At 65.4% G+C, this 54,278-nt stretch carries 52 protein-coding genes, 1 tRNA gene and 1 other annotated feature; of the genes, 17 read left to right on the top strand and 36 right to left on the bottom strand.

Features of this window, described 5'->3' with window-relative positions; all coding sequences use genetic code 11:
• Nucleotides 1-135: 135 nt before the first annotated feature.
• The 7 genes from NA2_RS19515 to NA2_RS19485 all read right to left on the bottom strand — a co-directional run bounded on the left by NA2_RS19515 (nt 136) and on the right by NA2_RS19485 (nt 8,441).
• On the bottom strand, nt 136-1,236 hold the full coding sequence (locus NA2_RS19515) for a branched-chain amino acid ABC transporter substrate-binding protein (RefSeq protein WP_040678685.1): 1,101 nt from the start codon (nt 1,234-1,236) through the stop codon (nt 136-138).
• Nucleotides 1,237-1,384: 148 nt separating this feature from the next.
• Complete coding sequence (locus tag NA2_RS19510; protein WP_008598945.1) at nt 1,385-1,750, bottom strand: DUF6867 family protein; 366 nt, start codon at nt 1,748-1,750, stop codon at nt 1,385-1,387.
• Nucleotides 1,750-2,484: an ABC transporter ATP-binding protein gene (locus tag NA2_RS19505; protein WP_008598944.1), complete on the bottom strand. Its 735-nt coding sequence runs from the start codon at nt 2,482-2,484 to the stop codon at nt 1,750-1,752. The genes NA2_RS19510 and NA2_RS19505 overlap by 1 nt, the downstream gene beginning before the upstream one ends.
• Nucleotides 2,481-4,217: an ATP-binding cassette domain-containing protein gene (locus NA2_RS19500; protein WP_008598942.1), complete on the bottom strand. Its 1,737-nt coding sequence runs from the start codon at nt 4,215-4,217 to the stop codon at nt 2,481-2,483. Before NA2_RS19500 ends, NA2_RS19505 begins: the two co-directional genes overlap by 4 nt.
• Complete coding sequence (gene livM / locus NA2_RS19495) at nt 4,217-5,611, bottom strand: high-affinity branched-chain amino acid ABC transporter permease LivM (RefSeq protein WP_008598941.1); 1,395 nt, start codon at nt 5,609-5,611, stop codon at nt 4,217-4,219. Before livM ends, NA2_RS19500 begins: the two co-directional genes overlap by 1 nt.
• On the bottom strand, nt 5,611-6,540 hold the full coding sequence (locus tag NA2_RS19490) for an ABC transporter permease subunit (RefSeq protein WP_008598940.1): 930 nt from the start codon (nt 6,538-6,540) through the stop codon (nt 5,611-5,613). The genes livM and NA2_RS19490 overlap by 1 nt, the downstream gene beginning before the upstream one ends.
• Before the next feature lie 404 nt (nt 6,541-6,944).
• On the bottom strand, nt 6,945-8,441 hold the full coding sequence (locus tag NA2_RS19485; protein ID WP_008598939.1) for a CoA-acylating methylmalonate-semialdehyde dehydrogenase: 1,497 nt from the start codon (nt 8,439-8,441) through the stop codon (nt 6,945-6,947).
• A 144-nt stretch (nt 8,442-8,585) separates the two neighbouring features.
• Between NA2_RS19485 and NA2_RS19480 the strand changes: the two genes are divergently transcribed.
• The 5 genes from NA2_RS19480 (at nt 8,586) to NA2_RS19460 (ending at nt 13,078) form a co-directional block, all read left to right on the top strand.
• Entirely contained in the window at nt 8,586-9,467 is an 882-nt protein-coding gene (locus NA2_RS19480) for a LysR family transcriptional regulator (protein ID WP_008598938.1), read from the top strand.
• A 133-nt stretch (nt 9,468-9,600) separates the two neighbouring features.
• Entirely contained in the window at nt 9,601-10,050 is a 450-nt protein-coding gene (locus NA2_RS19475; protein ID WP_008598937.1) for a DUF305 domain-containing protein, read from the top strand.
• A 232-nt stretch (nt 10,051-10,282) separates the two neighbouring features.
• Complete coding sequence (locus tag NA2_RS19470) at nt 10,283-10,858, top strand: dihydrofolate reductase family protein (RefSeq protein ID WP_040678698.1); 576 nt, start codon at nt 10,283-10,285, stop codon at nt 10,856-10,858.
• A gap of 16 nt (nt 10,859-10,874) precedes the next feature.
• Nucleotides 10,875-11,390, top strand: a complete 516-nt coding sequence (locus NA2_RS21335) for an SRPBCC family protein (RefSeq protein WP_157188327.1) — start codon at nt 10,875-10,877, stop codon at nt 11,388-11,390.
• Nucleotides 11,391-11,512: 122 nt separating this feature from the next.
• Nucleotides 11,513-13,078: a serine hydrolase gene (locus NA2_RS19460; RefSeq protein ID WP_008598934.1), complete on the top strand. Its 1,566-nt coding sequence runs from the start codon at nt 11,513-11,515 to the stop codon at nt 13,076-13,078.
• A 13-nt stretch (nt 13,079-13,091) separates the two neighbouring features.
• On the opposite strand, the gene NA2_RS19455 is transcribed toward NA2_RS19460, so the two are convergent.
• The 11 genes from NA2_RS19455 to NA2_RS19405 form a co-directional block, all read right to left on the bottom strand.
• Complete coding sequence (locus NA2_RS19455; RefSeq protein ID WP_008598933.1) at nt 13,092-14,258, bottom strand: diphosphate--fructose-6-phosphate 1-phosphotransferase; 1,167 nt, start codon at nt 14,256-14,258, stop codon at nt 13,092-13,094.
• Between the two features lie 85 nt (nt 14,259-14,343).
• The gene (locus NA2_RS19450; protein WP_008598932.1) at nt 14,344-15,198 is read right to left on the bottom strand and encodes a universal stress protein; all 855 of its coding nucleotides are present in this window, start codon (nt 15,196-15,198) and stop codon (nt 14,344-14,346) included.
• Between the two features lie 9 nt (nt 15,199-15,207).
• The gene (locus tag NA2_RS19445) at nt 15,208-16,692 is read right to left on the bottom strand and encodes a SulP family inorganic anion transporter (RefSeq protein ID WP_008598931.1); all 1,485 of its coding nucleotides are present in this window, start codon (nt 16,690-16,692) and stop codon (nt 15,208-15,210) included.
• A 70-nt stretch (nt 16,693-16,762) separates the two neighbouring features.
• Nucleotides 16,763-16,818: a sequence feature (sul1 is cis-regulatory element that is thought to sense ions involved in sulfur or methionine metabolism; They are found in Alphaproteobacteria), on the bottom strand.
• A 74-nt stretch (nt 16,819-16,892) separates the two neighbouring features.
• Nucleotides 16,893-17,654, bottom strand: a complete 762-nt coding sequence (locus NA2_RS19440) for an SDR family oxidoreductase (protein WP_008598930.1) — start codon at nt 17,652-17,654, stop codon at nt 16,893-16,895.
• A 227-nt stretch (nt 17,655-17,881) separates the two neighbouring features.
• Nucleotides 17,882-19,771, bottom strand: coding sequence for a DEAD/DEAH box helicase (locus NA2_RS19435; RefSeq protein ID WP_008598929.1), 1,890 nt, complete (start codon nt 19,769-19,771; stop codon nt 17,882-17,884).
• A gap of 163 nt (nt 19,772-19,934) precedes the next feature.
• The gene (locus tag NA2_RS19430; protein WP_008598927.1) at nt 19,935-21,329 is read right to left on the bottom strand and encodes a DHA2 family efflux MFS transporter permease subunit; all 1,395 of its coding nucleotides are present in this window, start codon (nt 21,327-21,329) and stop codon (nt 19,935-19,937) included.
• A gap of 68 nt (nt 21,330-21,397) precedes the next feature.
• The gene (gene arsC / locus NA2_RS19425) at nt 21,398-21,796 is read right to left on the bottom strand and encodes an arsenate reductase (glutaredoxin) (RefSeq protein ID WP_008598925.1); all 399 of its coding nucleotides are present in this window, start codon (nt 21,794-21,796) and stop codon (nt 21,398-21,400) included.
• An 11-nt stretch (nt 21,797-21,807) separates the two neighbouring features.
• Nucleotides 21,808-22,887 (bottom strand): ACR3 family arsenite efflux transporter, encoded by a 1,080-nt coding sequence (gene arsB / locus NA2_RS19420; protein WP_008598924.1) that lies wholly within the window; start codon nt 22,885-22,887, stop codon nt 21,808-21,810.
• Between the two features lie 15 nt (nt 22,888-22,902).
• Nucleotides 22,903-23,412 (bottom strand): arsenate reductase ArsC, encoded by a 510-nt coding sequence (locus NA2_RS19415; RefSeq protein ID WP_008598923.1) that lies wholly within the window; start codon nt 23,410-23,412, stop codon nt 22,903-22,905.
• A 12-nt stretch (nt 23,413-23,424) separates the two neighbouring features.
• On the bottom strand, nt 23,425-23,757 hold the full coding sequence (locus NA2_RS19410) for an ArsR/SmtB family transcription factor (RefSeq protein WP_008598922.1): 333 nt from the start codon (nt 23,755-23,757) through the stop codon (nt 23,425-23,427).
• Nucleotides 23,758-24,335: 578 nt separating this feature from the next.
• Nucleotides 24,336-25,163: a ferredoxin--NADP reductase gene (locus tag NA2_RS19405; protein ID WP_008598921.1), complete on the bottom strand. Its 828-nt coding sequence runs from the start codon at nt 25,161-25,163 to the stop codon at nt 24,336-24,338.
• A gap of 230 nt (nt 25,164-25,393) precedes the next feature.
• On the opposite strand from NA2_RS19405, the gene NA2_RS19400 reads away from it, so the two are divergent.
• Entirely contained in the window at nt 25,394-27,475 is a 2,082-nt protein-coding gene (locus tag NA2_RS19400) for a hydantoinase/oxoprolinase family protein (protein ID WP_008598920.1), read from the top strand.
• 241 nt (nt 27,476-27,716) lie between these two features.
• Complete coding sequence (locus NA2_RS19395) at nt 27,717-29,453, top strand: hydantoinase B/oxoprolinase family protein (RefSeq protein WP_008598919.1); 1,737 nt, start codon at nt 27,717-27,719, stop codon at nt 29,451-29,453.
• A 189-nt stretch (nt 29,454-29,642) separates the two neighbouring features.
• Here the strand turns inward: NA2_RS19395 and NA2_RS19390 are convergent, their stop codons facing one another.
• The 5 genes from NA2_RS19390 to NA2_RS19370 all read right to left on the bottom strand — a co-directional run bounded on the left by NA2_RS19390 (nt 29,643) and on the right by NA2_RS19370 (nt 34,668).
• On the bottom strand, nt 29,643-30,560 hold the full coding sequence (locus NA2_RS19390) for an esterase-like activity of phytase family protein (protein ID WP_008598918.1): 918 nt from the start codon (nt 30,558-30,560) through the stop codon (nt 29,643-29,645).
• Nucleotides 30,561-30,696: 136 nt separating this feature from the next.
• A complete protein-coding gene (gene cobT / locus NA2_RS19385; RefSeq protein WP_040678682.1) occupies nt 30,697-32,589 on the bottom strand; it encodes a cobaltochelatase subunit CobT in 1,893 nt (630 codons plus the stop codon).
• A 15-nt stretch (nt 32,590-32,604) separates the two neighbouring features.
• Nucleotides 32,605-32,952 (bottom strand): GFA family protein, encoded by a 348-nt coding sequence (locus NA2_RS19380; RefSeq protein WP_008598916.1) that lies wholly within the window; start codon nt 32,950-32,952, stop codon nt 32,605-32,607.
• 12 nt (nt 32,953-32,964) lie between these two features.
• A complete protein-coding gene (gene cobS / locus NA2_RS19375) occupies nt 32,965-33,951 on the bottom strand; it encodes a cobaltochelatase subunit CobS (protein WP_008598915.1) in 987 nt (328 codons plus the stop codon).
• Nucleotides 33,952-34,050: 99 nt separating this feature from the next.
• Nucleotides 34,051-34,668, bottom strand: coding sequence for a J domain-containing protein (locus tag NA2_RS19370; RefSeq protein WP_008598914.1), 618 nt, complete (start codon nt 34,666-34,668; stop codon nt 34,051-34,053).
• 140 nt (nt 34,669-34,808) lie between these two features.
• On the opposite strand from NA2_RS19370, the gene NA2_RS19365 reads away from it, so the two are divergent.
• Nucleotides 34,809-35,090 (top strand): BolA family protein, encoded by a 282-nt coding sequence (locus NA2_RS19365; protein ID WP_008598913.1) that lies wholly within the window; start codon nt 34,809-34,811, stop codon nt 35,088-35,090.
• Between the two features lie 24 nt (nt 35,091-35,114).
• On the opposite strand, the gene NA2_RS19360 is transcribed toward NA2_RS19365, so the two are convergent.
• Genes NA2_RS19360 through NA2_RS19350 form a run of 3 tightly spaced genes read right to left on the bottom strand, consistent with a single transcriptional unit; the run spans nt 35,115 to nt 38,139 of the window.
• A complete protein-coding gene (locus NA2_RS19360; RefSeq protein ID WP_008598912.1) occupies nt 35,115-36,380 on the bottom strand; it encodes an HlyC/CorC family transporter in 1,266 nt (421 codons plus the stop codon).
• Entirely contained in the window at nt 36,377-37,519 is a 1,143-nt protein-coding gene (gene aroB / locus NA2_RS19355; protein WP_008598911.1) for a 3-dehydroquinate synthase, read from the bottom strand. Before aroB ends, NA2_RS19360 begins: the two co-directional genes overlap by 4 nt.
• Nucleotides 37,516-38,139 (bottom strand): shikimate kinase, encoded by a 624-nt coding sequence (locus tag NA2_RS19350; protein WP_008598909.1) that lies wholly within the window; start codon nt 38,137-38,139, stop codon nt 37,516-37,518. Before NA2_RS19350 ends, aroB begins: the two co-directional genes overlap by 4 nt.
• Nucleotides 38,140-38,348: 209 nt before the next feature.
• On the opposite strand from NA2_RS19350, the gene NA2_RS19345 reads away from it, so the two are divergent.
• The 3 genes from NA2_RS19345 to NA2_RS19335 all read left to right on the top strand — a co-directional run bounded on the left by NA2_RS19345 (nt 38,349) and on the right by NA2_RS19335 (nt 40,482).
• Entirely contained in the window at nt 38,349-38,498 is a 150-nt protein-coding gene (locus tag NA2_RS19345) for a hypothetical protein (protein WP_008598908.1), read from the top strand.
• The gene (xerD, locus tag NA2_RS19340) at nt 38,495-39,433 is read left to right on the top strand and encodes a site-specific tyrosine recombinase XerD (protein WP_008598907.1); all 939 of its coding nucleotides are present in this window, start codon (nt 38,495-38,497) and stop codon (nt 39,431-39,433) included. The genes NA2_RS19345 and xerD overlap by 4 nt, the downstream gene beginning before the upstream one ends.
• 98 nt (nt 39,434-39,531) lie before the next feature.
• The gene (locus tag NA2_RS19335; RefSeq protein WP_008598905.1) at nt 39,532-40,482 is read left to right on the top strand and encodes an acetyl-CoA carboxylase carboxyltransferase subunit alpha; all 951 of its coding nucleotides are present in this window, start codon (nt 39,532-39,534) and stop codon (nt 40,480-40,482) included.
• Between the two features lie 164 nt (nt 40,483-40,646).
• Here the strand turns inward: NA2_RS19335 and NA2_RS19330 are convergent, their stop codons facing one another.
• The 3 genes from NA2_RS19330 to NA2_RS19320 all read right to left on the bottom strand — a co-directional run bounded on the left by NA2_RS19330 (nt 40,647) and on the right by NA2_RS19320 (nt 42,911).
• Nucleotides 40,647-41,378 carry an amino acid ABC transporter ATP-binding protein gene (locus tag NA2_RS19330; RefSeq protein ID WP_008598904.1) on the bottom strand — a complete coding sequence of 244 codons (732 nt, stop codon included), beginning with the start codon at nt 41,376-41,378 and terminating at the stop codon, nt 40,647-40,649.
• Complete coding sequence (locus NA2_RS19325; RefSeq protein ID WP_008598903.1) at nt 41,375-42,049, bottom strand: amino acid ABC transporter permease; 675 nt, start codon at nt 42,047-42,049, stop codon at nt 41,375-41,377. The genes NA2_RS19330 and NA2_RS19325 overlap by 4 nt, the downstream gene beginning before the upstream one ends.
• Before the next feature lie 118 nt (nt 42,050-42,167).
• The gene (locus NA2_RS19320; RefSeq protein WP_008598902.1) at nt 42,168-42,911 is read right to left on the bottom strand and encodes an amino acid ABC transporter substrate-binding protein; all 744 of its coding nucleotides are present in this window, start codon (nt 42,909-42,911) and stop codon (nt 42,168-42,170) included.
• Nucleotides 42,912-43,336: 425 nt separating this feature from the next.
• Between NA2_RS19320 and NA2_RS19315 the strand changes: the two genes are divergently transcribed.
• Together NA2_RS19315 and NA2_RS19310 are read left to right on the top strand one after the other, a co-directional pair.
• Nucleotides 43,337-44,578, top strand: a complete 1,242-nt coding sequence (locus NA2_RS19315) for a L,D-transpeptidase family protein (RefSeq protein WP_008598901.1) — start codon at nt 43,337-43,339, stop codon at nt 44,576-44,578.
• A 2-nt stretch (nt 44,579-44,580) separates the two neighbouring features.
• Nucleotides 44,581-44,811: a sulfurtransferase TusA family protein gene (locus tag NA2_RS19310; protein ID WP_008598900.1), complete on the top strand. Its 231-nt coding sequence runs from the start codon at nt 44,581-44,583 to the stop codon at nt 44,809-44,811.
• 99 nt (nt 44,812-44,910) lie between these two features.
• Here NA2_RS19310 and NA2_RS19305 read toward each other — a convergent pair whose 3' ends face one another.
• Nucleotides 44,911-46,011 (bottom strand): CobW family GTP-binding protein, encoded by a 1,101-nt coding sequence (locus tag NA2_RS19305; protein ID WP_008598899.1) that lies wholly within the window; start codon nt 46,009-46,011, stop codon nt 44,911-44,913.
• A gap of 4 nt (nt 46,012-46,015) precedes the next feature.
• Entirely contained in the window at nt 46,016-47,113 is a 1,098-nt protein-coding gene (locus tag NA2_RS19300; RefSeq protein ID WP_008598898.1) for a D-alanyl-D-alanine carboxypeptidase family protein, read from the bottom strand.
• 457 nt (nt 47,114-47,570) lie between these two features.
• Here NA2_RS19300 and NA2_RS19295 point away from each other — a divergent pair, with 457 nt between their 5' ends.
• Both NA2_RS19295 and NA2_RS19290 read left to right on the top strand, forming a co-directional pair.
• Entirely contained in the window at nt 47,571-48,734 is a 1,164-nt protein-coding gene (locus NA2_RS19295; RefSeq protein WP_008598897.1) for a M20 aminoacylase family protein, read from the top strand.
• 100 nt (nt 48,735-48,834) lie between these two features.
• Nucleotides 48,835-48,911, top strand: a tRNA-Arg gene (locus NA2_RS19290).
• A 93-nt stretch (nt 48,912-49,004) separates the two neighbouring features.
• Here the strand turns inward: NA2_RS19290 and NA2_RS19285 are convergent.
• Genes NA2_RS19285 through NA2_RS19270 form a run of 4 tightly spaced genes read right to left on the bottom strand, consistent with a single transcriptional unit; the run spans nt 49,005 to nt 50,805 of the window.
• Nucleotides 49,005-50,051 (bottom strand): tyrosine-type recombinase/integrase, encoded by a 1,047-nt coding sequence (locus NA2_RS19285; protein ID WP_157188326.1) that lies wholly within the window; start codon nt 50,049-50,051, stop codon nt 49,005-49,007.
• Nucleotides 50,038-50,319: a hypothetical protein gene (locus NA2_RS22065; protein WP_008598895.1), complete on the bottom strand. Its 282-nt coding sequence runs from the start codon at nt 50,317-50,319 to the stop codon at nt 50,038-50,040. Before NA2_RS22065 ends, NA2_RS19285 begins: the two co-directional genes overlap by 14 nt.
• Nucleotides 50,319-50,567, bottom strand: coding sequence for a hypothetical protein (locus NA2_RS19275; protein ID WP_008598893.1), 249 nt, complete (start codon nt 50,565-50,567; stop codon nt 50,319-50,321). Before NA2_RS19275 ends, NA2_RS22065 begins: the two co-directional genes overlap by 1 nt.
• Before the next feature lie 28 nt (nt 50,568-50,595).
• Entirely contained in the window at nt 50,596-50,805 is a 210-nt protein-coding gene (locus tag NA2_RS19270) for an Arc family DNA-binding protein (protein WP_008598890.1), read from the bottom strand.
• A gap of 90 nt (nt 50,806-50,895) precedes the next feature.
• On the opposite strand from NA2_RS19270, the gene NA2_RS21645 reads away from it, so the two are divergent.
• Both NA2_RS21645 and NA2_RS21640 read left to right on the top strand, forming a co-directional pair.
• On the top strand, nt 50,896-51,165 hold the full coding sequence (locus NA2_RS21645; protein ID WP_202803257.1) for an Arc family DNA-binding protein: 270 nt from the start codon (nt 50,896-50,898) through the stop codon (nt 51,163-51,165).
• A 63-nt stretch (nt 51,166-51,228) separates the two neighbouring features.
• On the top strand, nt 51,229-52,050 hold the full coding sequence (locus NA2_RS21640) for a S1 family peptidase (RefSeq protein ID WP_008598888.1): 822 nt from the start codon (nt 51,229-51,231) through the stop codon (nt 52,048-52,050).
• A 3-nt stretch (nt 52,051-52,053) separates the two neighbouring features.
• On the opposite strand, the gene NA2_RS21810 is transcribed toward NA2_RS21640, so the two are convergent.
• Nucleotides 52,054-54,180, bottom strand: coding sequence for a phage tail tip lysozyme (locus tag NA2_RS21810; RefSeq protein ID WP_008598887.1), 2,127 nt, complete (start codon nt 54,178-54,180; stop codon nt 52,054-52,056).
• Between the last annotated feature and the right edge of the window lie 98 nt (nt 54,181-54,278).

Raw genomic sequence — 54,278 nt, 5'->3', positions numbered from 1 at the left:
GGCAGAAAAATGCACCGAAGCCCGCCAGGCAAGGCGTCGCGGGCGGGCGGGTGACGCGGCTTTCCCCGACGGATGCGAAACAGAAACGGCCCGGCATTGCTGCCGGGCCGCTGTTGGAAAATCCCGAAGGCAGGATTACTGCACGAGATAGTCGTACTTGCCGTCTTTCCACTCGTAGAAGACATAGCCGGGCAGCGTGACGTCGCCCTTGTCGTCGAAGGAGAGCTCGCCGAGAACGGTCGCGAACGTGCCTTCGTTGAGCGCGGCGACCACCGGGTCGTACTCGGTGGACTTGGCGGTTTCGACAGCGGTCTTCCAGGCCTGGATCGCCGCATAGGTGTAGAGCGCGTAGCCTTCGGCGGTCTTGCCGGCGGCCAGAAGCGCGTCGACGACGGGCTTGGCGATCTCGTTCTTGCGCGGATCGGGCGAGAAGGTCATCAGAGTGCCCTGGCCGGCATCGCCGGTGATGGCCCAGTACTCGTCGGTCACCAGCGCGTCACCGGAGACGAGCACGGTGTCCATGCCCTGCTCCTTCATCTGGCGCGCCATCAGGCCGGCTTCCGTGTGGTAGCCGCCCACATAGAGCACGCCGATGCCCTCGTTCTTCAGCTTGGAGACGAGCGCCGTATAGTCCTTTTCACCGGCGGTGTAGGCTTCGTAGAGCGCCGGCTTGCCGCCGGCCGCCTCGTAAGCCGCCATCGTCGCGTCGGCGAGACCCTTGCCGTAGGCGGTCTTGTCGTGGACGAAGGCCACCTTCTTGTCGGCGAAATTGTCGACCAGGAACTTGCCGGCAACCGCACCCTGCTGATCGTCACGGCCGCAGACGCGGTAGACGCCCGGACCCGGACGATCGTCGGTGAAGGCCGGGTTGGTCGAAGCCGGCGAGATCTGGATGATGCCTTCTTCCGCGTAGACGGCGGAAGCCGGGATCGACGAACCCGAGCAGAAGTGACCCGCCACGAAGCTGACGCCGGAGCCGGCGAACTGGTTGGCAACCGCCACGGCCTGCTTCGGATCGCAGGCATCGTCACCGACCTCGAGCTTGAGCTGCTCGCCGTTGACACCGCCAGCGGCATTGATGTCGGCCACGGCCTGCTCGGCGCCGGCCTTCATCTGCTCGCCGAACGAGGCGTACTGGCCGGTCATCGGACCGGCAACGGCAATCGTGATATCCGCCCAGGCGGATCCGGTCATCATCAGGCTGAGCGCTGCGCCAGCCATAAGTGCCTTTTTCATGACTACTCCCTTGAAAAACACCAGACGTTCCCTTGGCTTTCCGGAAATGGTGTTGGGTTTTCCGGTTCGGCCCGCGCGGGCTCCAGGGCCCGCTTAACCGGCATGAAAGCCTAATTCAAAAAAGAAATAAAGGCTTTCGGCCGGTTAATCATGAATCCCCTCCGCCAGCGCGCCGCCACCCCAGCGGACCACTGCGCTGATACTGGAAACTATACTGTGTCGACATCTGCCCTGCACGCGTGATGCGTTTGCCGACGAAGGCGATGATCAGCAGCGCGATCAGATCGACGATGTAGTAGTGGAGCGACAGCAGCGAGCCGCTGAACAGCGCGTAGTGAATGAAGCGCGTCGCCGCGGCCAGAAGCACGATGTAGAAGGCGAGCTGCAAGTCGCCCTGCCAGGTGCGCGCCATCGCGCGCCCGGTGAGATAGGCGGCGCTGCCGGCCAGGAGCACCGTGACGAAGAAGAACTCCCAGAAGGAGACTTCCCAGATCGGTCCGTTTGCGTGTTCCATCAGTGCCTCCCGCCTTCCAGATAGGCAGCGCGCACTTCCTCGCGCTTGAGGAGCTCGGCTCCGGTGCCGCTCATGGTGATGTTGCCGTTGACCATGACATAGCCGCGATGGGCGAGCTTCAGCGCATGGAAGGCGTTCTGCTCGACCAGGAAGACCGTCAGGCCCTCCTCCTCGTTGAGCGCCCGGATCGCGTCGAAGATCTGCTTGACGATCAGCGGGGCGAGGCCGAGCGACGGCTCGTCGAGGAGCAGCAGCTTGGGCCGGCTCATCAGCGCGCGGGCGATGGCCAGCATCTGCTGCTCGCCACCCGACAGCGTCCCGCCGCGCTGGTTGATGCGCTCCTTGAGGCGCGGGAACAGCTTGAAGACCTTCGCCAGATCCTCGTCGAACAGGCTGGGATCGACCAGCGCCGCGCCCATCTGCAGATTCTCCAGCACCGTCATGCGCGGGAAGATGCGCCGCCCTTCGGGCGACTGGGCGATGCCGCGGCTGACGATCTCGTGCGTCGGCATCAGGGTGATGTCCTGGCCGTCATAGATGATCTGCCCGTTGCGTGCCTGCGGCTGGCCGCAAATGGTCATCATCAGCGTCGACTTGCCGGCGCCATTGGCCCCGATCATGGTGACGATCTCGCCGCGATGGACGTCGAGGTCGACGCCACGCAGCGCGACGATCTTGCCGTAATAGGTCTCGACGCCGCGCACCGAGAGCAGGGTGTCCGTCCGGGTGCTCATGCCTTGCCTCCCTTAGCGGTGGTCTTCTTCGGCTGAGCGCCGCGCCTGCCGGGTACGCTGGTCGGCACATCCCCCTTGTCGACGCGCTTGGAGAACGCCGTCTCGCCGCCCCTGGCGAGGACCTTGGCCTGCTTCACCCATTCCTCCCGCTCGATGCGGCCGGGGAAGGAGAGATAGGCTCCGACCCATTCGATCTCGGCCTTCTTCCACGCGGCGATCTGGTCGAAATGCCAGGTGCCGAGCGTGTTGAGCTTCTTCTCGTTGGCCGGGCCGATGCCCTTGATGCGGGTCAGGTTGTTTCCGCCGCCGGCGCGCGGCTTCCGGGTGCCGTGCGGCTGCTTGCCGGGATAGTCGCCTGAATTGGCGATCTTGATCTCGCTCGCCTCGGCGGGCGCCGGCTTGGCCGCGGGCTTGCGCGTCGCAGGTTTCGCCTTTGCCGGGGTGGCTGCGGCAGCGCTCTTGGCGGCACCTCCGGCGGCAGCGGTCTTCGCCGGGCCTGTCGTGCCCGTCTTCGCCTTGGCCGTTTTCGGAGCCCTGGCCTTTTCCGGGGCTTTTGCGGAGGTCTTTTCCTGGCTCCTGGCCGAAGCCTTCGCCGTGCCGCGCTTGGCTGGTGCCTTGGCTCCGGTCGCCATCAGCGGCTGGGCGAAAGCCGTATCGGCTGCCGGCGCGGCCGCCTTCGTCTTCCGCGCGGCGGGCTTGCGCGCCTTGGCGGGCGCCTTCCGGGCGCTTGCCTTCTTCGAACCAGCCGCCGTCGCGCCATCGGATTCGGCGGCGACCTTCGCCACGTCCTTGCGGATTTCCGGCACGTCGATCTCCGCCTCGTCGTCGACGCCGAGATAGGCGGCGATGACCTTCGGGTCGGATTTCACCGCATCGGCAGCACCGTCGGCGATCTTCACGCCGTAATCGAGCACCACGACGTGATCGGAGATTTCCATGACCACGCCCATGTCGTGCTCGATGAGCAGGACCGACACATTGTGCTCGTCGCGGATGTACTTCAGTAACTGGTTGAGTTCGGCGGATTCGCGCGGGTTGAGGCCCGCCGCCGGCTCGTCGAGGCACAGAAGCTGCGGGCCGATGCACATGGCCCGGGCGATCTCCAGGCGACGCTGGTCGCCATAGGGCAGGTCGGCGGCCGGGTCGTCGGCGCGTTCGACCAGATGCGTCCGCTCCAGCCAGTAGACGGCCTTGTCGATGGCCTCCTGCTGCGCCCTCTTGTAGCTCGGCAGGCCGAGAATGCCGCCCAGCGAGAAGCCCGAGGCGACCATCAACGGATTGTGCTGGGCAACCAGCAGGTTCTCCAGCACGGTCATGCCGCCGAACAGGCGGATGTTCTGGAACGTGCGCGCCACCTTGGCCTTGTGCGAGATCTCGTGGTCGGGCATGCGCTCGAGCAGGAACACGCCGCCCGCATTGGTGCTCTGCCACTTGAGCCCGCTCGCCGTAACCGCCTCGACCGCATCGTCCTGGCGGCCGGGGCCGTGACGCATGACGATCCGGCCCTCGGTCGGCTTGTAGAAGCCGGTGACGCAGTTGAACACGGTCGTCTTGCCGGCGCCGTTGGGGCCGATGAGCGCGGTGATGTCGCCCCGCCCGACATTGAAGCAGAGGTCACCGACGGCCACGAGGCCGCCGAACCGCATGGTCAGGTGCTCGACGCTGAGGACGGGATCCGCATCCCAGTTCGGCGTCGCGTCACCGGTGGTTTTCACTTTCGTCGCCGTTTTCATCAGTGTCCCTCACCCTGAGCGACCATATCGGCGCCGATGCGTTTCTTCTCCTTGAGAACGGCGGACGGTTCGCGCGTCGAGATCAGGCCGCGCGGTTTCCACACCATGATCAGCACCATGGCCAGGCCGAAGATCAGCATGCGGTACTGCACGGGATCGAAGCCCGACCCGAACACCTGCTGCAGGAAGCCCAGATTGCGCAGCATCTCGATGCCGCCGATCATCACCACGGCGGCGATGACGACGCCGATCTGCGAGCCGAGGCCGCCGAGCACGACGATTGCCAGGATGATCGCGGATTCCAGGAAGGTGAAGCTCTCGGGTGAGATGAAGCCCTGTCTGGTGGCGAAGAACGAGCCGGCGAAGCCGCCGAACATCGCACCGATGGCGAACGCCGTCAGCTTGGTGTTGCGCGTGTTGATGCCGAGCGAGCGGCAGGCGATCTCGTCCTCGCGCAGCGCCTCCCAGGCCCGCCCGATGGGCAATCGCCTGAGCCGCATGGTCACGAAATTGGTGATCAGCGCCAGGATGAAGATGATGTAGTAGAGGAAGATGAAGCGCTGGATCGGGTCGTAGGCGATGCCGAAGAAATCGGCGAAGCCGCCCTCGCCCCGCTTCAGCTCCAGGCCGAAGAAGGTCGGCTTCGGGATGCCCGATATGCCGTCCGGGCCCTTGGTGAACTCGTACCAGTTGAGCAGCACCACGCGGATGATCTCGCCGAAGGCCAGAGTGACGATGGCGAGATAGTCGCCGCGCAGCCGGAGCACCGGGAACCCGAGGATCACCCCCCAGGTCGCCGCCAGGAGACCGGCGAGCGGCAGGGCCAGCCAGAAGCCGAAATCCAGATACTGCGCCAGAAGCGCGAAGGAATAGGCGCCCACCGCATAGAAGGCGACATAGCCGAGATCGAGCAGACCGGCGAGGCCGACGACGATGTTCAGACCCCAGCCGAGCATGATGTAGGTCATGATCAGGATGGCCAGATCGATGAACTGACGATCCCTGCCCGGGAAGAACGTGGTGAAGAAGAACGGCAGGATGAGCGCGAAGGCGAACAGGCCCCACTTCAGCACCTTGCCCGCCTGGGCGAGCCTGCTCTCCGAGCCGGACAGGCCGATCGAGAGGTTGCGCGTCACGGGCCGGCGCGTCTTGTAGACGAACAGGTTGAGCAGCAGCCGCCCGGCGAAGACGATCAGGATCGAGATGATCCACGCGCCCCAGCGCATCTTGAGGTCGAGACCGCCCGGCGCGATATCCGTGCGGATGCCGATGAAGAAGAAGCCGAGGACGCCGGCCAGGAACGCCGCCATGGCGGCGTCCTTGATCGATGCCTGCAGCGAATTGGGATCGCCCTGTGGTCCGGCGACCGGCGTTTTCGTACCGCTGACAGCCATCAGACCTTCTCCACTTCCGGTTGGCCGAGCAGGCCGGATGGCAGGAATATCAGGACGATGGCCAGAATGGAGAAGGCCGCCACGTCCTTGTATTCGACGGAGAAGTAACCGGACCAGAACACCTCGATCAGGCCGATCAGGAGTCCGCCGAGCATCGCGCCCGGCAACGAGCCGATGCCGCCGAGCACCGCGGCCGTGAATGCCTTAACGCCCGCCAGGAAGCCGATATAGAAGTCGATCACGCCGTAGAGCAGCACGAACATCAGGCCGGCGACGGCGGCCAGCGCCGCGCCCATGACGAATGTCAGCGAGATGGTGCGGTCGACATTGATGCCGAGCAGCGATGCCATCTTGCGGTCCTGCTCGCAGGCGCGCTGGGCGCGGCCGAGCGGCGTGCGCGAGATGAGTAGCGTGAAGCCGGCCATCAGCACGACCGTCGTAAGGATGATGATGATCTGCATGTAGGAGAGCTGCACCAGGATCGTGCCGTTCTCGGTCGATCCCTCCATCAGCGTAATACCGCCCTGAATCTGCGGCGGCAGCGGCTTGACGCGCGCGCCCTGCGTGATCTGGACGAAGTTCTGCAGCACGATCGACATGCCGATGGCGGTGATCAGCGGCGCCAGGCGGAAGGAGCCGCGCAACGGCCGGTAGGCCAGCCGCTCCACGGTCCAGCCCCATGCGGAGGTGAACAGCATCGAGACGATCAGGACGATAAGCAACACCACGGGCAGGAATGTGAAGCCCAGGACGGTCGTCAGGATCAGGAACATCGCCAGGGCGATGAACGCACCGATCATGAAGACGTCGCCATGGGCGAAGTTGATCATTCCGATGATGCCGTAGACCATCGTGTAACCGATGGCGATCAGCCCGTAGATGGAACCCAGCGTCAGCCCATTGATAAGCTGCTGGACGAAATATTCCATGGGTAAAGCAACTCCCCTGAAATGTCGCTTCGTGAGCGCATTTCTTATTCTTGTTCCCCTTCTAGTCGTAGAGAATTGGCGTCCGATTGCAACGGCAAATTTCCCACGACCGGTTTTGGCACCGCTGGCCGGTTGTTCTCCCCCGGCTCTTGTTGGGGCGGGAAGCTATCACCGGCCCAATGCAATGTCATTGCGATGAATACCCCGGAGAGCGAAAAGAATGGGGATTTCTTCGGTATCGTACAAGCATCATGCATGATTGTTGCAAGTCCGCCGACGTCCGGTTGAATCGGAATCGGCCGCTCGCAGAACGCGAAACGCCCGCATCGCGAGACGATGCGGGCGCTGCAATTCGCCGGACGAACCGTCCCGGCCGGCCAGTCCCGACCGGCCGGAAAACGACGTCAATTCATGGTTGGGATGACGAACTCCGCACCGTCCTTGACGCCGGACGGCCAGCGCGACGTCACAGTCTTGGTCTTGGTGTAGAAGCGGAAGGCGTCCGGCCCGTGCTGGTTGAGATCGCCGAAGCCTGAAGCCTTCCATCCGCCGAAAGTATAATAGGCGATCGGCACCGGGATCGGCACGTTGACGCCGACCATGCCGACCTCGACGCGGGCGGCGAAATCGCGCGCCGCATCACCGTCGCGCGTGAAGATGGCGACGCCGTTGCCATATTCGTGGTCGTTGGGCAGCGCCAGCGCCTCCTCATAGGTATTGGCGCGAACGACGGACAGCACCGGCCCGAAGATCTCTTCCTTGTAGATGCGCATGTCCTTCGTGACGTTGTCGAACAGACAGCCGCCCATATAGTAGCCGTCCTCGTAGCCCTGCATCTTGAAGCCGCGTCCATCGACGAGAAGCTTCGCGCCTTCCTTGACGCCGAGATCGACATAGCCCTTCACGCGCTCGAGCGCCTGGGCGGTGACCAGCGGGCCGAAATCGGCGGACGCGTCCGTCGACGGGCCGACCTTGAGGCTCTCGACGCGCGGGATCAGCTTCTCGACCAGCCGGTCGGCGGTCTCCTTGCCGACGGGAACGGCCACCGACACCGCCATGCAGCGCTCGCCGGCCGAGCCGTAGCCGGCGCCGATCAGCGCGTCGACGGTCTGATCCATGTCGGCGTCGGGCATGATGATCAGGTGGTTCTTGGCGCCGCCGAAGCACTGCGCCCGCTTGCCGTTGGCCGTGGCGCGGCCATAGATGTACTGCGCGATCGGCGTCGAGCCGACGAAGCCCACGGCCTTGATGTCCGGATCGTCGAGGATGGCGTCGACGGCCTCCTTGTCGCCGTTGACGACGTTGAGCACGCCGGCCGGCAGGCCCGCCTCGAGGAACAGTTCGGCGATGCGCATCGGCACCCCGGGATCGCGCTCCGAAGGCTTGAGCACATAGGCATTGCCGCAGGCGAGCGCCGGGGCGATCTTCCAGAGCGGGATCATCGCCGGGAAGTTGAACGGCGTGATGCCGGCGACGACGCCGAGCGGCTGGCGCATGGAATAGACGTCGATGCCGGGGCCGGCGCCTTCCGTGTACTCGCCCTTCATCATGTGCGGCGCGCCGATGCACACCTCGACCACTTCGAGGCCGCGCTGGATGTCGCCCTTGGCGTCGGGAATGGTCTTGCCGTGCTCGCGGGCCAGAAGCTCGGCCAGCTCGTCATATTCGCGGTGCACCAGTTCGAGGAACTTCATCAGGACGCGCACGCGGCGCTGCGGATTGGTGTTGGCCCAGCCGACCTGTGCCGCCTTGGCGTTCTCGACCGCCGCGCGGACTTCCGCCGCGCTGGCCAGAGCGACCTTGCCGCGCACCGAGCCGTCCATCGGCTGCATGATGTCCTGCGAGCGGCCGCTGGTGCCTGCGACGCGCTTGCCGCCAATGAAATGACCGACGTCCTCCATGAGGATTCTCCCTGAGCTTGGAATTTCGCACATTGTCCCGCTTCGGGGACAGGTTTGCAACGCGAGCGAAACAGCAACCGTTGTGCAAAATTTAAAGCGAAGATAGAATATGCAGTGCGCAGAATGCTTAGCCGAGGAGTGGGGATGAACTGGGACGATGTGCGGGTGTTTCTTGCCGTGGCGCGCGCTGGGCAGATTCTGGGGGCCGCCAAGCGGCTGGAGCTCAATCACGCGACGGTCTCGCGCAGGATCGCCGCACTGGAGACGGCCATCGGCGCCAAGCTCTTTCATCGCCTCACCACGGGCAGCGAGCTGACGGCCGCCGGCGAACAGCTTCTCGCCACCGCCGAGCGCATGGAAGCCGACATGATCACCGCCCGCGCCGAGATCGCCGGCGAGAGCGAGGACGTGACCGGCACGGTGCGCATCGGCGCGCCGGACGGTTTCGGCGTCGCCTTCCTGGCGTCGCGCCTGGGCGGACTGACTCTGCGCCACCCCGGCCTTGCCGTGCAGCTCGTTCCCGTGCCGCGTTCCTTTTCCCTGTCGCGGCGCGAGGCCGACATCGCGATCACCGTCGACCGGCCGACCGAGGGCCGGCTCGTCGCCGCCAAGCTGGTCGATTACACGCTGAACCTCTACGCCTCCCGCGCCTACGCCGCCGAGCACGGCCTGCCGGCGGACGCCCGGGAACTGTCGCGCCATCGCCTGATCGGCTACGTGCCCGACCTGATCTTCAGCCCGACGCTCGACTACGCCATGGAGATCTCCGAGCATTGGCGCACGGATTTCGCGGTCTCCTCCGCCATGGGCCAGACCGAGGCGGTGCGCGCCGGAGCGGGGATCGGCATCCTGCACACATTCATCGCGCGCGCCCATGACGATCTGGTGCGGCTCGAATGGGCCGGTCCGATCCGCCGCAGCTACTGGCTCGTCTATCACGAATCGATGCGCCCCGTGCAGCGCATACAGGCCGCCGCCGCCTTCATCGGCGAGCTGGTGGAGCGGGAGCGGCCGGTCTTCGCCTGAGCGTCATTCGCCTTGCCGGCCTCGGCACCGACGGCGGAACGCTTCACCACGCGGCTACCTACCCGGAACCATACGTCCCGAGAAGGATTAGCCTCCGGAAAGCAAAGCCCGTCAGAAACCGGAGAACCAGCCGATGTCCTACTGGCGCTTCGCGGCGATGATCGCGACCTCCACGGTCGTGATGTTCGGCCTGATGTATTTGAACACCTACGCGCTCGACCACGTCTTCTGGAGCGAAACGCGCGCCTGGATGGCGTTCTTCATGGGCGCGGCCATGGCCGCCGTCATGCTTGGCTTCATGTGGAGCATGTACCGGCGGCCGGCGCTCAACGCCCTTATCCTCGCCGCCTCCGCTCTGGTCTTCGCGACCGCCCTGTGGCTGGTGCGCAGCCAGGCGACCGTGGATGAGGTCGACTACATGAAAGCGATGATCCCGCATCACTCGATCGCGATCATGACCAGCAGGCGGGCGGCGATCTCCGATCCGCGCGTGCGAGAGCTCGCCGACGGGATCGTGGCCGCGCAGGAGCGCGAGATCGCCGAGATGAAGGCGCTGATCGACGAGCTGGAGCAGCAGGACTGACCACCCCCAACCGGGCGCGCTCCCGCCACTACCCTGCTGGTAATTGCCTGCCGCCGCCGCATGCATCAGGCTCCGCCCGCCGTCATGCGCGGTCGGTGGATCTCCGGAAAAGACGTCGAGGATCGCAACTCGCCTGTCGGACGGAAGCGGCCTCGACCGTCTTGCAGAGACAGCGGACCCGCTGATGTTCAATCTCGCTCAGCCCGGCGGCAAGCCGTGCGGAAAGGTTCCCATGTCCGGAAAGATCATCGTCACGCAATACATGTCCCTCGACGGCGTCATCGAGGATCCCGTCGGCATGGAGGATTCGGGGCTCGGCGACTGGACCGGCCCCTTCACGCGCGGCCCGGAGGGCGACGCCTTCAAGCACGAGGAGCTGATGAGCGCCCAGGCCATGATCTACGGCCGCAAGACCTATGACGGCTTCGCTGCCGTCTGGCCCACCGTCGACGACGAGGCGGGCTATGCGCGCCGGATGAACAGCCTGCCGAAATATCTGGCCTCGACGACCATCGGCAAGCCCGAATGGAACAACACGTCGCTGCTGTCGGGCGATCTGGCGGACGCGACCCGCGATCTGAAGGAGAAGCAGGACGGCGACATCCTGATCTTCGGCAGCGCATCGGTGGTCCACGCGCTGATGCCGCACGGGCTGATCGACGAGTTCCGGCTGATGGTCTACCCGACGGTCCTCGGTCGCGGCATCCGGCTTTTCCCGGATGGAACGGCGACCATGCTCGGCCTCGCCGAATGCCGGACGTTCAACGACGGGATCGTGCTGCTGCGCTATGAAACGAACAAGAATTAGCCTGCTGGCCCTGATGATGAGCGTCGCCCCCGCCGTTGCCGACGAGGCGCCGCCGGTCGATCCCGGCCGCGACGCCGTGCACCAGCGCCATGTCCGCAACGGCAGCGTCGATCCCTCGGCGCCCGTCCAGGCGAGCGGCGAGATCACCATCGCCGCGCCGCCCGCCAAGGTCTGGTCGGTGCTGAGCGACGTGCGGAACTGGCCGTCGATCCGCTCCGACATAGGCGACGTTGCGGGAGACCCCGAGGCGTCGCCCGACGCCGTCTTCACCTGGTCGACCTCGGGCGTGCGCCTGACGTCGAAGTTCGGCGTCGTCGAGCCGGGCCGGAAGCTCACCTGGACCACCTCCCTGCCCGGGCTGGTGATGGCCCATGAATACCGGTTCGAACCGGACGGCGCCGGCGGCACGCGCATCCTCTGCCGGGAATCGCTGTGGGCGCCGACGGTCGCGCCGCAGATCGACGACGACGAGCTCCGCTCGCGCATCCGCAGCTGGCTCGAAGGCATCAAGGCGCTCGCCGAGCGGAGCTGAGGAAACCGCTCTCACGGGATGAGCGGGAGGAAGCGGCGGCGACCTTTCCGGCCGGCGATTCGTGCTTCGTTAGGGTCTTTGGCCGACAAAGGACCGAACGCACGATCGCCGGAGGCCACCTCATGCCGCACCGCATCCTCTTTCTGCTGGCCGCTCTGGGCTTCGCGGCGCCCGCCGCCGCCCAGCATTTCCCCGACCTGCCGCCCCCGCCGCAAACCGCGGGCATCGCCATTCCGGACGGGCAGATCGACAAGGCCGTGGCCGAGGTCGATGCCATCGTCGAACGCGTCATGCGGGAGACGGGCATTCCCGGCATCGCCGTCGCGGTGGTGAGCCGGGACGCCGTGCTTCTGCAGAAGGGCTATGGCGTGCGAAGGGCGGGCGAGACGGCCGCGGTCGACGCGGACACGGTCTTCCAGCTCGCCTCGCTGTCGAAGCCGGTCGGCGCGACGGTGGTGGCGCAGCAGGTGGGCGAAGGCGGCATCGGCTGGGACACGCCGATGAAGGACGTCATGCCCTGGTTCACGCTCGCCGACCCGAACGCCACGGCGATGCTGACCATCGGCGATCTTTACGCCCATCGCTCGGGCTTGCCGGACCATGCCGGCGACGACCTGGAGGATCTGGGCTTCCCGCAGCGAGTGATTCTCGAGCGCCTGCGTCATTCCAGGCTCGATGGCTTCCGCACGCACTATGCCTATACGAATTTCGGCCTCACGGCGGCTGCGGAAGCGGTGGCCGCCGTCGCCGGCAAGGACTGGGCGACGCTCAGCGGGGACGCGCTCTACGGGCCGCTCGGCATGACCAGCGCCTCGTCGCGGCTGGAGGATTTTCTGGCGCGCGACAACCGCGTCCACGGGCATGTGCGCTCCGACGGCGCATGGCGGGCGCTCTACCAGCGCAAGCCGGACGCCCAGTCGCCGGCCGGCGGCGTCAGCGCCAGCGTCGCGGACATGGCGAAATGGATGCGCCTCATCCTCGGCATGGGCGCCTATGAAGGCCGCCGCCTGATCGAGGAAGACGCGCTGCTCGCGGCCATCGGCCCGCAATCGGTCTCGGGCAGGCCCTACGCGGCGGACGCGCGCGCCAGCTTCTACGGATACGGGTTCGGCGTCGGCACCTCGCCGGCCGGCCGGGTGATGCTCAGCCATTCGGGCGCCTTCGCCCTCGGCGCGGCCACCAATGTGGTGATGATCCCCTCGGCCGACATCGGCATCGTGATCCTGAGCAACGCCGCGCCGATCGGCGCCGTCGAGGCCATCGGCATGAGCTTCGCCGACCTGGTGCAGTATGGAAATGTCCGCCGCGACTGGCTGACCATGTACGGCGCGCTGATGAAGCCGCTGCTGGCGCCCTTCGGCCGGTATGTCGGCAAGGCGCCGCCCGCCGATCCCCGGCCTTCAAGACCGCTCGCCGACTATGCCGGCACTTTCGCCAATGCCTATTACGGCGATTTGCTGGTCGAGGAGACCGGCGGCGCACTGGTCATGAAGGTGGCGGGCGCGACAAGCGCGTTCGCCCTGGAGCACTGGGACGGCGACGAGTTCGTCTTCCGGCCGAGCAACGAGAACGCGACGGAAGGCTCCATCTCGTCGGTTCTGTTCGCGTTCGAAAAGGAAGCCGCGCCAGGCCGCGTCACGGTGGAGTACTTTGACCAGGAGCAGGACGGCACGTTCGTCCGGCGCTAGTTGCGGGCTTCCGCTACACGAACGGCTTCGCCGGGTCATAGCGGCGCGGCAGGAGCCGGTCCAGATAGGCCAGCCCCGCGGCGGAGAGACGGTTCTCGCCGGCCAGCAAATAATCGTCCGGCATGTGCCGCGTCTTGCCGGCCACCGCGTCCAGCTCGACCAGCCGGCAGACGGTCTGCCCGCCATCGAACTGCAACGCGACGGAGCCGTCGCCCTTCTCCACTGAGGCAACCGCGAAGGCGCCGGCATCGAAAGCCTCGCGGGCATCGGTCTCGCTGATCGTGGCGATGTTGCCGCGCGGCAGATAGCCGAACGTGTCGACGCGCGCCCGTTGCCCCGCAAGATCCTCCGCCAGGATGCGCTCGATGGCCTGGCCGAGATCGGTGCCGGAAAGCTTGATGTTGCCATGCGCGTCGCGCTCCTGCATCTCGGCCGGCACCAGCGTCTCGACCAGCGAACGGCCCTCGGCATCGGACACGCCCTCCGACATGGCGACAAGGCAGCGCCCGTGCCGCGCCAGCGTGGCCTTCACGTCCTCGATGAAGCGGGCGCGCTCGAAGGCCCGCTCCGGCACATAGACGAGATGCGGGCCGCTCTCCTCGTCGAGCCTCCAGGCGGCGGCCGCGGCGGTCAGGAACCCCGCATGCCGGCCCATGACGATGCCGACATAGACGCCCGGCAGGGCGCGGAAATCGAGATCGACGCTAAGGAACGCGCCGGCCACCATCTCACCCGCCGAGATGAAGCCCGGCGTGTGGTCGTTCTCCATCAGGTCGTTGTCGATGGTCTTCGGCGCGTGCATGAAGGTCATGCCGCCGCCCGACGCATCGCGCAGGATGGCCTGCGTGCCGGAGGTGTCGTTGCCGCCGATGTTGACGAAGGCGTCGGCGCCGACAGCCCTCAAGCCCTTCATGATCTTCTCGCAATAGGCCGCGTCCGGCTTGTCGCGGGTCGAGCCGAGTGCTGCGCCTGGCGTGGCGGCGATGCGCCGAAGCTCGGTCTCGGTGAGATCGGACAGGGTGACGAAACGCCCGTCGCGAATGCCGCGCACGCCGTGCAGCGCGCCGAGCACCCGGCAGCCGGGATAGCGTTTCATGGCCTCGAGCGTCGCGCCGACGACGGTCTGGTTGATGACGGCGGTGGGACCGCCGCCCTGGGCGATGACGAAGGTTTCGGCCATGGCTCGCGCCTTTCCTTGCGATGGTGTCTGTCATTCATGGCACGGCAGACGCGGCGCTGAAAAGAGCCGACGCTGCCCGGAAAATCTAGCGGAACAGCATCACCGGAATCTTGCAGGAGCGCAGCATCTCGGTCGTCGTCGAGCCGATGATTAGATTGCGCATGCGCGTGTGGCCGTAAGCGCCCATCACCAGAAGCCCGAAACCCTCGTTCTCGACGCGCTCGGCGATGACAGTTTCGGGATGGCCCGGCGCGATCTCGCTCCGCGCGTCGATGCCGCTGCCGCGCAGCATGGCCTCGGCGCCGGCAAGCCGGTTGCGCGCCTCGGTGCCGTCCGCCCCGACCGTCAGCAGCGTGACGGCGAGACCGGCAAACAGGGGCGAGCGGAACATGGCGTCGACCGCCTTCATGCTGCTTGGCCCACCATCGAACGCGACGAGCACCTTCTCGACGGGCCTGAAGGCGCGGGCGGCGACGAAGACCGGCTTGCGGCTGGCGCGCACGACGCGCTCCAGATTGGACCCCAGATGCAGCTTTGCGAAATCCGCCGCCTCGCCGCGCTTGCCGATCACCAGGAGGTCGGAATCAGGCTCCACCTCGGCGACCGTCTCGACCACGTCGCCGTGGCGCAGGCGGCCCGAGACCGCCGCGACGCCGGCCGCCCGCACGGCAGCCTCACCGTCCTCCAGGATGGCGCGGCCGCGCTTCATGGCGAGGCGGGCGCGGCTCTCGTCGAGATCGGCGAGTTCCTTCAGGAGCGCCGACCGGGCGCCGAGCGCGATGCTGCCCGAAAGATCGGATGGCACGCTGCCTGTCTCGCGACGGCCGAGCACATGGAGAAGCTCGACGGAGGCATCGAGCCTGCCCGCGATCCAGGCCGCATGCTGGCACACGCTCTGCGAATAGACGGAACCATCGATGAATGCGGTGATCTTTGACATCTTTTTCCCCTAATGCCCCATCAGCTTCTCGAGCGCGCCCGGCTTGTCGTGAATGCCGAGCCTGTCGACGATGGTCTCGCTCGCCTCGTTCATGCCGATGATCTCCACCTCGGCCCCGTCGCGGCGGAACTTCAGCACGATCATGTCAAGCGCGCCGACGCTGGAGATGTCCCAGATATGCGCGCGCGAAACGTCGATGACCACCCGGTCGAGCGCTTCATGGAAGTCGAATGCCGTGTTGAAGTCCTCGACCGAGGCGAAGAAAAGCTGGCCCTCGACGCGGTAGGTGCGCTTGCGGCCATCCTCCGAAAGGGTCGAGGTGACACGGAAGATCTGCGCGATCTTGCCGGCGAAGAAGATGCCGGAGAGCAGGACGCCGACCAGGACGCCGATGGCGAGATTGTGGGTAAAGACCACGCAGACCACCGTCGCCACCATCACCACGGAGGACGACAGCGGATGCTCGCGCAGGCTTCTGATCGACGACCAGGAGAAGGTGCCGATGGACACCATGATCATGATGGCGACGAGCGCCGGCATGGGGATCTGGCGCACCCAGTCGCCCAGAAGCACGATCATGAACAGGAGAAAGACGCCGGCGACAAAGCAGGAAAGCCGCCCCCGCCCGCCGGATTTCACATTGATCATCGACTGGCCGATCATGGCGCAGCCCGCCATGCCGCCGATGAAGCCGGTCGCCGTATTGGCGAGGCCCTGACCGATGCATTCCCGGTTCTTGTCGCTCTTCGTGTCGGTCAGTTCGTCGACCAGGGAGGCCGTCATCAGCGATTCCAGCAGGCCGACCGCCGCCACCGCCGCCGAATAGGGCAGGATGATCCTGAGCGTCTCCAGATCGAGCGGAATGTCCGGGATGAGGAACACCGGGAAGGTGGAGGGCAGTTCGCCCATGTCGCCGACCGTGCGCACGTCGAGGCCGAAGCCGATGGACACCGCCGTCAGCACGATGATGCAGATGAGCGGCGACGGCACGGCCTTCGTCAGGCGCGGGAACAGGTAGATGATGGCAAGCCCGGCGGCGACCATGACATAGGTGAGGTTCGGCACGCCGATCAGCTCCGGCAGCTGCGCCATGAAGATCAGGATCGCCAGCGCGTTGACGAAGCCGGTCATCACCGAGCGCGAAACGAAGCGCATGAGATGGCCGAGCCGCAGAAGGCCGGCGCCGATCTGCAGGAGGCCGGCAAGCACGGTGGCGGCCAGCAGATATTGCAGGCCGTGCTCCTTCACCAGCGTCACCATCAGCACCGCCGTGGCGGCGGTGGCGGCGGAGATCATGCCCGGCCGGCCGCCGGCGATGGCCGTGATGACGGCGATGGAGAAGGAGGCGTAGAGCCCGACCTTCGGATCGACGCCGGCGATGATGGAAAAGGCAATGGCTTCGGGAATGAGCGCCAGGGCGACGACGAGGCCCGACAGGAGATCGGCGCGGACATTGCCGAACCATTGGTCGCGATAGTGGGAAAGTGAGAACATGACCGTCCGGAAACATGGCTTTCCCACCGCTCGAGATCATCGGGCCGGCGGGCAAGGCAGGATGCAGAAGGATTGACCGGCGGATCAGCGGCCGGCGGAGCCACCCGGATTTTCACCGGGTCCAGGATGGATGCGCGCTGTGTAACCCGATTTCGCACCGCGGTGCAACATGCGCGCGCCGGCCTCTCCGGCCACGCGGCTCAACCGGCGGGTGGATAGGGGAACAAGCCGCCATCATCGGAACCGATGTCGATGGTCAGCGAGACGCTGCGCGGCCGCGTGACCGCGAAGACCACGGCTTCGACCACGTCCCGGTTCGTGCCGCCCTCTCCCTTCCGCCGGTGCCCGGCCGCCTGCCAATCGGGCTGGTCCGGCCGGACATCGTCCAGATAGGGAGGATTGACGAGGATCGAGCGGATCGCCGTGCCGGCGAAGGTCTGGGCAAAGCCGTCGGCCAGCGCCACCTGCGCCCGCTTGGCCGCGTAGAACGGCACGGACACTGATTGAAGGACCGCATTCGTCAGGCCGCTGATCGAACCGATGGTCACCACATCCGGCGTGGTCGAAGCGTTCAGCAGGGGACGAAGACCCTGGGTCAGGAGGAAGGTGCCGGTCACGGCGGCATTGATCACCCCGAGAACCGCCGCGTCGTCATAGGGTTCCGCGCTGGCCTCGAGCCACATCGCGCCGTTGTTGACGAGGATATCGACATGCGGCGTCAGGGCCTCGATCCGCTTGACGGCATCGCGCACGCTGGACGCATCGGCCAGATCGAGCATGACCAGCTCCGGGTCGTGCTTGCCGAGCGGGGCCGCGGCGCGAGCCACCGCCTCGAGGTCCGCCATGCGCCTGCCGCACAGGATGAGCCGGCATCCGGCCTCGGCGAACGCCAGCGCGAACGCCGCGCCAAGGCCGCGCCCGGCGCCGGTGACCACCACCACCTTGTCCGCAAGTCCGTCCATCGCGCTTCTCCCTGTCGGCAACCGGCGGCAGCATCCATCATCGGCCAGGGCTTCGACCCGTTCAACGTTTCACTGAAACGCGGAGTGGGTCTATTCCCTTGTTTTTACGCGTTTATGCGGACGTCAGGTGACCCCACCTGACTGCAAAACGCTTTAGAAGCAGCCACCCGGCGCTTTCGATTGGCGCAGGAGAGCCGCACCGCCTGACGCAGGGCGGCGCGCGCGGGTCAGTCCTTCGGCTTGCGCGCCGGCTTCTTCTTACCCGCGCCTGCCGGCTTGGCGAATTTGGGCTTGCCCGCTTTCTTGTCCTTCTTCGCCCAGGGCTTGGCATCCTTCGCCCACGGCTTCGCGGATGGCGCATCGCCGTCGCGGGAGGCGCCTGCCTTGCCATGGGGCTTGTCGGCGAACTTGCGCTTGCCCGCCGGCTTGTCATAGCCGCCCAGCCGGTCGTCACGGCGGAAAGGCTTGCCGCCATGCGGCTTGGCATAAGGGCGCGACGGCGCGAGATCGGGCGCGCCGTCGAGACGCGTGGCACGGATGCCGTTCTCCAGCGTGGCGTGCGGACCGATCGCCATGACGAACCGGTCGGCGCTGGCCGCATCCAGCTCGACGAAGGTTTCCTCCTGCTGCATCCTGATCGAGCCGATCTCACGCTTGCTGATGTCGCCGGCGCGGCACATGAGCGGGATGAGCCAGCGCGGCTCGGCATTCTGCCTGCGGCCGACCGAAAGGGAGAACCAGACGCTTTCCGCAAAATCCTCGCGGCGCGGCTTGCGCTCCTCGCGCCCGCCGGTCTCCTCGATGGCCACCTCCGACAGATCCTCGGGCGCCGAAAGCCTGCCGCGATGCAGGCGGACGAAGGCCGCCGCCACCTGCTCGGCTCCGTATTCCCCGAGAAGCCGGCGAACGAAATCGATTTCGTCCTCATGCACCTTCTCGCCGAGATTGGGATCGGCGAGCAGCCGCTCGTCGTCGCGCAGGAGCACCGCCTCGGCGGAGGGCGGATTGCCCCATTCGACCCGCACCTTGGCGTCGCGCAGCAGGCGTTCGGCGCGGCGGCGGCCGTTCTGCGGCACGATCAGCGCGCTGACGCCCTTGCGCCCCGCCCGGCCGGTGCGGCCGGAGCGGTGCAGCAGCGTCTCGGCATTGGTCGGCAGGTCGGCGTGGACCACCAGTTCCAGGTTCGGCAAATCGATGCCGCGCGCCGCCACGTCGGTGGCGACACAGACCCGCGCCCGCCCGTCGCGCATCGCCTGCAGCGCATGCGTGCGCTCGTTCTGGCTGAGCTCGCCCGACAGGGCGACGACGGAGAAACCGCGATTGTTGAAGCGCGCCGTCATGTGGTTGACCGTGGCGCGCGTGTTGCAGAACACCAGCGCGTTCTTCGCCTCGTAATAGCGCAGCACGTTGATGATGGCGTTCTCGCGCTCCTGCGCCGCGACCAGGAAGCCGCGATAATCGATGTCGCCATGCTGCTTCTGCTCGGCGGCGGTCGTGATGCGCACGGCGTCGCGCTGATAGTTTTTCGCCAGGTTGGCGATGGTGCGCGAGACCGTGGCCGAGAACATCAGCGTGCGCCGCTCGGCGGGCGCCGCGTCGAGGATGAACTCCAGATCCTCGCGGAAGCCGAGATCGAGCATCTCGTCCGCCTCGTCGAGCACGACGGCGCGCAGGTCGCCCATGTCGAGCGCATGGCGGCGGATATGGTCGCACAGGCGGCCGGGCGTGCCGACGACGATGTGCGCGCCGCGTTCGAGCGCGCGGCGCTCCGTGCGGATGTCCATGCCGCCGACGCAGGAGGCGACCACAGCCCCCGTCTCCGCATAGAGCCAGTCCAGCTCGCGCTTGACCTGCAGCGCCAGTTCGCGCGTCGGTGCCACGGCCAGGCCGAGCGGCGCGGCCGCCGGGCCGAAGCGCTCCTCGCCGCCGAGCAGGCTGGGGGCCAGCGCCAGGCCGAAGGCGACGGTCTTGCCCGAGCCGGTCTGCGCCGAGACGAGGGCGTCCGCCCCCTTCGGCTCCAGCTCGAGAACCGCCCTCTGCACCTGGGTCAGCGCGCTGTAGCCGCGTTTGTCCAACGCCCGGCCGAGCGCCGGAACTATGCCTTCGTACTCTGTCATCAATCTTCTTTCGGAAACGGTGTGGCGCGCCCGCCGGTCATTTCGTGGGCGCGCGGCGAGGCTTCCCGCCGACGCTTTGCGCCGTAACTACGCGGGCCGCAGCCGAATGTACAGAAGCAAAGACAGGATTTGACGCATGGCAGCGTTGCGGCGGCGGCGGAGCTCAGCCTGCCGCGGGCTCGCGTTCGGCCATGCGCGCCCGTCGCGTGAGCGCCATCGCCAGCACCATGGTCAGCGCGGAGACGGCGGCCAGGAGGGCGAAAGCCCAGACATAGCCGGCCGCGTCGTGCCCCTGCGCCAGAACCACGACGACGCCGACCGCGCCGATCGCCCCGCCGAGCCGCTGGACGATGTTGACCAGCGTCGCCGCATCGCCCATTTCCGACTTGCGCGCCGCCGCATAGGCCGCCGACATCGCCGGCATCTGGCCGAGCGCCATGCCGACGCCGCGCAGGACGAGGACCGGCGCCAGGAGCGCCGCCGCCGGGGGCGACGGCAGGAGAAACGGCACGGTGCTGACAAGCAGCGCCAGCACGCCGGCGAAGCTCACCCGGCCCGCGCCGAACCGGTCCGTCAGCATTCCGCCGACCGGCAGCGCCAGGGCGCTGCCCAGCCCCATGGCGAGCAGCAGGAAGCCTGTCTCCACCGTGTCGCGCCCGGCGACCACCTGCAGATAGAGCGGCAGGAGCAGAAGCCCGCCATACATGTTGATGCCGGTCAGGCCCGTGATGGCCGTCGCGGTGGCGAAGACGGGACGGCGCAGCAGGCCGAGATCGATGAGCGGCTGCTGCGACCGCCGGGCGCCGAGCACGAAGCCGGCGGCGAGCAGGAGGCCCGCCGCGACGACGAGAAGGTTTCGCGCCCCGGCGCCTTCCGCGCCGATTTCGGTCGCGCCATAGAGCAGCAGCGGCAGCCCCGCGCCGAGCAGGAACAGCCCCCGGACATCGAGCCGGCGCGTGTCGTCCCGCTCGCCGCCCGGCACCAGGCCGCGCGCCAGGATGAGCGCGGCGACGCCGACCGGCACGTTGATCCAGAACAGCCAGCGCCAGGACGCATGATCGAGCAGCAGGCCGCCGAGCGCCGGGCCGATGGCGGGACCGAGCGCCACCACGAGACCGAGCGCGCCCATGATGCGGCCGAGCTGCTTGGGCCCGGCGGCTGCGCCGATGACCGCCTGCCCCGCCGGCACCATCAGGCCGCCGGCCAGCCCCTGCAGGAAGCGCGCCCCGATCAGGCTCAGCGGCCCGGGCGCGACGGCGCACAGGACCGACGCCGCCACGAAGCCCGCCAGGCTGCCGGCCCACAGCCGGCCATAGCCGAAGCGGTTGCCGAGGAAGGCGGCAGCCGGCAGCGAGATGGCGAGCGCGATCAGATAGACGGTGGCGATCCACTGGATCAGGGACAGGCTGGCGCCGAAATCGGCGCGGATGGTCTCAAGCGCCAGATTGACGACGGTCGAATCGAGCATCGCCATGAACGCGCCGGCGCCGGTGACGGCGGCGATCTTCCAGATCCGCGCGGGGATCGGCGGCGGCGGCGTTTTTCGATCCGTGCTCACGGGCCGGCACCCTCGCCCGCGCCGCCGCCGCCGTCAACGTGTAAGCCTGTCGCGGCCCGACGCCGTCCCTACTTCACCACCTCGCCGTCCTCCTTGGTGAAGGATTTCACCGCTCCTTCCGGCAGGATCTCCAGAACCGTCTCCGACGGACGGCACAGCTTCGTGCCCAGCGAGGTTTCGACGACGGGGCGGTTGATGAGGATCGGATGCTCGATCATGAAGTCGATCAGCTGATCGTCGCTCCATTTCGCATCGCCGAGGCCGAGCTCGTCATGGGGCGTGCCCTTCTGGCGCAGGAGATCGCGCGGCGTGATACCCATGGCGGCGATCAGCGAGACCAGTTTCTCGCGCGACGGCGGCGTCTTCAGATACTCGACCACCACCGGCTCCTCGCCGGCCGCGCGCAGCATGGCGAGCACATTGCGCGACGTGCCGCATTTGGGGTTGTGATAGATCGTGGCGCTCATTCGTCTCTCGCTCAGCTTTGGGGAAACCAGTCTCTCGTGCGGTTGGCGAAGGCGACCAGCGACAACATCACCGGCACCTCCACCAGAACGCCGACCACCGTCGCAAGGGCGGCGCCGGAATTCAAGCCGAACAGGCTGATGGCGACGGCCACCGCCAGCTCGAAGAAGTTCGACGTGCCGATCAGGGCGCAGGGCGCGGCGACGTTGAACGGCACCTTCCAGATGCGGGCCGCGAAATAGGTCAGGAAGAAGATGCCGTAGGACTGGATCAGTAGCGGCACGGCGATCAGCACGATCAGGATGGGCCGCTCGACGATGACATGCCCCTGGAAGCCGAACAGCAGCACGACGGTGACCAGGAGGCCGATCACGGAGACGGGTTTCAGAGACGCGGTGAAGCGTGCGACGGCCTTTTCAGCCTCGGCGCCCGAGGCGCGGCCGGTCAGCCATTTTCGGGTGAGGGCCCCGGCGACCAGCGGAACGACCACATAGAGGCCCGTCGCCAGAAGCAGCGTCTCCCACGGCACCGCAATGTCGGTGACGCCGAGCAGCAGGGCGACGATGGGCGCGAAGGCGAAGATCATCACCACGTCGTTGAGCGACACCTGCACCAGCGTGTAGGTGGCGTCGCCGCGGGTGAGCTGGCTCCACACGAAGACCATCGCCGTGCAGGGCGCGGCGCCCAGCAGGATCAGGCCGGCGATGTACTGCTGTGCGTCGGCGGGCTCGATCCACGGCGCGAAGACATGCTCGAAGAACAGCACGCCGAGCGCCGCCATGGTGAAGGGCTTGATCAGCCAGTTGACGGCGAGCGTCAGGACGAGGCCCTTCGGCCGGTCGCCGATATGGCTGAGGCTGGCGAAGTCGACATTGACCATCATCGGGAACACCATCGCCCAGATGAGCACGGCGACCACCAGATTGACCGAGGCATATTCCAGCGAAGCGAGGAAGCCGAACAGGCCGGGCATCAGATTGCCCAGCGCGACACCCGCGACGATGCTGAGCGCCACCCAGACGGACAGGTATTTCTCGAAGAAGCCGATGCCGCCGGCGGGCGGCGCGGCGCGGTCCAGAACGTGTTCGGTCATGGTCTTTCCTGTGGTTCAGCCGGCTTCGGGGAGCCGGCGGCCGATATCGTCGAGCCGGCGTTGCAGCGACAGCCGGTCGAGCGAGGCGAGCGGCAGGGCGGTGAAGACGGAGAGGCGGTTGGTGAGCATGCGATAGGCGTCGGCGAAGGCGAGGTGCTTTTCCGCCTCCGTGCCGGTGGCGGCCGCCGGGTCGGGCAGGCCCCAGTGGGCTGTCATCGGCTGGCCCGGCCAGACCGGACAGGCTTCCGTCGCCGCGCTGTCGCACAGCGTGAAGACGAAGTTCATCTCCGGCGCGCCTGGTTCGGCGAACTCGGCCCAGTCCTTGGAGCGGGCGAAGGAGACGTCATGGTTCATCTGCTCGAGCAGATCGAGCGCGTAGGGATGGACCGCGCCCTTCGGGTTGGAGCCTGCGGAAAAGGCCCTGAAGCGGCCAACACCGACCCGGTTGAGGATCGCCTCGGCGAGAATGGAGCGGGCGGAATTTCCGGTGCAGAGGAACAGAACGTTGAAGGGCTGGTCGCTCATGGCGGCACGCTCCTAGCAATGACACGCCACCGCCTCGATGACGGGACGGCAGAGATCGGGATTTCCGTTGCAGCAGTCTTCCATCAGATAGGCGAGCAGGTCGCGGAAGCCGGTCATGTCGGCCATGTAGCGGACGACCCGCCCCTGGCGCTCGGACCGGATGAGACCCGCCTGCGCGAGCAGCTTGAGATGCGCCGAGGCGGTGTTCTGCACGACGCCGAGCCGCTCCGCGATGGCGCCCGCCGGCAGCCCCTCGGCGCCAGCCTGTACCAGCAGGCGAAACACGTCGAGCCGCGTCTCCTGCCCGAGGGCGGAGAGAGCCGTGATGGCAGCAGGCTTGTTCATGATTCTATATTTCCGGATTTATGGATATATATGAGGTGCTTTTGCCATGAATGGCTTGCGCGGTCAAGGGCGGGGGATGGTGTTGCGGCCTGCGACAGGCGCGCCGCCGGCACCGCTGCGGCAATGGCGCGGGTCTGGCATGGATCCCCAGGTCAAGCCGGGGATGACGAAAGGCGCGACAGACACCGCAGATCACCAATGTCGACGATTGGCATGAACCCGTCCTCAGCTCGTCATCCCCGGCTTGACCTGGGGGTCCATGCCGGAACGTGGCGCAGAACGATGCACGCGCCTCTCCTTCTCCCCTCCTGCGGGGAGAAGGTGGCCCAAAGGGCCGGATGAGGGGCAAGCGCCGAGGGTTATGGGATCGGTCGCGGATGGCAGGTGCGGAGACAGAAGCGCTGGCGCCCGCCCCTCATCCGCCTGCCGGCCCTTCTCCCCGTGAACGGGGAGAAGGACGGGGTGGCCATGCCGGTGTCCTGGTGGAATCCTGCAACGGGAAGCGCCTCTCCTTCTCCCCGTTCACGGGGAGAAGGACGCGGTGGCGATGCCGGTGTCCTGCGTTCGCGGCGATGGCCTCAGCCGACGAAAGCGCGTTCGACGACGAAGTCGGCGGGTTCGGCGTTGGAGCCTTCCTCGAGGCCGGCCTTTTCCACCAGCGCCTTGACGTCCTTCAGCATGTCCATCGAGCCGCAGATCATGATGCGGTCCTTGGCGCGGTCGAACGGCTCCGTGCCGAGCGCCTTGAACAGCCCGCCATTCTCGATCAGCGTCGTGATGCGGCCCATCACGGGCGAGGTCTCGCGCGTCGTCGAGGTGAAATGCGTGAGCCGGCCCTCGACCAGCTCGCCGATCAGCGGATCGTCCTTGAGCGAGGCCACCAGCTCCGTGCCGTAGTCAAGCTCGGCCACGTCGCGGCAGGTGTGCGTCAGGATGATGTTCTCGAACTTCTCATAGGTCTCCGGATCGCGGATCAGGCTGGCGAAGGGCGCGATGCCCGTACCGGTGGAGATCATGTAGAGGTTCCTGGCCGGCGTCAGCGCGTCGTTGACCAGCGTGCCCGTCGACTTCTGGCGCATCAGCACGGTGTCGCCCGGCTGGATCTTCTGCAGATGCTGGGTCAGCGGACCGTCCGGCACCTTGATCGAGAAGAACTCGACCTCCTCGTCCCAGCTCGGGCTGGCAATGGAATAGGCGCGGAAAACCGGCTTCTCGGCGTTCGGCAGGCCGATCATCACGAATTCGCCCGAGCGGAAGCGGAAGCTCTGCGGCCGCGTGATGCGGAACGAGAACAGCCGGTCGGTATAGTGCTTGACCGACGTCACGCGCTCGGCAAAGCAGCCTGCGGGCGTCGGGAAATCGGGGGCCTTCTCGGTCTTGGTCTCGCTCAGCGCAGCGCTGTCCATGGATAACTTCCCTCACTCGGTCGGAGATCTGTATGCTGGTTTTCGATGCGATTGCAAACGTCAAAGCCGTGATCGACGGAGGCTCTTGCCCGGGTCTTATCGGGGTCTTGCCGGGCTCTTGCTTGCCAAGTTTATTAGTATACAAATGAATTTGACGTCAAGGTTCGCGCATTCCGACATCTATTTCATATCATCGGGCCAAAGAAGGTTTCGCATTCCGGATTCACCCCATGAATGAGAAAAATGGCATCAATTCGGGCTCCATCGTCGCCGGCATCGACGTCGGCGGCACCTTTACGGACCTGATCCTGATCGACACGCCGGCAGACCCCGATATGGGTGCGCGCGTCCGCGTCGCCAAGACCCCGACGACCATCGAAAACCAGGCTTTCGGCGTCGTCGAAGCCATCCGCTCGACCGGCGTGCCGGCATCCGCGATCGGCCTGATCGTGCACGGCACGACAACGACGACCAACGCCGTGCTGGAACGGCAGCTTGCCCGGACGGGCATGATCACCACCGCCGGCTTCCGCGACATCATCGAGCTGGGCCGCCGCACCCGGCCGCAGGCCTATGGCATGACCGGCACGTTCGCGCCGGTCATCCCGCGCGACCTGCGGCTGGAGGTCGCCGAGCGCATGGACGCCGCCGGCAACGTGCTGACCCCGCTCGACGAGGACGGCGTGCGCGCGGCGGTTAGGACCCTTCTCGACGCCGGCTGCGTTTCTCTGGTGATCCACTTCCTGCATGCCTACGCGAACCCGGCGCATGAGAAGCGCGCGGCGGAAATCGCCGCCGAAGTGTGGCCCAACGAATACATCACCGCTGGACACGCCCTCCTCTCGGAAGCGCGTGAGTTCGAGCGCGGCGTGACCGCCGCCGTCAACGCCTCGGTACAGCCGATCCTGGAGCGCTATGTCGCCCGGCTGTCGAACGAGCTGAAGGGTCTCGGCTATGCCCGCGACTTTCTCGTGATGAACGGCAATGGCGGCATGATCTCCGCCGCCCATGTGGCGCGCGAGGCGGCGAAGACCGTGATGTCCGGCCCGGCCTCCGGCGTGATGGCGGCAGCTTACACCGGGCGCAGCGCCGGCATCGACAACCTCATCACCTACGACATGGGCGGCACCTCCACGGACGTGGCGCTGGTGCGCGGCGCGCGGCCGGCGGTCTCCAACGAGATCGAGGTGGAGTACGCGATGCCGATCCACGTGCCGATGGTCGACGTGCACACGGTGGGCGCCGGCGGCGGCTCGATCGCCCGCGTCAACGACGCCGGGCTTCTGGAAGTCGGGCCGCAGAGCGCCGGCGCGCAACCCGGCCCGATCTGCTACGGCCGCGGTGGCACGGAACCGACCATCTCCGACGCCAATCTCCTCCTCGGCCGGCTGAACCCTCGGAAGCTGCTGTCGGTCGACAACCCCGTCTCCGTCGCCGATGTGGAGGCGGTCTTTTCAGAAATGCTCGGCAACCCCTTGCGCCTTTCCGGTGTCGAGGCGGCCGGCGCGGTGCTGCGGATCGCCAACATCAAGATGGCCGGCGCGATCCGCATGGTCTCGCTCGGCAAGGGCCACGACCCGCGCGATTTCGCGCTGTTCGCCTTCGGCGGCGCCGGGCCGCTGCATGCGGCCGCCCTTGCCCGCGAACTCGGCATTCCGCGCGTCATGGTGCCGGCGCGGCCCGGCATCACCAACGCGCTCGGCTGCGTGGTGGCCGATCTCCGGCACGATTTCGTGCGCACGGTGAACCGGCCTGTCGCGAGCCTCGACACCGCGCTGGTCAGGGACGTACTCGACGCCCAGCGCGCCGAGGGCGAGGCGCTGATCGCCAAGGAGACCGTCCGGCCGGAGCGCATCGAATGCATGCATTCGGCGGACATGCAGTTCGTCGGCCAGACGCATCTGATCAACGTGCCCCTGCCCGGCCCGGAGATCGACCGCGACACGATGCAACGCCTGTTCGAGGAGGCCTATTTCGCCCGCTTCAAGGTCCGGCTGCCGGAAATCCGCGCCAGTCTCGTCAATCTGAACACATCGGTGATCGGTGCGCGCGCCGGCATCGACCTCGCCAGCCTGATCGATCCGGCAGGGCGCGTGGCGACGCTCGGCGGGGCGCTGAGCGAGACGCGGCGGGTCTGGTTCGCCGGGGCGTGGCACGACACGCCCGTTTACACCCGCGAGAAACTGCCGCTCGACGCGGCGATCGAGGGACCGGCGATCCTCGAACAGCTCGACACCACGACGGTCATCGAGCCGGGGGATCGGGCGGTGTCCGATGCGGACGGGAACATCGTGATTTCGGTGGGGGTGTGATGGTGCTGGTGGAGAACCCCTCTCTTGCAAATTCCAAGAACTTGGCTTCGCCAAGCCCGGGAATTTGCTTTCTCCCCCGCAAGGGGGGAGATACGCCGGCATCGACGACAGGCGCTCCATCTCTCCCCTTGCGGGAGAGAAAGCGATTTCAACACCTTAGCCAAAGGCTAAGTGTTAGAAATCGCAAGAGAGGGGTCCTTCCCGCACCGCCCTTCCACCGTCCCATCGGAGACCCCGCCCGATGACCGCCCTCGACGCCATCACCCTCTCCGTCATCCAGGCGGCACTCCAGCAGGTGTGCGACGAGATGGACCTGACCTTCTCCCGCGCCGCCTTCTCGCCGGTCATCGCCGAGGCCAACGACCGCTCGGACGGCATCTACGCCGCCGAGGACGGCGCGCTGATCGCCCAGGGGTCGGCCGGCCTGCCGGTCTTCGTCGGCGTGATGCAGTATTCGACGCGGACGCTGATCGAGCGCATCGCCGCCGGCGTCACCGCGGCGCCCGAGCCCGGCGACATCTACATCGTCAACGACCCCTATCTGGGCGGCACGCATCTGATGGATGTGCGGTTCGCCATGCCCGTCTGGCGTGACGGAAAGATCTTCTGCTGGCTCTCCAACACCGGCCATTGGCCGGACATCGGCGGCGCGGTGCCGGGCGGCTTCTCGGCCTCGGCGACGGCGGTCGAGCAGGAGGGCCTGCGGCTGCCGCCGGTCAAGCTCTTCAAGAAGGGCGCGCTCGACCCGGAAATCCACGCAATCATCGCCTCGAACATCCGCGTCGCCGACCAGCGCATCGGCGATATCCGCGCGCAGGGCGCGGCGCTGGAAGTGGGAGCCGAACGGCTGGCGCAGGTGCTCGACCGCTATGGCGACGATACGGTGCGCCGGGCCATCGCCGAACTGCGCAGCCGCGCCGCCACGCAGATGCGCGCGCTGATCGCGCCGATCCCGGACGGGGTGTATCGCGGCGAGGCCTTCGTCGATTCCGACGGCGTGGTGGACGCGCCGCTGACCATCGCGCTTGCCATCGACAAGAAGGGCGACACGCTGACCTTCGATTTCGCGGGTTCCAGCCCGCCCTGCATGGGACCGATGAACAGCGTGCTCGCCACGACGCTGTCCTCCGTCTACCTGGCGATGCGGCACATCTTTCCCGAGGTGCCGCTCAGCGCAGGCGCCTTCGAGCCGCTGATCGTCCGGCGGCCGGAAGGCACCTTCCTCGATGCGCGCTATCCGCGCCCGGTCTCGGGCTGCGCGGCGGAGGTCTCGCAGCGCATCGCCGAGGCCGTGTTCGCGGCGATGGTGAAGGCGCTGCCCGAAAAGGTGACCGCCGCGCCGGCCGGGTCGAGCGGCAATTTCGCGCTCGGCGGGCACGACCCGGCGCGCGGCCGCGATTTCGTCATGTACCAGATTTCCGGCGGCGGCTATGGCGGCAACGCCGACCATGACGGCCTCACCAATGGCTGCTCGACCATCGGGATCTCGAAATCCCCGCCGGTGGAGGTGATGGAGCAGGCGTTCCCCGTGCTCTATCGGCGCTACGCGCTGCGCGAGGGTTCCGGCGGGGCCGGCGAGCATCGCGGCGGCTTCGGCCTCGCCTACGAGGTGGAGCTTCTGCGCGGCGACGCGCGCGCCTCCTTCGTCATGGACCACGGCCGCACCGGCCCGCAGGGCGTGCTCGGCGGCGCGGACGGCAAGGTCAACGAAGTGACGGTGTGGCGCGACGGCAAGGCGCATGTGCCGCCGCATCTCTCAAAGGAGCAGGATATTCCGCTCAAGGCCGGTGATCGCGTGGCGGTCGGCACGCCGGGCGGCGGCGGCTACGGTGGTCCGTTCCGGCGCGCGCCGGAGAAAGTGCTGCGCGACGTGGCGCTGGGCTACTATACGGCGGCGGAGGCGGAGGCGCTGTTCGGCGTCGTGCTCGGCGCCGACGGGGTGGACGCGGCGGCAACGCAGGCGCGGCGCGAGGGCTGAGGGCTGGCGGTCGCCCCTCACCCTTACCCTCTCCCCGCATGCGGGGAGAGGGGGACGCAAACGCCGGTGTTCCATTCTTCCGCCGCCGGTCAAACCAGATGGCGGCGCCGCCGCACCGGCCTCCTTCTCCCCGCCCGCGGGGAGAAGGTCCCGGCAGGGGGTTGAGGGGCGGACGTCGGCGCTGGCCCCTCAATCCTCGACCAACCGGAACTCCAGATAGAGATTGCGCTGCAGCAGCGAGTGGTTGTCGTCGGACATGATCGACACCATGGTCGCCCCATCGATGCGCATCCACACGTCGAGCGCCTCCATGTTGTCGATCTGGTAGTTCATGTCGGCGGTGAACAGCACCGGGCCATCAGCCAGGCCGCCGGGAACGATCGTGTCCCCGTCGATGCGCCTCAGCCGCATGGCGACGCCCTCGGCCAGCGCGAAACGCCGCTCGAGCAGCAGCAGGTCGCCGTCCGGCAGGAACGCACCGTCCGTGATATCGAACCCGTCGCTGCGCGTCACGGCGAAGACGCCCTTGTGCGGCCCTTCGAGGATCGCCGCAAAGCAATTGCCGTTCGCGTCGATGCTGCGCTCGGCCACCACGACGCGCGCGCCGCCGAGCCGGCCGCCCTCCGGCGCATAAGCGAGCGTCTCGAAGCCGCGATTGGTGCGCAATTCATGGCGCGGGACGAGGAAATCGATGTCGGCGACCGCCGCCGCCATCGCGTCGCGCTCGACGCGAAACTCAGCGATGCGCTGCACCCGCTCGAAGCTGACCGTCGCCACCCCGTCCTTCAGGGCGATGCCCTCCGCGTCGGTGGTCCATTTCTCGCGCGTCGACAGGCCGTTGCCGTCGACCATGGGCTGCATGCTGAAATTCTCGAAGCCGACCGGCTTGCCCATCATGTCTCGTGTAACATGCCCGAAGAACCAGAAGCCGGTGTCGGCCACGCCGATGAAATTGGCACCCGGCCGGGAAAAGCGGAACGAGGAGAAGGCCCCGAAATGATCGACCGGCGAGGTCATGGAAAGACCGCCGACGAATTCCAGCGGGCCGAATCGAGTCTCGCGGGAGCCGATGGCGAAATGCTCGATCGGCGTGCTGTTGACCGCCATCGGGATAGCGGCGTCCTGGGCTAGTGCCGGAGCCGGGAGGGTGAATACAAGGGCAGCCAGCCACGAGCGCATCAGACACCGCCGACGGGCATTCCGCCCGAACCAGCCGGGGAAGGGCCTGCGAAAGAAGTGCCAGTCAGCCCGCACGCCGCATCGCCGCGCCGCCCCGCTTGGCGCCTTCCTCCTCGAACAGCGAGGCGAGCTGTTCGGTCATCGCGCCGGCCAGTTCCTCCGCGTCGACGATGGTCACCGCGCGGCGGTAATAGCGCGTCACGTCATGGCCGATGCCGATGGCCAGCAGCTCGACCGGCGAGCGCGTCTCGATCAGCTCGATGACGCCGCGCAGGTGCCGTTCCAGATAGTTGCCGGGATTGACCGACAAGGTGGAATCGTCGACCGGCGCGCCGTCGGAGATCATCATCAGGATCTTGCGCTGCTCCGGCCGCGCGATGAGCCGCTGATGCGCCCACAGAAGCGCCTCGCCGTCGATGTTCTCCTTGAGCAGGCCCTCGCGCATCATCAGGCCGAGATTGCGCCGGGCGCGCCGCCAGGGGGCATCAGCGCTCTTGTAGATGATGTGGCGCAGGTCGTTGAGGCGGCCGGGGCTGGCGGGCTTGCCGTCCTTCAGCCATTTCTCGCGCGCCTGCCCGCCCTTCCACGCCCGCGTGGTGAAGCCGAGGATCTCGACACGCACACCGCAGCGCTCGAGCGTGCGGGCCAGGATGTCGGCACAGGTGGCCGCCACCGTGATCGGCCGGCCGCGCATGGAACCCGAATTGTCGAGCACCAGCGTCACCACCGTGTCGCGGAAATTCGTGTCGCGCTCCTGCTTGAAGGAGAGCGGCTGCATCGGGTCGATGACCAGGCGCACGAGCCGTGCCGTGTCCAGCACGCCCTCTTCGAGATCGAAATCCCAGGAGCGGTTCTGCTGCGCCATCAGGCGGCGCTGCAGCCGGTTGGCGAGCCGCCCGACGACGCCCGACAGATTGGCGAGCTGCTTGTCGAGGAAGGCGCGCAAGCGGTCCAGCTCTTCCTCGTCGCATAATTCTTCGGCGCCGACCGTCTCGTCGAAATCGGTGGTGAAGACCTTGTAGTCGATCTCTCGCGCCGCCTGGTCGAACGGGTGGTCGGGCCGGCGCGCCTCGCCCGGCGTTTCCGAATCCAGCTCGTCGTCCTCGGACACGTCCTCGGCGGTGGTGTCGCCCGCCTCGCTCTCGCCGGTCTCGGTATCCTCGCTCTCGCCGCCCGTTTCCTCGCCTTCGCTTTCCTCGCCGCCGGAATCGTCTTCCTGGCTTTCCTCGGTCTGCTCCTGCGTTTCCGGCGCGTCGCTGTCGTCGTCGCTCTCGTCGGTCTGCTGTTCTTCGGCCAGTTCCTCGCCGAGGTCGATGGAAGTCAGGAGATCTCGGACGGCGCGGGCGAACCCGTCCTGGTCCTCGATCCGTCCGGTCAGGGCGTCGAGATCGCCGGCCGCCTTGTCCTCCACCCAGTCGCGCCAGAGACCGACCATCTTCTCGCCGCTCCTCGGCACCGCGCGCCCGGTCAGCTTCTCGCGCACCATCAGGGCGATGGCTTCCTCAAGTGGCGCATCGGCCTTGTCGGAGACCTCGGCCAGATTGGCGCGGCTGTATTTGTCTTCCAGCATGGCGGCGAGGTTGTCGCCCATGCCCTGCATGGCGCGTGCGCCGATCGCCTCGACGCGGGCCTGCTCGACGGCGTCGAAGATCGCCCGCGCCTCCTTGCCTTCCGGCGCGAGGCGCCGGTGCAGGTTGGCGTCGTGGCAGGCGCGGCGCAGCGCCATGGAATCGCCGATGCCCCGCGTGACAGTCAGCGCGTCGCCGGTCGGCTTCTTCGGCAGGTCGGGCAGGCGTGCCCGGCTGCCGGTCAGGGCCGGCTTGTCCTTGGAGAAGGAGACATCGAGCTCATGATCGCCCGACACGGCACGCATGCAGGCCGTCACGGCCCGCTTGAACGGGTCGAGCGGCGCTTCGTTGGGTTGTCCTGACTTGCGGTTCGATTGGCTCACGGGCATCGTTTTCGGGCCGCCTCAGCGCGAGCGGCCGTCGACCTCTTGGATGCTGAGCGCGGCAACATCGACCCCGTCGAGGCAGCGCACGTTGACTGCGGCCATCTTCGTCCCGTCGGGCATGGTCCCCCGTGCGAAGGATTCCATGCCGCAGGCCGAGCAGAACAGGTGCTCGATCGTCTTCGTGTTGAAGCGATACTCCGTCAGGCTTTCCGCGCCCTTCTCAAGCGTGAAGTTGTCCGCCTGCGTGAAGGCGAGGACGCTGCCCCGCTTGCCGCAATAGGAACAGTTGCAGGTGATCGGACTGGCGAGATCCACCTCGACATTGTAGCGCACCGCGCCGCAATGGCATCCTCCCTGATAGCGCATCGCTCCGTCCTTTCAGCTCAGGGCCACGTTCGCGGCCGATTCGGGAAGCTCCTCGCCGAAGGCGCGCTGGTAGAACTCGGCCACCACGGCCCGCTCCAGCTCGTCGCACTTGTTGAGGAAGGTGAGGCGGAAGGCGAAGCCGACATCGCCAAAGATCTCGGCATTCTCCGACCACATGATGACGGTGCGCGGGCTCATCACGGTGGACAGATCGCCGTTCATGAAGGCCGAGCGCGTGAGGTCCGCGACGCGCACCATGCGCGACACGATCTCCTTGCCCTTGGCGTTCTGGAAGTGCTTCGCCTTCGCCTGGACAATGGCCACCTCGTCGTCATGCGGCAGGTAGTTCAGCGTCGTGACGATGGACCAGCGGTCCATCTGCGCCTGGTTGATCTGCTGCGTGCCGTGATAGAGGCCGGTCGTATCGCCGAGGCCGACCGTGTTGGCCGTCGCGAACAGGCGGAAGGCGGGGTGCGGACGGATGACGCGGCTCTGGTCGAGCAGGGTCAGGCGGCCGGACGATTCCAGCACGCGCTGGATGACGAACATCACATCCGGGCGGCCGGCGTCGTATTCGTCGAACACCAGCGCGACATTGTGCTGGTAGGCCCAGGGCAGGATGCCGTCCTTGAACTCGGTGACCTGCTTGCCTTCCTTGACGACGATGGCGTCCTTGCCGACGAGGTCGATACGGCTGACATGGCTGTCGAGATTGATGCGCACGCAGGGCCAGTTGAGGCGCGCCGCGACCTGCTCGATATGGGTCGACTTGCCGGTGCCGTGATAGCCGGAGACCATGACGCGGCGGTTGTGGGCGAAGCCTGCCAGGATGGCGAGCGTCGTCTGCTTGTCGAACAGGTAGTCGGGATCGACGTCCGGCACATGGGAATCGGCCACGGAATAGGCCGGTACGACCATGTCGGACTCGAAGCCGAACGTGTCTTTCACCGAAACGGTCGTATCGGGCAAATTGGCGATATCGCGGTCAATCTTGTTCATCATGCCTCCAGCGGCCAGGCCCGTGCCTGCATCGCTTGAACTGGTTTTTTCCGGAGCGTCTTAGCAGACTTCACTGGAAGCCTCTAGCAGAGGCCGGCTTCAACACAAACCCGCCTGCTTCAACAGCCGATAGGCTTCGAGTACACTTCTAAGCCGGTCTTCCGAGCCCCGGTCGCCGCCATTCGCATCGGGATGGTGACGCTTCACAAGGCTCTTATAGCGCGCCTTGATTTCTGCGCCAGTCGCTTGTGCGCCGAGGCCCAGCGTTTCCAGCGCCTTGGCCTCAAGCGGCTTGAGGCGCCGCTGGCGCGATTGCTCCGTCTCGCGCCGGCCGCCGAACAGGTTGAACGGGTCGCCCATCCGGTTGTGATAGCCGGCCCGGCCGGAACGCAGCGTCGAATAATCGGCCGCGGCCTTCGCAGCGCTGCCACCGGTAAACTTCCATGTCGGGCGATGTCCGGTCAGCGCTTCCTTCTGGTAGCGTGCCACCTCGCCATCGTTCAGGCCGGAGAAGTAATTGTAATTCTTGTTGTATTCGCGCGCATGGTCGACGCAGAAGCGGAAGTACTCGCCTTCCCTGTGCCGGCCGACGGGTGCGCGGTGCAGGCCCGCTTCCTGGCAGCCGTCCCACTGGCAACTCGGCGCGCGCGTCTTCGCCTCCGCCTGCGGATCGGGGCGGATGCGGATTTTCTCGAAATATTTCGAGTAGGGTTTCATATCGGACCGCGTGACACCAAATCAGTAGGGAAGTATGGCGGCTCGCCGCTGCGATACAAGAATTGACTTTTCGCCAATGTTCGAACTAGCGCTTTGAATCGGAAAAGGGGGTTTCCCCCATATGGTAGCAGGAGGCCCGATTGTCCATCCAGTCCGCGATCGAAACCAAGCTGACGGAAGCTTTTTCGCCCGAACGGCTCGCCGTCATCAATGAGAGTCACCTGCATGCCGGCCATCAGGAGCATTTCGACGGCACGGGCGAGACGCATTTCCGCGTCCGCATCGTCGCCGGTGCCTTCTCCGGCATGAACCGGCTCGCCCGCCACCGCGCCGTCAACGACCTCCTGGCCGAGGAACTGAAGGACACCGTCCACGCCCTCGCCATCGAACCGGCAGCACCGGGAGAGCCGACGCGCTGGTGAGGCCGCCGCGCCGGGCGTATGGGATTACGCCAGCGGCCTGATCCGCAGCCTCGTGATGCGGTTCTTGTCGCGTTTCATGACGATGAAGCGCTTTCCGAAGAAGGTGAAGGCCTGCTTCTCCTCGGGAATGGTCTGGGTCTCGTGGATGACGAGCCCCGCAATGGTCGTCGCCTCCTCGTCCGGCAGGTCCCAGTCGAGCGCCCTGTTCAGGTCGCGGATCGGAACCGAGCCTTCGACGACGATCGAGCCGTCCGCCTCCTGCTTGACGCCCTGGACCTCGACGTCGTGCTCGTCGGAAATGTCGCCGACGATCTCCTCGATGATGTCCTCCAGGGTCACCAGCCCCTCCACCTCGCCGTACTCGTCGACGACGATGGCGATGTGCGCCTTCTTGCGCAGGAAAGCGTTGAGCTGGTCCTGCAGGGTCGTAGTGTCGGGCACGAACCACGGCTTGGAGGCAACCTTGCCGATGTCGATCTTCCTGTAGTCGTTCTCCACGTCGCCGAGCGCCCTGAGCAGGTCCTTCGCGTGCACCACCCCGACGATGTTTTCCGTCGAGCCGCGCCAGATCGGGATGCGCGTATAGGGGCTTTGCAGGATCTCCCGGACGACCATCTCCGGCGCCTCGTCGGCATTGACCGAGCGCATGTTGGTCCGGTGGATCATCACGTCGGAAACTTCCAGCTCATGCAGGTCGAGCAGTCCGCCCACCCGGTCGCGGTCCTGTTTCACCACCGCGCCCTCGCGATGCAGGACCTCGACGGTGCCGCGCAGTTCCTCATGCGCCGAAAGCATGGATTCGCCACTCAGCAGGTTGACGCCGAAGACCGACAGGATCATGCGCACGATGGCGTTGGCGAGCGAGGAGAGCAGGCCGAACAGGCCGACGACGACGCGCGCGAAGGACGCCACGGTGAGCGCGAACTGCTCCGGCCGGGCAAGCGCCCAGGACTTCGGCAGGATCTCGGCGAAGATCACCAAGAGGACCGTCATCACCACCGTCGCATAGAGCACGCCGGCATCGCCGAAAAGCTGGAGGAACAGGCTCGTGGTGAGCGCCGATGCGAGAATGTTGACGAGGTTGTTGCCGATCAGCAGCGCGCCGACCAGCCGGTCGCGGCGCATGATCAGCCGGCTGACCAGCGTCGCGCGGTGGTCGCCGTTCGCCTCCAGCGTGTGCAGCCTGGCGCGCGACACGGCGGTCATGCCCGTCTCCGTGCCGGAGAAGAGGAAAGACATGACGATCAGCCCGACGATGATGCCGCCGGTGATCCAGATTTCGGGCGTCATGGGCGGAGACTCTCCTCTAGGAAGGCAAGGACCTGGCTGGACGGGACATCCCTTGCGACGAAGGATTGCCCGACGCCGTGCGTGAGCACGAAGGTGAGCGCGCCGCGCGCCACCTTCTTGTCCTGCGCGATATAGGTCAGAAGCCGCTCCGCGCCAGGCAGGCCGCCCGGCACGTCGGAGAGCTTCGTCGGCAGGCCGACCGCCGACAGATGCGCCTCGACGCGGGCCGCGTCGTCCGGGCTCGCCAGGTTCAGCCGGGCCGAGAAGCGATGCGCCAGCGCCATGCCGATCGCCACCCCCTCGCCATGCACGAGACGGCTGCCGTCATAGCCTGTGGCCGCCTCCAGCGCATGGCCGAACGTGTGGCCGAGATTGAGCAGCGCCCGGTCGCCCGCCTCGCGCTCGTCGCGCGCAACCACCGCGGCCTTCGCCCGGCAGGATTGGGCGATCGCCTCGACACGGGCATCGCCGCCGTCGAACACGGCCTGCCAGTTCTTCTCGAGCCAGGCGAAAAAATCCGGCCGGTCGATCAGCCCGTACTTGGCCATCTCCGCATAGCCCGCCCGGAACTCGCGCGCCGGCAGCGTGTCGAGCACGTCGGTGTCGGCCAGCACGAGCTGCGGCTGGTGAAACACGCCGACCAGGTTCTTTCCATGGGGGGTGTTGATCCCGGTCTTGCCGCCGACGGACGAATCGACCTGCGCCAGCAGCGAGGTGGGCGCCTGGACGAAAAGCATGCCGCGCCGCACGATGCCGGCGGCGAAACCCGCCAGATCGCCGACGACGCCGCCGCCGAGCGCGACGACCGCATCGCCCCGCTCGAGCCGCGCCTCGAGAATGCCCGATACCACCTCCTGCAGCGTGTCGAAGCCCTTCGACTTCTCGCCCGCCGCCACGACGATCGGCTGCGCATCGACGCCGGAAGCCGACAGGCTCGCCTGAAAGGCCTCCAGATGATGCGCGGCGACATTCGCGTCCGTGACGATGGCGGCACGGACGCCCGGCAGCCGCCGGGCGAGTTCCGCGCCGGCCTTCGCCACCAGACCCGGGCCGATGAGGATGTCGTAGGAACGGTCGCCCAGCGAGACGCCGACCGTGACCGGCGCCGTCATCGTTTCGCTGATCGGGGCCCGGCTCATCGGGCCCCTCCGTCCGGCTTCTGTCCGCTCTTCTGTTTCAGGGCTTCCTCCTCGAGATAGGCATCGAGCGCCGCGATCACCTCGCCGGCGATGAGATCCTTCGGCTCGTTGCGCGAGTGAATGACGGTGTCGGCCTCCGCATAGAGCGGATAGCGCTCCTCCATCAGGCGGTTCAGGACCTCTGCCGGATCGTTGTCGACCAGCAGAGGCCGCGTGGTCTTGCGTCCGACCCGCTCGACCAGCGTCGGCAGGTCCGCTTTAAGCCAGACCGAGATGCCGCGCCGTCCCACGGCGCGCCGGGTGGCCGGATTGACGAATGCCCCGCCCCCGGTCGAGACGACCCGCGGCCCGGTCTTGAGCAGCCTGGCGATCACCCGCCGCTCCAGCGCGCGGAACTCGGCTTCGCCATAGGCGGAAAACAAATCGGCGACCGTCATCCGCGACACTGCCTCGATCTCGTGATCGCTGTCGACGAAGGGCATGCCCAGCATTTCCGCGACGCGCCGGCCGATGACCGTCTTGCCGGCGCCCATCAGCCCGACGAAGACGACGGACCGCGCGCCCAGCCTTTGGCCAAGCGTCGCGAGGTCGAAACGTGCGGCAATGTCAGTGACAGTCATGATCGCGCCTTTGTCTGCCGGTTTCGACACAAAAGCCCCGGTCCGTCAAGCCGTCCGGGCGTGGAACGGCTGCGGCAAGTCTTCGGCCCGCAGCCGCGCGCCTGTACCGCCCGGCCTACCTCCCGACTGGTCCCGGACTTGCAATCAACGGGTACGCGTCCCATAACGGGACGGGGCATAAAGACAGCAAGACCGGGGCAAAACAACAAATGCCGACGCTATTTCGGCTCATCGTGATCATCGCCGTCCTGGCGGGGCTGGTCTATGGTTCCATGCTGGCGCTGGTGGCATTTGTCGAGCCGCAGACCGCCGAGATCAGCGTGCGCGTTCCGGCCGAAAAGCTGAACCCGCCCCAATGATGTCCCCCGTCTCCAGCGCCGCGCGCATCGAGGCCTTTCTCGAGATGATGGCTGCCGAGCGCGGCGCGAGCGACAACACGCTTTCCTCCTACCGCCGCGACCTCGAGGACGCCGCCGCTCACGCCGCGCAGGCGGGTCACAGGCTGGCGGACGCGACGCCCGACGATTTGCGCGCCTTTCTGGCGACGCTCTCGGCGCAAGGGTTCGCCGCGACGACCCAGACGCGGAAACTCTCGGCGCTTCGCCAGTTCTTTCATTTCCTCTACACAGAGGGTCTGCGCGCCGACGATCCGACCGGCGTGCTCGACAGCCCGAAGAAGGCCCGCCCCCTTCCGAAGACGCTGAGCGAGACAGAAACGGAAGCGCTCCTGGAAAGAGCCGCCGCGGAGACCGGCGAACACGCCCCCGGAACCCCCGCTCATCTCGCGGCGCTGCGCCTCCACGCCCTGCTCGAGGTCCTCTATGCCTCTGGCCTGCGCGTCTCCGAGCTGGTCGGCCTGCCGGTCACCGTGGCGCTGCGCGACGAACGCTTCTTCGCCGTGCGCGGCAAGGGCGGCAAGGAGCGCATCGTGCCCCTGTCGGCCAAGGCCAGGACCGCCATGCAGGCCTGGCTGAAGGAACGCGCCACCCGCGCGGCGCTGGCCGAAAGCCCCTGGCTGTTTCCCGCCGGCTCCGAGAGCGGCCATCTGCCCCGCCAGGTCTTTGCCCGCGACCTCAAGGCGGTGGCCGCCCGCGCCGGCATTGCCGCGGCGAAAATCTCCCCACACGTCCTGCGCCATGCTTTTGCCAGCCATCTGCTGCAGAACGGCGCGGACCTGCGTGCGGTGCAGGAACTGCTCGGCCATTCGGACATCTCGACCACGCAGATCTACACCCACGTGCTCGAAAAACGCCTGACGGAGCTGGTCCAAAAGCACCATCCGCTTGCCGATTAGCTCCATCATCGTTATGTGGAGCGTCGTTTACGGCGGCAGGCCCGTGTTCAACCGTGAGATGCTTCCATCCCGCATCCCGTGTCCGATTTGGCGAGTGAATGTACAATTATCTCGATTTTGAAAAACCGGTTGCCGATCTCGAAGGCCAGATTCTCGAGCTGAAGAAGCTGGCGGAGGCCGGCGAAGCCGTGGATGTCGCCGACGAGATTTCCCGCCTGGAAAAGCGGTCCAAGGATGCGCTGAGCGAGATCTACCGCGCCCTGACCCCGTGGCAGAAGGCGCAGGTCGCCCGCCACCCCGACCGGCCGCACTGCATGGACTATGTCAACGCGCTCTTTACCGAGTTCACGCCGCTGGCCGGCGACCGGGCTTTTGGCGAGGATGAGGCCGTCATCGCCGGCTTTGCCCGCTTCAACGGCGAATCCGTCGCCGTCATCGGTCAGGAGAAGGGCAACGACACACAAAGCCGCTTGCGGCACAATTTCGGCATGGCCCGGCCCGAGGGCTATCGCAAGGCCGTGCGTGTGATGGAACTGGCCGACCGTTTTGGCATCAAGGTGGTGAGCCTCGTCGACACGACGGGCGCCTATCCCGGCATCGGCGCGGAAGAGCGCGGCCAGGCCGAAGCGATCGCCCGCTCGACCTCGGTGTCGCTCGGCCTGAAGGTTCCCAACATCGCCGTCGTCATCGGCGAGGGCGGCTCGGGTGGCGCCATCGCCATCGCCACCGCCAACCATGTCTACATGCTGGAGCATGCCATCTATTCGGTGATCTCGCCCGAGGGCGCGGCCTCGATCCTGTGGCGCGACACGGCGCGCGCCAAGGATGCCGCGACCAACATGAAGATCACCGCGCAGGACCTCGCCGGCATGAAGATCATCGATCGCATCATCGCCGAACCCCTGGGCGGCGCGCATCGCGGCCCGGAGGAGACGATCAGGGCGGTCGGCGAGCAGATCGAGAAGGGCTTTGCCGAACTCGGTGCGGGCAACATGGACTACCGCGAGCACCGCCGCGAGAAATTCCTCGCCATCGGCCGCAGCCTGTAAGGCAGGCGCAAGGGATCATCCGTTCCGGCATGGAACCTCGGGGCGGGCCCGAGGATGACGAATGGCAGGAGCGGTCTTGTCAGTCTCGAACGCCGGTGACCTGCACCATATCCATCCCGACAGTTCGTCATGCCTGAGCGGCAATCCTCACGCGCCTGCGCCGCTCATAGCACCTTGCGCAGGAAGGCGGCCGTCCGTGGGTCCTTCGGTCGGCTGAACATCACCTCCGGCGGCCCCTGCTCGACGATCCGCCCGCCATCCATGAACAGGACACGGTCGGAGATGTCGCGCGCGAACTGCATTTCATGGGTGACGATCAGCATCGTCTGGCGCGCGTCGGCGACGCGTTTCAGCAATTGCAGGACCTCATCGACCCATTCGGGATCGAGCGCCGAGGTGGGTTCGTCGATCAGCATCAGCTCGGCGTCCGCCGCCATGGCGCGGCCGATCCCGACGCGCTGCTGCTGGCCGCCTGACAGGGCGGCCGGGTAGCTGTCTCCCCTGTTGGCCAGGCCGATGGTCGACAGGATCTCGTCGGCGCGCGCATGCGCCTTCGCCCTCTCCCATCCGCGCACCGTGATCAGGCCCTCGGCGATGTTGTCGCGGGCCGTCTTGTTGGCGAAAAGCGCGTAGTTCTGGAAGACAAAGGAGGTTCGCCGCCGCAGCCCGCGCTGCTCCGCCGCCGTCGCGGTCTTTGCATCGACGCTGACATCGCCGACAGTGATCTGGCCCTCATCCGGCTTTTCGAGAAAGTTCAGCGAGCGCAGCAGCGTCGATTTGCCGGTCCCCGAAGGGCCGATGATCGCCACCCGCTCGCCTGCCCCGATCTCCAGATCGATGCCGTCGAGCACGGTGTTGGCGCCGAAGCGCTTGGTGAGTCCCCTGACCGAGATCATCGCGCATGCGCCTTTCCGAGCCTGAGCTCGAGCTGCCGCTGCACCACCGTCAGCGCCTCGACGATGATCCAGTAGATCACGGCGACGAGGATGAACGCCTCGAAATAGAGGAAGCTGCCGGCCGCCTCCTTCTGCGCCGCGCCCATCAGTTCCGTCACGCCGAGCGTGAAGGCGAGCGACGTGCTCTTGATGATGTCGACGAAATAGTTGACCAGCGTGGGCGCGGCGACGCGCGCCGCCTGCGGCAGGATGATCCGCCGCATCATCTGCGGCGTGGTCATGCCGACCGAAAGCGACGCCTCCCATTGCGAGCGGTCGACGCCGATGATCGCGGCGCGGATGCTCTCGGCCATGTAGGCCGCGAAGTGCAGGGTCAGCCCCATCACCGCCGCCGTCACGCCGTTGATGGCGGTCAGGAAGGAAAACACCTGCGGCAGGCCGTAGTAGAACAGGAAAAGCTGCACCAGCAGCGGCGTGCCGCGGAAGAAGCTGATGAAGACCTGGGTGAAGCCGTCGAGCAGCGGCACCCGCGTGACGCGGACGATCGCCATCAGCGAGGCCAGCGCCAGTGCGCAGACCATGGCCACCGACGCCATGGCGAGCGTCAGCGGCACATATTTCAGAAGGACGGGGACGAGCCCCAGCATGTAGTCAAGATCGAGCGGTCTCACGGGCCTGGCTTCTTTCGTGGCGGAACGGCATGGCGGGAGCATACTACGTCTTGCGGCCCCTCACCCCTTACGGAAGAGGGTGAGGGGCAGCGAAGCTCAGCCATTGCGTCCACAATCGCTACTTCGTGATGTCGGCTCCGAACCACTTCTGCGAGATCTCGCTCAGCTTGCCGTTCTCCTTGAGCTTGGTCAGCGCGGCATCGACGCGGTCGCGCAGGGCCTTGCCCTCCTCGTTGTTGCGGAAGGGAAGCGCGTTGCGGATTTCCGAGAAAGGCTCGCCGGCGAGCGCCAGCGGCAGCGGCGTTTCCTTGATCACCTGCGTGGCGCTGACCCGGTCCATGACGAAGGCATCGACCCGGCCGAGCGCCGTGTCCTGCTCGAGATTGCTCTCATAGGTCTTGATGTCGATCTCGCCTGCATAGGGCAGATCGCGCAGGAGCTGCTCGAAATTGGAGCCGAGATTCACCGCCACCGTGCGCCCCTTGAGGCTTTCGGGTCCGGTGATCTCGCCTTCGTTGCCCTTCTTGACCACCACCTGCGCTCCGTCGATCACATAGGGCTGCGAGAAGGCGAACTTCGCCTCGCGCTCCGGCGTGATGGTGATCTGGTTGGCGATGGTGTCGATCCGGTTCGATTCGAGCGCCCCGACCAGGCCGGAAAAGCTCATCGTGACATACTCGACCTCGTCGCCGGTCTCCTGTGCGACGGCGTCGAGCACGTCGACCTCGAAGCCTTGCAGCTTGTCCTGCTTGACGAAGGTGAAGGGGAAATAACCGCCCGACATGCCGACCCGGATGGTCTCTGCCTGGGAAACGGAAGCGGTGGCGGCGAAAAGCGCCGCGGCCAGAACGAGTTTACGCATAAAGATCTCCGCTGCGCCTCGGCGCATCTGGTTGAAGAGGTGTCGCGAAGATAGGGAATAAAGTATGATCTTCTATAGGAAGTGCTGAGCAGGCTATTAGAAAGCAATAACATTCTCATAATGTACGAGTATGAGGATAAAAACCCCAATCATTACGCTCGAGAAAGTATGGAGAGGCACCGCCTCCGGGGACGACGGGAGGAATATCCCGCACCTCGTGGGATTGCCTTCCCCCGTCCTGTCCAATAGAAACCGTTAAATCGCCACAAATGACCAGAGAATGCCGCGCTAGCGCCTCTGCCATGGCGAAAAGCCTAACGATGTGGGTAATGATTTCTAAAGCATGAGCGTTCATTTTCCATAAGCGGATCACCGTAGTAGAATCGTCGCGCGGGGCCAAACAAGGCGGGACACGAACACCATCCATGACACGCCCGATCAAATACGCACTTCTCTTTTCGGCAGCGCTGGCGCTGGCCGGCTGCAACGAAACGCTTGAGGACATCGCTCCCAAGGCCGAGCGCCAATTGCCCGCCAGCATCGTCACGGCGATGGAGGCCAAGGGCATGAGCAAGAGCTCGCCCGTCATGATGCGCATCTTCAAGGAAGAGGGAAAGCTGGAAGTCTGGAAGGCCAAGCAGAACGGCCGCTACGACATGATCGCCAGCTATGACATCTGCAAATGGTCGGGCAAGCTGGGTCCGAAATTCACCGAAGGCGACCGCCAGGCACCGGAAGGCTTCTACACGGTGCGCCCGGCGCAGATGAACCCGAAGTCGAGCTACTATCTCTCCTTCAACATCGGCTTCCCGAACGCCTATGACCGCGCCAACGGCCGCACAGGGCAGCACCTGATGGTGCACGGCGCATGTTCTTCGGCCGGCTGCTACTCGATGACCGACGACCAGGTCGCGCAGATCTACGCGTTCGCGCGCGACAGCTTCAAGGGCGGCCAGAGGGACTTCCAGATCCAGGCGTTTCCCTTCCGCATGACGCCGCAGAATATGGCGCGCTACCGCAGCGACCCGAACTACGACTTCTGGAAGATGCTCAAGGAAGGCTATGACCATTTCGAGCTGACCAAGGTCCCGCCGAAGGTCGATGTCTGCGAGAAGCGCTATGTGTTCAACCAGGTCGCGCCTGAAGGCCAGAGCTTCTCTCCCACGGGCGCCTGCCCGCAGACGAGCCAGCCCGATTCCCTGATCATGGCCTACCAGCAGTATCAGACGCAGTACGACAAGGCGTTCTCCTCCGCGCTCGGCGCCCAGCCCGCCAGCGGCCCGGCACCCAGCATCGCCGGCCACAAGGAAGCGCTGCTGGTGGCCGACTGGAGCAAGCGCCGCGCACGCGGCGAGCGCGTTTCGCGTGAGCCGCCGAGCCTCGCCGCGCCCGTCGTGGCGGCAACGGCGCCGGCGCAGCCGGCACCGGCGGCAACCGCATCCTCCGTCGCGGCGACGGCCTCCGCCTACACGACGCCCCCTGCCCCGCAGGGCGTACCGGACACGGTCGAGGCCGCTGCCGGGGCGTCTGCCGAAGCACCGGTCACCACGGGCGCCGTTCCCGCTCCGAGCCCGCGCCCCGACGCGGCGCAGGCGGAAGTCGCCGCCCAGCCGGCGGCCGAGCCGAAATCCATGCGCCGCCGCCTGTGGAACATGTTCGGCGGCTGAGCGTGACCGCGGATCCCGAGGTCTACGACCTGAAAGGGCTGAACTGCCCGCTGCCCGTGCTAAAGGCGCGCAAGCGCCTGTCAGGCATGGCGCAGGGCGCGCGGATCTGGCTGGAAACCACCGATCCGCTTGCGGTCATCGACATTCCCGCCTTCTGCTCCGAGCACGGACACCAGCTTGTTTCGACACAGGCGGCCGAGGGCGGCCACCGCTTTCTGGTCGAGCGGGGCTGACGCGTCTCGACGGTCGGGTGGAACCACCCGATGCCCGCACAAACCATGAGAAACGAAGAGTTGGGCTTGTTCAGCGTTTCAACGAAACGGTGAATGAGTCTATCGCCGGAACCCGGCGATCGCGAGCGGGTTGTCCTCGAGCGCCGCGCGGTCCGGCATGTCGACGCGCGCCTGCCCGGTGAAGGCGGCGAACAGCCCTTCGATATAGCCGGCGTCGAGACCGGTGCCGATGATCACCAGCCGCACGCCGCGCTGCGCATCCGGCCAGGCGTCCAGACGGCGCGGCGAATGCAGCATCTGGCGCACCCCCTGCACCACCAGCGGCCGCTCCGGCGCCTCCGCCGTCTCGACGATGCCCTTCAGCCGCAGCATCCGCGCGCCGCACTGGCTGCGCAGCAGGTCGAGGAAATTCTCCAGCGTCGCGACCGGCATCGGCCGGTCATGGCCGAGAAACACCGTGTCGAACCCCGCGCCTTCGTGGTGGACGCCGTGATGGTGATGATGATGGTGGTGGTGATCGTCGCCATGGCCGTGATGATGGTCATGCCCGCATCCGCTCCGCATCGCCTCGGTCGCGCGCGCGCCCGCATCGAGCATGCTGCAATCGATGATCTGCAGGGCGGTCGCCTGCCTCGCGCCGAGACGCTCCACGCCGGGCGCCAGCGCGTCGAGACGCGCCATCAGAGCCGCCAGCGCAGCAGCGTCCACGTCTTCCACCTTGGACAGCACCAGCCGGTCGGCGACGGCCACCTGCCGGCCCGCCTCCTCATGCGCATCGAGGGTCTGCAGGCCGTGCAGCGCATCGACGACCGTCACCACGCCGTCGAGCCGGAAGGTCTGCGACAGGTCAGGATGGGCGGCCAGCGCCTGCAGCACGGGAATGGGATCGGCAAGACCGGTCGTCTCGATGACGACGCGCTTCAGGCGCTCGATGCGTCCTTCCGAGAGCCGCGCGCCCAGTCCTTCCAGCGTCTCCACCAGCGCGCCGCGTACGGTGCAGCACAGGCAACCGTCAGAAAGCTCGATGACGCCATCGGACGACTGCTCGACGAGCAGGTGATCGATCCCAACTGCGCCGAATTCGTTGACGATGACCGCGGTGTCGGCCAGCGCGGGATCCTTCAGCAGCCGGTTGATCAGCGTCGTCTTGCCGGCGCCGAGGAAGCCGGTCACCAGCGTCAGCGCAATCCTGCCCGCCATCGGACTAGCCGCCCTGGGCGGTCGCGGGCACGGCGGTCGCGAGCGGATAGTCGGGCCGCGGCGTCGGGATCGGCACATTGGCATAGCGCGGCGCCGTCGATTCCGGCCCCGTCGCGCCGCCCAGCCCGACGACCACCGGGCGCGGCTCGTGCTCCAGCGCCTTGATATAGGGCGAGCGGACGATCAGCTTGCCCTCGTCGTCGCGTTCCTCCATCCGTGCCTTGACGGCCTCCTGCGAGCAGACCTGCGGCCGGATGTCGACCGCCACGTTGCGGCCCTCGCCATAGGGTGCCATGCCGTCGATCCTCGGCGCTGCGAAAGCCTGGGCCTGGAAACCCTTGGCAAGCAGCTGCGCCGCCTCCTCGCCGCGCGTCACCTGCGAGGTGGCGCCCAGCACGATCGCCGCCAGCGTGCGGCCGTTGCGCGTCGCCGTCGAGGCGAGGTTGAAGCCCGAGGCGCAGATATAGCCGGTCTTCATGCCATCCGCGCCGGCGAAGCGGCCGATCAGCCAGTTGTAGTTCGGCATGACCTTGTCGCCCGCCTGGATGGCTTCCAGTGAGAAGTAATGGGCGTATTGCGGGAATTCCCTGCGGATCGCCCGCACCAGCAGCGCGAGATCGCGCGCAGTGGTGTACTGCTCGGTCGAGAAAAGGCCGTGCGCATTGACGAAATTCGAGCCGGTCATGCCGAGCTGCCTGGCGGCCTCGTTCATCCGGCCGGCGAACGCCCGCTCCGAGCCGCCCACGCTTTCCGCGATGGAGGTGGCGATGTCGTTGGCCGACTTGACCATGATCATCTTCAAGGCATTGTCGAGCGTCAGCACCGACCCCGCCGGATAGCCCATTTTGCTCGGCGGCTCCTTGGCCGCATTGGCGGAAACGCGCACCGGCGAATCGAGCTGCATCTCGCCGGCCTTGACCGCGCGGAAGGCCACATAGGCGGTCATAAGCTTCGTCAGCGAGGCGGGATACCAGCGCTGAAAGGCGCTTTCATGCGACAGCACTTTCCCGCTGCCCACATCGATGACGATGGACGGCCCCGCCGCCGCCGGTGCGATCCCGGCGCCGAGGCCGAGAAACAGCGGCGCCAACAGCGGCGCCATGCGTCTTGCAATGCTCATATTCCTATCCGCAATCCTGGTCTCAGACCTTGTCCCGACGGCACCTTCTCAGGGATTGATGATGCTTTTTCGACACCCGCAGGGGAAGCCGTTATCCTTGAGTGGCGACAGAACGGGGTTCTGCCGACATCTTCTCGGGCTTTCTGTATTTAACCCACTTCCACGCGGCTTTGCAAAGGCTCCGCTCCGGCCGACCCGCACCGCAAACCCCGGCATCCACCGCGTTTCGACAGATCAACCTGCCTGGCACAGCCGGTTCGTCCATCTTGTCGGCCAAGCCGCTTGGCAAGAACCCTTGCAATCATGCATGGTCCCGTCATAGGGATTTCCTGATCGGGAACCCGCGACAACAAGCATCGCCCCACCGGTCGCCTACGCGAAGCCGCCGCCGGCCGACCATGAGACCCCAATCGGGGCAAAAATTTGAAGGAAGCTCTAAATGCCGATTTTAAACCGCGCCGCCGAGTTGCAGGAAGAGATCGCCGGATGGCGCCGCGACATTCACAGCAATCCAGAACTCCTTTTCGACGTCCACCGCACCGCCGGGCTCGTGGCCGACAAGCTCAAGGAGTTCGGCTGCGACGAGGTCGTTCCGGGCATTGGCCGCACCGGAGTCGTCGGCATCATCAGGGGCAATCGCGGCGACGGCCCGGCGATCGGCCTGCGCGCCGACATGGATGCCCTGCCGATGACCGAGGTCACCGGCAAGCCCTGGGCGTCCACCGTGCCGGGCAAGATGCATGCCTGCGGCCATGACGGACACACCGCCATGCTTCTGGGCGCGGCCAAGTACCTGGCCGAGACGCGCAACTTCAAGGGATCGGTCGCGGTGATCTTCCAGCCCGCGGAGGAAGGCGGCGGCGGCGGCAACGAGATGGTCAAGGACGGCATGATGGAGCGCTTCGGCATAGACCGCGTGTTCGGCATGCACAACATGCCGGGCCTGCCGGTCGGTCATTTCGCCATCCGCCCGGGACCGATGATGGCCGCCACCTCGGAGTTCGTCATCACCGTCAAGGGCCGCAGCGGCCACGCCGCGATGCCGCATACGGTCATCGACCCGATCCTTGCGGCGAGCCAGATCGTCACGGCGCTGCAGAGCATCGCCTCGCGCAACGTGCACCCGCTCGATTCCGTGGTTGTCTCGGTGACCAAGTTCCACGCCGGCGACGCCTTCAACGTCATCCCCGACCAGGTCGAACTGGCGGGCACCGTGCGCACCCTGAAGAAGGAGGTGAATGCGGAGGCCGAGAAGCGCATGAAGGCGATCTGCGAAGGCGTGGCGACCGCCCATGGCGCGACCGTCGACGTCCAGTACGATTCCAATTATCCGGTGACCTTCAACCACGCCGACGAAACGGTTTTCGCCAGCACCGTCGCCGGCGAGATCGCCGGTGCGACCAATGTCGACACGGACGTGATGCCGACCATGGGCGGCGAGGATTTCTCCTACATGCTCGAAGCCCGCCCCGGCGCCTTCATCTTCATCGGCAATGGCGACACCGCGGCGCTGCACAACACAAGCTACGATTTCAACGACGAGGTCATCCCGCACGGCGTCAGCTACTGGGTGCGCCTGGCGGAAAAGGCCCTGGCCGCCTGAAATCGACATCCGGCGGGCGGCCCAGCAGACCGCCTGCCGGATGCAAAGCCCGGATTTCGTCTTGGCGAAGCGCCGGCATGCCGCTATGAGGAAGCCATGCGGTCCCGTAGCTCAGTAGGATAGAGCATCAGATTCCTAATCTGAGGGTCACAGGTTCGAATCCTGTCGGGATCGCCACATCCTTAACCGGCGCTTGGTTTTTCAATGCTTTACGGGTCCGGTTGACTAACCGGGGATCGAGGTTAGCCAATTTGTGTTCTGGCGACGTTCTCATTTCTTGCCCTTCAGCTTATTGATGCCTTCCACTGCCAGCTTCTTCTGATTGGCTGCTCGGCAGTAGCGTTCGATTTCCTTGATGTCCCGATGCCCGGTGATGGACATGATTTCCAGCGCGGTGCATCCAGCCTCTGCCAGCATCCGGCAAGCGGCCTTGCGGATACCATGAGCGGAGCTTTTTGCCGGCAGTGCGGCCCTACGCGCCGCATCGATAATGAAGTTACCAAAGGCATCATTGCTGCGAGCGGTGCCCCGCTTCGTTGCGATCAACTGCAACCGGTCCTTGGGCAACGTATCGAGGAAGGCAGCAAAGTCTTCGTGGATCGGGATATGAAGCTGAACGACCTCACCTGATTTCTTGGTGCTTATGACAATGTGCCCATCCTGAATGTGCTGGCGTCCAAGGCGTACGGCATCTGATCGGCGGAGCCCAGTGTAGAGCAAGATTTCAAACGCGCTGCGCTCTGGGGTGCCCTCGGCCCAATAGGCACGATACTTCTTGATGTCATTATCAGTCCATGTGCGAATGCCGGGCGTCTTGTACTTGACCTTGCTGGCGATCAACATGGGGTTGTCAGGCCGGTAGTCCCACTTCACGGCGCATTGCATGAGGGTGCCCAGCCGCTTCCGTAAGTTGCTGGCAAGCGGTGGTGACTTCGCGGCTTCCTCGCCAAGGATCATATCTATGTGCTTCGGCTGGATCATAGCCACGCGCTTATCGCCGTGTTTCAGGCGAAAGCGTTCAAGCTGGTTGCGGTAGGTTTGTTGCGTCGAGGGGTTCAGGGCGGTGAACATGGGGGATGCATAATAGTCAGCAATCAACGCGCCTATTGTGCCCGCCTTATTCTTACCGCTTCCAATCTGCGGGGTAGCGACCGGAAGCCCCTCCTGTACCTTATGGTAGGCAATCCAGAAGCCTTCAGAGAAGAGCGGACCGGGCAAGGCCACTCGTGGAGCGCCCGGTTTCCGAAAGTAGATGCGCTGTTTGCCGTGCCGGTCGTTATAGGCGTGGACGTATCTGGGGAGCTTATGCTTTACCATTGGGCAGCACCTCATCCCACTCGTTGGACTCTGCTTCAGGCGTTGCGCCCGGTTCGCTGGCCACAAGGGTGAAGCCCCCATCGCCGTTGACGGTGAATGTCGTAACCGTCTTGCCCATGCCTTCGGCAAGCTTGGCCACCTGCTTCATTTTCGGGATGGTGAAGATGGGTTTGTTGGGTTTTGCCCGCTTCTTTGATTTCAGAAAGCCATGCCCCCCTGTCGCGGGGGACATGCTCTTGGTGAGTTCGTGAAGGGTGCTGTAAGGCATCATGCAGCCTCAATGAACGGGTGCATGATAACCGGAATAATCTGACCGCCATCTTTCGTTGCGTCCTGTGCCAGAGCTACAAGCTCGTCATAGGCCGATTTGCGTTCAGCAAAGTCAGCGGAAACAGTGATTGATTTCGTCCATTCAGACTGAACCGTCTCACCGTCCGCAACACGGAGGGTGTAAGTCCACTTGCCGTTTTCATGGGGCGCGTCCAGAATGACGGCGATGCGCTGATCGGTGTTCACTGGTGGTTTCTCCTGTTGTTGGGGGCGGTCAGGCCGGAAACAGGGGCACGTCACCGGGAATACCGGACGGATTGGCAAATCCTTCGAAACCGGTGCCGGTCTTCTCGCCGTCACGGATGGCAGACAGGATTGCGACAATCTCCGCGCTCATGGAGCGGTGATTGCGGATCGAACGACTTTCGGCCCACTCTTTGATCTCAATAGGAAGGCGAATGCTGGTTGAATGGCGGTTGCTCATGCTGATAACTCCGGTATGAAAGTGTATTTCATTTGAATGCGTGTATTCATATGCATTTAAATGAAATACATATCAAGAGGGAGTTTTGCCTTGGCTGAAAAACTATCCGACGCCACGAGCATGCGTTTGCCTGTCAGCCTTCGCGAAAAGCTGGAAAGGGCGGCAAAACAAGGCGGTCGATCTATGAACGCTGAAATCAGACTGCGGTTGGAACAGAGCTTTGAAAAAGCAACGGCGGAAGGTACGGAAGCCATTGCCGATTGGGCATTCGGTGAGCTACGGGCTGAATTGGTCAGCGTCAAAGCGCAACTAGCGACGTTGACCAATCGTGTGGACCAGCTAGACAAGCCAGATCATTAAAGCTTTTCTCAAAGTGTAAGTATGCAATTTGTTGCAACGAGTTTGGGGGAGATGGCAGTGTCTATGTTCGATCAACTACCGCATACGACGAGCCGAATAGAGACTTTCACGCCAGCGGGCGGGCAGTCTATCGGGACAGGTTTCTTCTTCAATGTTGAGGTGCCGGGAAAGGGCATCATGACCACGCTGATAACAAACAAGCATGTTGTCGAAGGAGCCAATCGAGCCAGAATTTACGTCTCTCGTGCTAACGGGGAAGAAGCGCATTTCGGACAGTTCAATTCTTGGGAACTAACCGGGTTCGATGAGATAGTTGTCCGCCATCCTGATCCTGGTGTCGATTTAGCAGCGTTTCCAATCGGGGGAGTTCTCAATGAAATGGATAAGGCAGGAACTCCTGCCTATTTTAGAGCTTTCAGCCCTGAGAACATACCCACTGACGACGACATCAATTCACTGACCGCAATCGAAAATATTCTCATGATCGGTTATCCAACCGGCTTGTGGGACAATACAAACAATTTACCCATTGTGCGGCGCGGAATAACTGCAACACCATATGCGCGGGATTACAATGGGCGTCCGGAGTTTATGATTGATTGCGCGTGCTTCCCCGGTTCATCTGGCTCGCCAGTGATGATCGCTGACAATGGCAGCTACTCGGGAAAAGACGGCGGCATCATTATAGGCGGTCGTTTTTACCTTCTCGGTCTTCTTTGGGGCGGGCCGCAATACACGGCAGAGGGCCAAATCATCGCAAAGCCGGTTCCTACCTCGGTAATGCCTGTGAGCGTTTCACAAATTCCCACAAATCTTGGCTTTTGTGTCAAAGCGCGGATGATCCGCGACCTGTTTCCGATCCTACTAGATCGTTTCCCTAACTGACCGTCATGTATTCCGGCTCCCGGCCCCACGAAGGTCTCCCGCCAACTTTGCAAGCCGCTGACTTTCTGAATAACGGAAGCCATCGGGCTGATTGGCCTTCAAGGCACTATCCACGGCAGTTGCGACTTGCTGGGCAAAGCGGGCGTCCTGTCTGGGGTTGCCGCTGCTGCCCTGCATGTTGAACGACAGGCTGGGCGCATAGGTCATGGCGCTGCTGAAGGCGTTGCGGCTGGCAAGCCCTCCCGTGGCAAAAGCTGGCACCTTCCCGCTGTTGATCGCTTCGAGAACCGGCAGATGCTTCCGGGTGGCACGGGCATTCACCACATATTCCCCATCGCTTAGCATCGCGGGAATGCTGTCACTTGTCGTGGTGCCGGGACCGGAAACGTGGCCACCGTCCGCAAACCCCAGAAAGCCGCCCAGAAGCGAACCAACGCCCCCGAACAGACCGCCGAAACCACCGCCGCCGGCAAGCGGTCCCTGTCCTAGAAGCAGATATTGCAGGGCGATCTTGAGCAATTGCTGTCCAAGCTGGGCAAGGGCCTGTTCTGCGGACATGGTGCCCGAAACGATGCCGGTCAGGGCATCAATGGCGCTGTTGCCCAGCATCTGGGAGAACTCGGCAGCCTGCTGCTGTGTCTGGGCAAACTGAAGGGTGGCCGCTTCAGCCTGTGCCATGCCCTGTGCATATTGCTGGATTTCTGTCCGTTGCTGGGGCGTCAATTGAAGGTCGGCTTGCTGGGCCTGATTGAGCATGTCCTGTTCATGCCGAAAAGCGGCGGCAGCCTGTGCCGTCATGGAAAGCGCCTGCTGTTCATTCGCCTGTGCGGCGCTGTATTGCTTCGCCTGCGCAATGATGTCGGAATAGGCTTCGGCCTGCTGCTTGATGCGCTGCTGCGCTTCCTGCTGAAGTTGCTCCTGCTTTTGCTGCGCTTCCAGTTCCTTCCGCTCCACACCTTCAGGATCATAGGCGCGGTTCGCCCAATTGATGCGGCCTTTCTCATGGCGGATGCCGGCACGCTCGAACTTGTCCAAAAACGATAGCGTTGATCCTTCTACGGTCGTTTGCTCCCGAAGGTGCGCAAGAGCCGCGCCTTCCGGTCCCTTCAACTCACGAAGCAAATTTCCGTAGTTGGCAGCGTAGCTATCAGCAGGAAGGCCCATTTTGGCGATATAGGCTTCAAACTCACGGCGGCGCGGTCCTGTCCACTGCGCCCAGCCCAGCCCGCCGCGTGATCCTTTCACAAGCGGATTGAGTTCCTGCATGTGCTTGAAGCCGCCTGTTTCGCCACCAAGATTGCCAACGATGCCCGCTGCTTGTTCCTTGGTGATCTGAAGATCACGCATGAGGTCGGAGACAATCTTGGGGGCAAGTTCAGAAAACGTCCCCAACGCAGTGCCCGGCGTTCGCTTGCTAGCGTCCGACATGACCGGGGAACCGATGGTGCCTAAAGCGCGATCGCGCAAGCCCGTCGCCTCGTCCCGTTCTTCCTTGGTGGTGGCCTGTGCCATGGCCGCCCTATAGGCGGTGTCAATTTTTGCCCTGGCATCGAATTCGGCAAGCTGCTCGGCAAGTTCCGGGATTTCTCCTTTCAGCGCTCGGATGGCATCAGCATAAGATTTCAGCCCGGAGGCCGCACCTTTGGTGCTGCTTCCCGTGCCCTGAACGGCGCTGTTCAGTTTCGTTATGTCCGGAACGGCTTCCTTGGCAGCATCACCCGCCTTTTTGTTGCGCTCGTCCAGAACATCCAGAATGCGCTTTTCGGTCTCGTGTAGTTCCCTACTTTTGCGCTCAAGGGTCTCAATCTGCTTGTCGTAGGCAGTGCCAAAGAGAGTTCCGCCAATGGACGTCTCCTTATTCTCGCGGAGTTTCAGGATTTCGTTTTCTATTTCGAGGCGGCGTTTTCCAATGTCATTGAGCTGATCGCCAAGGGTGCGGGTTTGCTGTTCCTCGAACGCACTGAGGCGATCCAGAAATGAGAACAGTCCGCTTGCTGCTTCCACAATGGCAGACTTAACGCCCGTGCTTATCGTGGTGCTTATCAGCTTGAATTTCCGGTCGATCTCGTCAGCCTTTGCAATCATGTCCTTGTCAAGAACAAGACCGAACTCGTTGGCCTCCCGGATCATGTTGCGGATGCCTGAAGCGCCCCGGTCTAAGAGTTCGACAAACCGTTCACCAGCGGTGCCGCCAAAGAGTTCATGTCAATCGGCTCGGAATGGGGACC

It is taken from the genome of Nitratireductor pacificus pht-3B (assembly GCF_000300335.1).
GTDB classification, from domain to species: Bacteria; Pseudomonadota; Alphaproteobacteria; order Rhizobiales; family Rhizobiaceae; genus Nitratireductor; species Nitratireductor pacificus.
Note: the sequence above shows the minus strand (reverse complement) of the source record. Positions and strands in the feature narration are given on the sequence as shown.

Bases quoted from the DNA above. Each gene is read 5' to 3' on its own strand.
- xerD (WP_008598907.1), top strand. From the start codon at position 38,495: ATGATGTCCCCCGTCTCCAGCGCCGCGCGCATCGAGGCCTTTCTCGAG.
- NA2_RS19490 (WP_008598940.1), bottom strand. From the start codon at position 6,540: ATGGAATATTTCGTCCAGCAGCTTATCAATGGGCTGACGCTGGGTTCC.
- NA2_RS19475 (WP_008598937.1), top strand. From the start codon at position 9,601: ATGTCCTACTGGCGCTTCGCGGCGATGATCGCGACCTCCACGGTCGTG.
- NA2_RS22065 (WP_008598895.1), bottom strand. From the start codon at position 50,319: ATGCCTTACAGCACCCTTCACGAACTCACCAAGAGCATGTCCCCCGCG.
- aroB (WP_008598911.1), bottom strand. From the start codon at position 37,519: ATGAGCCGGGCCCCGATCAGCGAAACGATGACGGCGCCGGTCACGGTC.
- NA2_RS19400 (WP_008598920.1), top strand. From the start codon at position 25,394: ATGAATGAGAAAAATGGCATCAATTCGGGCTCCATCGTCGCCGGCATC.
- NA2_RS19295 (WP_008598897.1), top strand. From the start codon at position 47,571: ATGCCGATTTTAAACCGCGCCGCCGAGTTGCAGGAAGAGATCGCCGGA.
- livM (WP_008598941.1), bottom strand. From the start codon at position 5,611: ATGGCTGTCAGCGGTACGAAAACGCCGGTCGCCGGACCACAGGGCGAT.
- NA2_RS19485 (WP_008598939.1), bottom strand. From the start codon at position 8,441: ATGGAGGACGTCGGTCATTTCATTGGCGGCAAGCGCGTCGCAGGCACC.
- NA2_RS19390 (WP_008598918.1), bottom strand. From the start codon at position 30,560: ATGGCGGTCAACAGCACGCCGATCGAGCATTTCGCCATCGGCTCCCGC.
- NA2_RS19370 (WP_008598914.1), bottom strand. From the start codon at position 34,668: ATGAAACCCTACTCGAAATATTTCGAGAAAATCCGCATCCGCCCCGAT.
- NA2_RS19480 (WP_008598938.1), top strand. From the start codon at position 8,586: ATGAACTGGGACGATGTGCGGGTGTTTCTTGCCGTGGCGCGCGCTGGG.
- NA2_RS19415 (WP_008598923.1), bottom strand. From the start codon at position 23,412: ATGAGCGACCAGCCCTTCAACGTTCTGTTCCTCTGCACCGGAAATTCC.
- NA2_RS19410 (WP_008598922.1), bottom strand. From the start codon at position 23,757: ATGAACAAGCCTGCTGCCATCACGGCTCTCTCCGCCCTCGGGCAGGAG.
- NA2_RS19305 (WP_008598899.1), bottom strand. From the start codon at position 46,011: ATGGCGGGCAGGATTGCGCTGACGCTGGTGACCGGCTTCCTCGGCGCC.
- NA2_RS19445 (WP_008598931.1), bottom strand. From the start codon at position 16,692: ATGTTCTCACTTTCCCACTATCGCGACCAATGGTTCGGCAATGTCCGC.
- NA2_RS19470 (WP_040678698.1), top strand. From the start codon at position 10,283: ATGTCCGGAAAGATCATCGTCACGCAATACATGTCCCTCGACGGCGTC.
- NA2_RS19515 (WP_040678685.1), bottom strand. From the start codon at position 1,236: ATGAAAAAGGCACTTATGGCTGGCGCAGCGCTCAGCCTGATGATGACC.
- NA2_RS19455 (WP_008598933.1), bottom strand. From the start codon at position 14,258: ATGGCCGAAACCTTCGTCATCGCCCAGGGCGGCGGTCCCACCGCCGTC.
- NA2_RS19345 (WP_008598908.1), top strand. From the start codon at position 38,349: ATGCCGACGCTATTTCGGCTCATCGTGATCATCGCCGTCCTGGCGGGG.
- NA2_RS19300 (WP_008598898.1), bottom strand. From the start codon at position 47,113: ATGGCGCCGCTGTTGGCGCCGCTGTTTCTCGGCCTCGGCGCCGGGATC.
- NA2_RS19510 (WP_008598945.1), bottom strand. From the start codon at position 1,750: ATGGAACACGCAAACGGACCGATCTGGGAAGTCTCCTTCTGGGAGTTC.
- arsB (WP_008598924.1), bottom strand. From the start codon at position 22,887: ATGACCGAACACGTTCTGGACCGCGCCGCGCCGCCCGCCGGCGGCATC.
- NA2_RS19330 (WP_008598904.1), bottom strand. From the start codon at position 41,378: ATGATCTCGGTCAGGGGACTCACCAAGCGCTTCGGCGCCAACACCGTG.
- cobS (WP_008598915.1), bottom strand. From the start codon at position 33,951: ATGAACAAGATTGACCGCGATATCGCCAATTTGCCCGATACGACCGTT.
- arsC (WP_008598925.1), bottom strand. From the start codon at position 21,796: ATGAGCGCCACGATCTATCACAACCCCAAATGCGGCACGTCGCGCAAT.
- NA2_RS19450 (WP_008598932.1), bottom strand. From the start codon at position 15,198: ATGTCAAAGATCACCGCATTCATCGATGGTTCCGTCTATTCGCAGAGC.
- cobT (WP_040678682.1), bottom strand. From the start codon at position 32,589: ATGCCCGTGAGCCAATCGAACCGCAAGTCAGGACAACCCAACGAAGCG.
- NA2_RS21640 (WP_008598888.1), top strand. From the start codon at position 51,229: ATGTTCGATCAACTACCGCATACGACGAGCCGAATAGAGACTTTCACG.
- NA2_RS19350 (WP_008598909.1), bottom strand. From the start codon at position 38,139: ATGACTGTCACTGACATTGCCGCACGTTTCGACCTCGCGACGCTTGGC.
- NA2_RS19500 (WP_008598942.1), bottom strand. From the start codon at position 4,217: ATGAAAACGGCGACGAAAGTGAAAACCACCGGTGACGCGACGCCGAAC.
- NA2_RS21810 (WP_008598887.1), bottom strand. From the start codon at position 54,180: ATGATCCGGGAGGCCAACGAGTTCGGTCTTGTTCTTGACAAGGACATG.
- NA2_RS19335 (WP_008598905.1), top strand. From the start codon at position 39,532: ATGTACAATTATCTCGATTTTGAAAAACCGGTTGCCGATCTCGAAGGC.
- NA2_RS19395 (WP_008598919.1), top strand. From the start codon at position 27,717: ATGACCGCCCTCGACGCCATCACCCTCTCCGTCATCCAGGCGGCACTC.
- NA2_RS19315 (WP_008598901.1), top strand. From the start codon at position 43,337: ATGACACGCCCGATCAAATACGCACTTCTCTTTTCGGCAGCGCTGGCG.
- NA2_RS19460 (WP_008598934.1), top strand. From the start codon at position 11,513: ATGCCGCACCGCATCCTCTTTCTGCTGGCCGCTCTGGGCTTCGCGGCG.
- NA2_RS19285 (WP_157188326.1), bottom strand. From the start codon at position 50,051: ATGGTAAAGCATAAGCTCCCCAGATACGTCCACGCCTATAACGACCGG.
- NA2_RS19320 (WP_008598902.1), bottom strand. From the start codon at position 42,911: ATGCGTAAACTCGTTCTGGCCGCGGCGCTTTTCGCCGCCACCGCTTCC.
- NA2_RS19440 (WP_008598930.1), bottom strand. From the start codon at position 17,654: ATGGACGGACTTGCGGACAAGGTGGTGGTGGTCACCGGCGCCGGGCGC.
- NA2_RS19435 (WP_008598929.1), bottom strand. From the start codon at position 19,771: ATGACAGAGTACGAAGGCATAGTTCCGGCGCTCGGCCGGGCGTTGGAC.
- NA2_RS19270 (WP_008598890.1), bottom strand. From the start codon at position 50,805: ATGAGCAACCGCCATTCAACCAGCATTCGCCTTCCTATTGAGATCAAA.
- NA2_RS21335 (WP_157188327.1), top strand. From the start codon at position 10,875: ATGAGCGTCGCCCCCGCCGTTGCCGACGAGGCGCCGCCGGTCGATCCC.
- NA2_RS19360 (WP_008598912.1), bottom strand. From the start codon at position 36,380: ATGACGCCCGAAATCTGGATCACCGGCGGCATCATCGTCGGGCTGATC.
- NA2_RS19505 (WP_008598944.1), bottom strand. From the start codon at position 2,484: ATGAGCACCCGGACGGACACCCTGCTCTCGGTGCGCGGCGTCGAGACC.
- NA2_RS19405 (WP_008598921.1), bottom strand. From the start codon at position 25,163: ATGGACAGCGCTGCGCTGAGCGAGACCAAGACCGAGAAGGCCCCCGAT.
- NA2_RS19380 (WP_008598916.1), bottom strand. From the start codon at position 32,952: ATGCGCTATCAGGGAGGATGCCATTGCGGCGCGGTGCGCTACAATGTC.